The following is a 57,671-nucleotide window of genomic DNA, read 5'->3' on the forward strand; positions in this document are numbered from 1 at the left end:
GGCGCGGTGCCGCTCGGCTCCTGGGGCGGCATCAGCGGCCACCACTGGCTGGGCGTCGAACCCGGCACCGGCCGCGACCTGTTCGCCCGGCTCGCCTACGGCGCCCGCACCTCGCTCGGCGTCGCCTTCTGCGCCACCGTGCTGCAGACCGTGATCGGTACCGCCTTCGGCCTGGCCGCCGGCCTGGGCAGCCGGGCCGTCGACGGCCTGCTCAGCCGGATCGCCGACATCTTCGTCACGCTCCCCGCGCTGGTGCTCGCCGTCGCGCTGCTCGCCGTGGTGCCCGCCGGTGTCCCCGGCCGGTCCTCATCACCCTGGTGCTCGGCCTGCTCGCCTGGGGCGGCACCGCCAAGATCGTGCGCTCCCAGGTGCTCGCCCAGAAGTCGCTGGACTACGTGGCCGCCTCGAAGCTCGCCGGCTCCAGCACCTGGCGCACCGCCCGCCGCGAGCTGCTGCCCGCGCTGGTCGCGCCGGTCATCACCTTCTCGGCGGTGCTGCTGCCGTCCAACATCGTCTCCGAGGCCGGGCTGTCCTTCCTCGGCATCGGCGTCACCCCGCCCACCGCCTCCTGGGGGCAGATGCTCTCCAGCGCCGCCACCTGGTACCAGGCCGACTCGGCCTACGTGCTCTTCCCGGCGGTGCTGCTGATGGTCACCGTGATCGCCTTCACCGTCTTCGGCGAGGGGATACGGGTGGCGCTCGACCCGCGCGCGGAGAGCCGGGTGCGGATCGGCACCCGCAAGGCGCGCCGGAAGAGCGCGGCGGCCCGGGCGACGAGCACGGCGACGACCACCGCTACGGCCGCCGCCACGCCCCGGGACTCCGCGACCGACACCGCCGGAGGTGCCCGGTGATCCGCTTCACCGCCCGCCGCCTGTTCCAGGCGGTCGTGGTGCTGCTGGTGCTGGCCGCGGTGCTCTACGCCGCCTTCTACCTGGCGCCCGGCGACTCCGCCCGGCTGGCCTGCGGGCCGCGCTGCTCCGTCGAGCAGGTCGCCCAGGTCCGCGCGCAGATGGGCCTCGACGACCCCGTCTACGTGCAGTTCTGGCACTTCCTCCAGGGCTTCGTCGCCGGCCACGACTACAGCACCGGCACCGGCGTCCTGCACTGCCCGGCCCCCTGCCTCGGCCAGTCCGTCCGCTCCGGCGACCTGGTCAGCCACGTGGTGGCCGAGAAGCTGCCCGCCACCGCCTCGCTCGCGCTGGGCGCCATGGTGCTGTGGCTGATCCTCGGCGTCGGCACCGGGCTGGTCTCCGCGCTGCGCCGCGGCACCGTGCTGGACCGGCTGCTCACCGGGCTCACCCTGGCCGGCACCGCCACCCCGGTGTTCCTCATCGGCATCCTGCTGCTGCTCGTCTTCTGCTCCTGGCTGCGCTGGCTGCCGTACCCGACGTACGTCCCGCTCACCTCCGACCCGCAGCAGTGGGCGTGGAGCCTGCTGCTGCCGTGGGTGGCGCTGGCCCTCGTGGAGTCGGCCAAGTACGCCCGGCTGACCCGCAGCTCCATGCTGGAGACGCTGGCCGAGGACCACATCCGCACCTTCCGCGCCTACGGGGTGCGCGAGGGCGCGATCGTCCGACGGCACGCCCTGCGCGGCGCCCTCACCTCGGTGATCGCGCTGTCCGCGCTCGACCTGGGCACCATGTTCGGCGGCGCCCTCCTCACCGAGACGCTCTTCGGCGTCCCCGGTCTGGGCCAGCAGCTGGTGCAGTCCGTACAGCTCAAGGACCTGCCCGTCGTGGTGGGGATCGTCCTGGTCATGGGCCTCGCCGTGGTGATCGCCAACGCGGTCGCCGACGTCCTGTACGCCCTGGCCGACCGGAGGGTGGTGCTCGCATGACGCGGCAGACCGTGTCCGCTTCCGTGCCCGCCCCCGCGGGCCCGCCCGGGGCCGCCGGCGCCGCGCCGCTGGTCGAGGTCGCCGACCTGCGGATCGACTTCCCCACCGAGGGCGGCACCCTGCGGGCCGTCGACGGGGTCGGCTTCACCCTGCGCGCCGGCGAGGCCCTCGGCCTGGTCGGCGAGTCCGGCTCCGGCAAGTCGGCCACCGCGTACGCGCTGCTCGGCCTGCACCAGGGCACCGGCGCCCAGGTCGGCGGCACCGTCCGGGTGGCCGGCACCGACGTGCTCACCGCCTCCGACGAGGAGCTGCGGCGGCTGCGCGGCGGCGTCGCGGCGGTCGTCTTCCAGGACCCGCTGTCCGCGCTCGACCCGTACCTGGCCGTCGGCGACCAGATCGCCGAGGTGTACCGGGTGCACCACCGGGTCTCCCGTTCCGCCGCCCGCGCCCGCGCCGTCGAGGTGCTGGGGCAGGTCGGCATCCCGCAGGCCGCCCGCCGCGCCCGCTCCCGCCCGCACGAGTTCAGCGGCGGCATGCGGCAGCGGACGCTGATCGCGATGGCCCTGGCCTGCGAGCCGCAGCTGATCGTCGCCGACGAGCCGACCACCGCGCTCGACGTCACGGTGCAGGCGCAGATCCTCGACCTGCTGCACGAGCTGCGCACGTCGGCGGGGCTCGCGCTGCTGCTGGTCACCCACGACCTCGGCGTCGCCGCCGGGACCGTCGACCGGCTGCTGGTGCTCCAGAAGGGCAAGGCCGTCGAGTCCGGGACCACCGGGGACCTGCTGAGCGCCCCCACCCACCCCTACACGCGCGAACTGCTCGCGGCCGTGCCCCGGCTGGGGCCGTCGGAGTCGGCGTCGGCGTCGGAGTCCTCGCCCGAGGCGGACGCGGACACGGATGCCGAAGCGGACAGCTCGGCCGGGACCAGGGCCGCTGCCCGCCCGGTCGGAGCCGACGACGGTGTGCTGCTCCAGGCGGTCGGCCTGCGCAAGGAGTTCGCCCGCGGCAGGGACCGGTTTGCGGCCGTCGACGACGTCGACCTCGCCGTCCGCGAGGGCGAGACGGTGGGCATCGTCGGGGAGAGCGGCAGCGGCAAGACGACCCTGGGCCGCATGCTCGTGCGGCTGCTCGACCCGACCGGCGGCGCCGTCCACTACCGGGGCCGGGACATCTCCAGGCTCAACGACCGACAGCTGCGGCCGCTGCGCCGCGAGCTCCAGATGGTCTTCCAGGACCCCGTCTCCTCGCTCAACCCGCGCCGCAGCGTCGGGGAGTCCATCGCCGACCCGCTGCGGGCGGTCGGCGGGCTGACGGAGCGCCAGATCACCACGCGGGTCGGAGAGCTCCTGGAGCGGGTCGGTCTCGACCCGGCCTGGTACCACCGCTACCCGCACGAGTTCAGCGGCGGCCAGCGGCAGCGCGTCGGCATCGCCCGGGCACTGGCCCCCGAGCCGCGCCTCATCGTCTGCGACGAACCGGTCTCCGCGCTGGACGTCACCACCCAGGCGCAGGTCGTCTCGCTCCTCGGCGGACTCCAGCGCGACCTGGGCGTCTCCCTCGTCTTCGTCGCCCACGACCTGGCCGTCGTCCGCCAGGTCAGCGACCGCGTCGTCGTCATGCGGTCCGGGCGCGTGGTCGAGGAGGGCACCGCCGAGGAGGTCTACGACCACCCGCGCGACCCGTACACGCGCGGCCTGCTCGCCGCCGTGCCGGTGCTCGACCCGGAGGAGGCCCGGGCCCGCCGGGACCAGCGCGTGGCAGCGGCCGCGGTCGGGGCGGCGGAGAGCAGCTGAGCGACCGGGCGGGCGGCCGAGGGCGCGAGCGGTGCCGGGCGGGTGCGCCCGGCACCGCTCGCGCCCTCGCCCGGTGCGGGCTGTGCTCCCGCCGGAGCCCGGTCCTGGGGCCCGGGTCGTGACTTTCGGCCCGCCGTGGAAGCCGGCCGTGCGGGCCGGGAACGGTTCGCGTGAGGGCCTGAACGGTTCGGCGGCGCCGTGGGCGCGTCCGCCCGCCTCGGCGCGTGCGGCGCACGCCCGTGCGCCGGCGTACGTCCCGGCACGCCGTACGGGCGTCTCGTCGCGCGTCGTGCGGCCTCGTAACGCACGGGCGTGGTGGAAGGTTACGGCGCTTCACCCCTTCTGATGGCGCGGCGGACATCCGTCCGCCGCGCCACCCCCCTCCCGCATAGCGTGCTTCGCGCCGGTCGGCCCGGCCGTCGCGGCCCCGGCACGGTGCCCGCCCGCCCGGCGGTGACCGTCCGTCCGGCATGCCGAGAGGGGGCGAACCCGTGCGCATCGCACTGCTCACCGAAGGTGGCTATCCGTACGCGCGAGGTGAGGGAGGCGCGTGGTGCGACCGGCTGGTGCGCGGACTCCCGCAGCACACGTACGACGTGTACGCGCTCAGCCGTTCACCGCGGACCGAGGAGGGGGGCAGGGTCGAGCCGCCGCCCCAGGTCGCCCGGGTGTTCACCGAGCGCCTCTGGGGTGAGCCGTCGGCCCGCCCGCGCGGCGGAGGCGGCCGTCGGGGCGGCCGGGGCGTCCGCAGGGCCGCGCGGGCCGCCTTCCACTGGCACTTCGGCGACCTGGCCGCCGCGCTGGCCGGCGTGCCGGTCCGTAACGCGGGCAGCGGCGGCCGGAGCCGGCCCGGCCGCCCGGCTGCGGACGGCGGCGGGGAGCGGGCGGACCGTTTCGCCGCCGGCCTCTACGGCCTGGCCGAACTCGCCGCCGACGGCGTCCCGCTGTCCGGGCTGCTGCGCGGCGACGACGCGCTCGGCGCGCTGGAGGCGGCCTGCCGGGCGCCCGGCGTGCGCCCCCTCCTCCAGGACATCACCGTCACCGAGCTGCTGGCCGCCACCACGCTGCTCGAACACCAGCTGCGCCCGCTGTCCATGCCCTGGTACGGCCCCGGCGGGCTCGGCTCGGCCGACCTGTGCCACGCCGTCTCGGGCGGCCCGGCGGCGCTGCCCGGACTGCTGGCCAAACGGTTCTGCGGGGTACCGCTCATCGTCACCGAGTACACCGTCCGGGTCCGCGAGGCGCTGCTCGCCCACCGGGCGGCCGGACTCCCGCCGGCCGCCCGCGCGCTGCTCGGCGACTACCACCGGCTGCTGGCCGGCGAGTCCTACCGGCAGGCCGCGCTGACCACCCACGGCTCCGGGCACGTCCGCCGCTGGCAGGAGCGGTGCGGTGCCCCCCGCGAGCGGATGCGCACCGTCTACCCGGGGACGGACGCCGGCCGCTTCGCCCGCGCCGGCGAGGCGTCCGAGGCCGCGGCGGCCGGCCCCGTGGCGCCCGCCGACCCCACGCTGGCCTGGGTGGGCCGGGTGGAGCCGGCCAAGGACCTCGCCGCGCTGCTGCACGCCTTCCACGCCGTCCGGGCCGAGGTGCCGGCCGCCCGGCTGCGGATCTTCCACACCCCCCCGGCCGACGAGCGCGCGGCCGGGTACCTGGTCCACTGCCGGGGCCTGGCCGAGCGGCTCTTCCCCGACGAGGCCGCGCACCGGCACGCCGTCGGCGAGAGCCCGGTCAGCTTCGAGCGGATCGGCTCCCCGGCCGTGCCCCAGGCGGCGGACGCCTACGCCTCCGGGGACGTGGTGCTCTCCAGCAGCTTCGCCGAGGGCTTCCCGCTGCACCTGGTGGAGGCGATGTTCTGCGGCCGGCCGACGGTCTCCACCGACGTGGGCGCGGTCCGGGAGGTGATCGGCGGCACCGGCCTGATCGTCCCGCCGCGCAACCCCAGGGCGCTTGCCGACGCCGCCCTGGAACTGCTGCGCGGGCCGGAACGGGCCGCCCGGCTGGGCGCCGCCGCACGGGAGCGGGCGCTGGCGCTCTTCCCCGTCACCACCTGCGTGCACTCCTTCCGCGACGCCTACCTGTCCGTCGTCGCCCGGCACCCCGTGCCGCGCGAGCCGCTGCACGACGCCTCAGGCTCCCCTCGCCCCTTCGCCGAACCCGCGGAGTCGCTCGCCGCGGCGCCGCTGACGTCCAGCCTCTAGGAGCCCACCTGTGCCCACCCCCTCCTCCTCCCTCACCCCTGTGCCCCTTTCCGAGGCCCTGGGAGCCGCCGCCTCCCGGGACGCCGCCCCCCGGCCGAGCCCGCGTACGACGGCCGACGAGGGGCCGGCGACGGCCGACCGGCGTGCCGAATCGCTTCTGCGCCCGCGTCCGGCGGCGCCCTTAAGCGACCCGACGGGGCCTGCGGCAGCCCCCGCGATAGCCCCGCCGCCCGGAGTGGCCGACCGTCTCGGAGAGGCGGTCCCCACCGGGGGCTCGGGCGCGCGCCCGTACGGCGTGGACGCTGAGGACGGCGCGGACGCCGGGGACAGCGCGTACCGCGTGGACGGCGCGTACGCCGAGGACGGGGCGGACGCTGGGGACAGCGGGCGCGCCGGGGAAGCCGGGCCGTCCCCCGCCGGCCGCTCCGAGGCCGCAGGGAGCCGCGTGGCCGGGGCCCCGACCTGGCGGCCGGGGGCGGGGCCGTCCGCGCGGCGCGGCCCGGGAACGCCCCGGGAACGCCCCCGGGCCGGACGCCGGACCGGGAGCCCGGACGGCTGCTCCGGGTGCCGGTCGTCCGGCCGTGCGGGGGAGCGGGCCGGCGTCCGGACGCCGCGGGCCGGCCGATCCGGTCCGCGCCGTGATGCACCGCCACCACGCCCTGCTGGCCGGCGCCGCGGACGCCTGGGAGGTCGCCGCCGGACTGGAGGCGTGCGGGGTCACCGACGAGGACGCGCGGCGGCTGCGGCACCGCGACGTCTTCGGCCTGGCCGAGGAGCTCTCCGCCCGGGTGCCGCGCGCGGCCCGGTCCGCCGCTCCGGCCCGGCCGCGCGAACGGCTGGGCCTGGGGCCCCGGGACGCGGCGCTCCATCTGCTGCCCGGTGCGGTGCTCGCACCCGCCGCCGCGCTGCACGCCCCCGTGCCCGCGGCGGCCGGACTGCTCGCGCTGGCCGCCTGGCCCGCGCTGCGCTCCGGACCGCTGCGGGCGGCCAGGCCCGGCCGGGTGCGCGCCGGCCTGGCCGGCCTCGCCCTGCTGGCCGCCCTCGGCTGCGGCCCGCACGCGCTGGGCGCCGCCCCGCTGGCCGCCCTGGCACTCACCCTGCCGCTCGCCGCCTGGCTGGCGCGCTGGTTCACCCGCGCCGCCCGGGCCCAGCTCGGCCCGAGCCACAGCCTGGCCGACTTCGCGGACGCGGTCCGCCCCCGGCTGCTGGCGGCGCTGGCCGGCCACGCCGCCGTCCTGCTCGCCCTGCTGGCCGCCCTCGGCGCCTACCGGGCCGCCGCCGCGGGGGTGCTGCTCTTCGCCGCCCGGCTGCTCGCCGCGCACGGCGCCGGGCGGACCGCGGCCGCGGCCCTGGCCACGGCCGCCGTCGCCGCGGCCGGGTGCGCGGCGCTGCCGTACGGCGCCATGGCGCCGTCCCTGGCCTGCGGAGTCCCCGCGCTGGCGGCGTGCGCGGCGGTGCTGCGCGTCCTGCCGCGCGCGGCGGCCCACCGCACCTGAATTCCGTACCACCGATCTGGAGTGACCCCCTTGACCACGCACCGACCACTGACCGCCCCGCCCCCTCCGGCGCCACCCGCCGACCAGCGGCAGACGGACCACAAGGCCGTCCCGTCGCCGCAGCCCGCGCCGGGAACGGCCGTCCGGACCCCCGAGGTGACCGCCGTCCGGACCTCCGACGGCACCCTCGGCGCGGCTCCCGGCCAGGGTTCCGACCAGGCTCCCGGCCAGGCACCCGGCGGGACCCCCGCCGGGTTCGCCGAGCGGACCCCCGAGGAGATCGGCGAGGCATTCGCCGCCTGGGCCGCCGCGACCGCCCGGCCGCAGTGGACGCGGCTGCCCGTCGGGCCGTTCGCGATCCCGGCCGTCGAGGGCACCGCCTCCCGGGCGATCGCGGGCGCCAAGGCCGCCCGCCGGCTGATGGGAGACGTGTGATGAGGGTGCTGCTGCTGGGCGCCGACGGCTTCCTCGGCCGCCACGTCGCCGAACGCCTGCTGGCCGACCCCGCCTGCCAGCTCACCGCGCTGGGCCGCAGCGACGACGCCGACGTGCGGTTCGACCTGGCCACCGGGGCGCCCGGCGTGCTCGCCCGGTTCATGGACGCCGTCCACCCGGGCGTCGTGGTCAACTGCGCCGGCTCCACCCGGGGCACCGCCCGCGACCTGCTGCGGCAGAACACCGTGGCGGTGGCCACTGTGTGCGAGGCGCTGCGGCGCAGCTCGGTGGGCGCCCGGCTGGTGCAGGTCGGCTGCGGCTCGGAGTACGGCATGTCGCCGGCCGGCTCCTCCACCGGCGAGGACGCGATGCCCCGGCCCGGCGGGCCCTACGGGGTGAGCAAGCTCGCGGCCACCGAGCTGGTGCTGGGCTCGGGCCTGGACGCCGTGGTGCTGCGGGTGTTCAGCCCGGTCGGCCCGGGCACGCCCACCGGCGCGCCGCTGGGCCGGGTGGCGGAGGCGCTGCGGCGGGCCATGCAGATGGGCGACGGCGAGCTGAAGCTCGGCGGGCTGTCGGCGCAGCGGGACTTCGTCGACGTCCGGGACGTGGCGCGGGCGGTGCACGCCGCCTCGCTGTCGGCCGCCCAGGGCGTGGTGAACATCGGCAGCGGCCGGGCCGTGCGGATGCGGGACATGGCCGCCGCCCTCGCCCACGTCGCCGGGTACGACGGGGTGCTGCGCGAGCTGGACGACCCGCCGCACGCCGCCCCGTACCCGGACGGCTGCGGGCCCTGGCAGCAGGCGGACGTGCGCACCGCCCGGGACCGGCTCGGCTGGCGCCCCCGGATCGCGCTGGAGGAGTCGCTGGCCGACGTCTGGATGGAGGCGGCGTGCCGCGTCTGACCACGCGCGTCCGCCCGCGTCAGGCCGCCGGCCCCCGACTGGGCGTGCCGGCGGCCGCGCATCCCCTGATGGCGCCGGGCGAGTGGGCCGAACTGGCCCGGCCCGGCGCGCCGCTGGACTGGGTGGCCTTCGACGTCGCCGGCGGGCCGGGCTCCCGGCCCGACCCGCTCTGCGCCGAGGCGCTGGCCCACGTCCGCGAGACCGGCGTCCCGCTCCTCGGGAGGCTGGACGCCGGGTACGGGCAGCGCCCGCGCGGCGCCCTGCTCGCCGACGCGGCCCGCTACGCCGACTGGTACGGCGTCGACGGCTTCTACCTGGACCGGGCACCCACCCTGAGGTCGGCGCTGCCCGACTGCGGGCGCACCGCCGAGGCGCTGCGGCAGCTGGTGGACGGGCCCGGCCCGGTGGTGCTCGCGCCGGGCGCCCACCCGTTCCCCGGATACGCCGAGCTCGCCGACCAGCTCGTCACCTTCTGCGGCCCCTGGTCGCGGTACCGCTGGTCGCGGGTACCGGCGTGGACGGCGTGCCACCCGCCCGCCCGGTTCGCCCACCTGGTGCACGGGCTGCCGGCCGGCCACCTGGACGCGGCCCTGCGGATCGCCCGCCGGCAGGGCGCCGGGACGGTGTGCGTGACCGACCGCACCGACCGCGACGGCGCCGACCCGTGGTCGGGTCTGGCCGGGTACTGGCGGGAGGCGGTGCGCGCGCTGGGCGGCGGCGGGCAGCGGCCCGGCACGTGACGCGGGCGGCCGGCCGCGGCCCAGCATGTGACCCGGAATCGTCTCGGACCTCGGACCGGGTCTCTTGGAATAGGGGAGGGCGTGGCAGTGTTACAGGGACGCTGTGCGAAGGGCGGGAGCCCGTACGCAGCGTCTGATGACCGACCAACCGTATTGAGGTCCCTGTGTCGCTGCCACCCCTGGTCGAGCCGGCCGACGAGCTCACCGTTGACGAGGTCCGCAGGTACTCGCGCCACCTGATCATCCCCGACGTGGGGATGGACGGGCAGAAGCGGCTGAAGAACGCCAAGGTGCTGTGCGTCGGGGCCGGCGGCCTCGGCTCGCCGGCCCTGATGTACCTGGCCGCCGCGGGCGTGGGCACGCTCGGCATCGTCGAGTTCGACGAGGTCGACGAGTCGAACCTCCAGCGCCAGATCATCCACAGCCAGGCCGACATCGGCCGTTCCAAGGCCGAGTCCGCGCGCGATTCCGTCAAGGGCATCAACCCTTACGTGAACGTGGTCCTCCATGAGGAGCGGCTCGAGGCCGAGAACGTGATGGAGATCTTCGCGCAGTACGACCTGATCGTCGACGGCACGGACAACTTCGCCACTCGCTACCTGGTCAACGACGCCTGCGTGCTGCTGAACAAGCCGTACGTGTGGGGCTCGATCTACCGCTTCGACGGCCAGGCGTCCGTCTTCTGGTCCGAGCACGGCCCCTGCTACCGCTGCCTGTACCCGGAGCCCCCGCCGCCGGGCATGGTCCCGTCCTGCGCCGAGGGCGGCGTCCTCGGCGTGCTGTGCGCGTCGATCGGCTCCATCCAGGTCACCGAGGCGATCAAGGTCCTCGCGGGCGTCGGCGAGCCGCTCGTCGGGCGTCTGATGATCTACGACGCCCTGGAGATGACCTACCGCCAGGTCAAGGTCCGCAAGGACCCGGACTGCGCGGTGTGCGGCGAGAACCCCACGGTCACCGAGCTCATCGACTACGAGGCGTTCTGCGGCGTCGTCTCCGAGGAGGCCCAGGAGGCCGCGCTCGGCTCCACGATCACTCCCAAGCAGCTCAAGGAGTGGATCGACGAGGGCGAGAACATCGAGATCATCGATGTCCGGGAGCAGAACGAGTACGAGATCGTCAGCATCCCCGGCGCCAAGCTGATCCCGAAGAACGAGTTCCTGATGGGCCGGGCCCTGGAGACCCTGCCGCAGGACAAGCGGATCGTGCTGCACTGCAAGACGGGCGTGCGCTCCGCGGAGGTGCTGGCCGTGCTGAAGTCCGCCGGCTTCTCCGACGCCGTGCACGTGGGCGGCGGCGTGATCGGCTGGGTCAACACGATCGAGCCGCACAAGCCGGTCTACTGACAGGCGGCTGACCCCGGCGCCGCGCCGAGGGCGCGAGCGACCACCGGTAAGGGGCGACACCCAGTGGGTGCCGCCCCTTACTTGTGCCCCTGGACGTCCTGCTCCCGAACGCCCGTGCTTCTGAACACCGGTGCCGCTGAGCGCCGGGGTCCGCTACGGCTCCGCTACAGCTCCCCCTTGCGGGTCAGGTGCGTGAAGGCCAGCCACCCCGGCAGCACGGGCAGCCAGAACGTCAGCAGCCGGAAGAAGAGCACCGCCGGGGTGGCCACCTCCTTCGGCAGCCCGGCCGCGATCAGACCGCCGGTCAGCGCCAGCTCCACCGCGCCCACCCCGCCCGGCGTCGGCGCGGCCGAGCCCAGGGCGTTGCCGGCCAGGAAGACCACCGCGACCGTCGAGTAGCTCAGGCTGCCGCCGAACGCCCGCACGCAGCCGTCCAGGCAGATCACGAAGGTGACCGTGAGCATCAGCGTGCCGCCGATGCCGGTCGCCAGCTTCACCGGCCGCTGGAGCACGTCCAGCATGCGCGGCACCACTCCGGCGAACAGCGCCCGCACCCGCGTGGAGACGAACTTCCGCAGCGCCGGCACCGCCGTCACCACCAGCACCAGCACCCCGGCGGTCAGCAGCCCCGCCATGACGGTGTGGGACGGCGAGAGCGACGGCGTCTTCTGCGTGCCGGTGATGAAGCCGAACGCCATCAGCAGCAGGATGTGCGCGCCCAGTCCGACCAGCTGGGAGGCGCCCACGCTGGCCACCGCCAGGCCCGGCCGGACCCCCGCCTTCTGCAGGTAGCGGGTGTTGAGCGCCACCCCGCCCACCGCCGCGGGCGCCACCAGCTTCACGAACGACCCGGCCACCTGCGCCAGCACCGTCCGCAGCAGGGACAGCCGCTCCGGGACGAACCCCGACAGGGCGCACGCGGCCGCCACGTAGGTGGCCGCCGAGCCGAGCACCGCGACCACCGCCCACTGCCAGTCGGCGTGCAGCACCGCGTGCCCGATGGGCACCGACGTCAGCTGCGAGAGCAGGAAGTACGCCGCGAACGCGCCCGCGATCACCGTCACCAGGGTGCGCGGCTTGATCCGCTCCAGGCGTACCGGCTCCACCGGCGCCTGCGGGCGGATGCGCAGCACCTGGCGGCGGATGCGGGCGAGTAGGTCCTCCTCGCGGACGTCCTCCAGGGCGTCCTCCACCGCCCGCTTCTCCGCCTTGCTCTCGGCCTTGCGCTCCGCCTTCGAGGGCACTGGGGTCGAGGCACCCTCGGCGGCGTAGGCGGACCGGTGCCGCTCGCGGGCCTCCTTGTCCGCGGCGAGCGCCGCCAGCACCGCCTCCCGCTCGCGCTGCGCCCGGGCCCGGCTCAGTGCCTTCAGCTCCGCGCGGGTGTCCCGGCTCAGCGCGATCGGCTGGAGCAGCGGCAGCGAGTCCGCCACCGCGTCCGGGCCCACCACCGCCACGGCCGAGGCCACCGAGCGCTCCGGGCCGACCCGCAGCGCCAGCGTGGTCAGCATCTGCGCGACGTCCATCCGCAGCACGATGTCCCCGGCGGCGATCTCCCCGCCCCGCAGGTCGGTCAGGAAGACCTGGCCGGCGGCGTCCACGTGGACCGATCCGCCCTCCAGCCGCCGGTGGGCGATCCGCCGGGACTGAAGAGCCCGCACCTGCGTCCACGTCTCGTGCAGCAGGGCGTCGGTGATCTCGTCGTCGCCCAGGGCGTCCAGCCGCCGCCCGCCGGCGTGCTCGTAGACCAGCATCACCGCGTCCGGGCCCAGCTCGGAGGTGGCGATCAGCTTCGGCGTGTTCGCGCCGGCGGCCACGGCCGCGTAGGCCAGCAGCGCCTCCTGCTCCAGCGCCTGCCGGAGCGACAGCAGGCTGCCGCGCTGGGTGATGCCGCCGATCAGCGACAGCCGCCGCCAGGCCCGGTAGAAGAAGCCCTGCGCCTGCTGCTCGCGGTCCACCACCGTCACGTCCAGCGGCGGGCCGTCCTCCAGGGTGACGAGGTAGCCGCGGCCGCGGTCGGAGTCGGTGGGCACCCCCTCGGCCTGCACCCGGCGGGCGGTCAGCGGGGCGAAGCCCACCCGGCGCAGGCCCGCCAGCAGGTTCTGCCCGGTGGGGCGGACGTTCGGCGAGCCGATCCCGTAGACGGTGCCGTTCGCCACCGTCCAGCCGATCAGCACCGTCAGCGCGATCGAGAACGGCGTGGTGTAGCCGCCGACCAGCACCGCGAAGGCGTCCAGCACCAGCACGCACCACACCGCCACCCGCCACCGCGGACGGCGCGCCATGCCGCAGGCGGTGACGTAGGCGATCACCGGTGCCAGGTATCCGTGCACCGGGTCGGTCATGCCGGAGCCGGTGGGGGAGAGCTGGGACAGGGCGTCGCGGATCGCCGAGGGCGCCGCGTCCGTCACCCACAGGTCGGTGGCCAGCGCCGCGCCGTGGGCCAGCACGGCGGCGAGCACGCCGTCGGCGACCCGCAGCCCGTCCCGCCGGACCAGCCGTTCCACCGCGAAGGCCACCGGGACGATCAGCACCAGCAGGCTGGCCGTGGTCCCGGTGAGCGAGGAGAAGAAGTCGGGGGCCTGCTCGGTGCCCTTGGTGATGTCGGTCTGCAGGCCGCTGGTCGTCGCGTGCGCGAAGGCCGCGACCGCCAGCACCACCGCGATGCCGAGCAGGCCGACGAAGAACTGCACCAGGTCCGCCGGGCGGTGCACCCGCGCCGCCAGCAGCGGCTCGTCCACCGACACCGCGTACCGGGTGGCGCCCGGCGGCTCGTCCCGCGCGGCGGAGGGGGGCACCGGGTCCTCGAAGGACGGCGGCCCGGGCTCGGCCCGCCGCGCGCCCGATCCGGCCCCCGACCCCCCTGGGCGGCCGGCCTCCGGCCCGGAGCCAGAACCTGAACCGGAGCCTGGACCCGAACCGGACCCGGAACCGGACCCGGAACCGGACCCTGCTCCGAACCCGGACACGGCGGAGTGGGCGCCGGCGGCCCCTTCGGCCTCCGCGGCGCCCTGCTCGTCTCCGCTCGTGTCTTCTCGGTCTCGTATCACCTGTCACCGCCCGGACGAATGGTGGCATGAGGGGTACCCCGACCGGGGCGGAACCCCCCGTGTCGGATCTGTGCGGCAGGATGGACGGGGTGAGCGGGGCGAACGGCAGGGTGAGCGGGATGAGCGACGGCAGCGGCAGGGACACCGGCCGGGGCGGGTCCGGCGGCGCTGCCCGGGGCACGGACGCCGAGGAGCCGGCCGCGGACGCCGAGGAGCTGGAGCCGTACGTGGAGCGGGTGCTCGACGCGGTGGACGCCATCCCGGCGGGCCGGGTGATGACCTACGGGGACGTGGCCGAGTGGATCGGTGAGGGCGGCCCGCGCCAGGTCGGCCGGGTGCTGTCCCACTACGGCGGCTCCGTGCCGTGGTGGCGCGTGGTCCGGGCGGACGGCACGCTGCTGCCCGGCCACGAGCTGCGCGCCCTGGACGCCTACCGGGCCGAGGGCACCCCGCTGCGGCCGGCCGGCCGGGCCGCCGAGGGGCACGTCCCGCGCCTCGACATGCGCCGCGCCCGCTGGGACGGCACGCCGCAGCAGCCCGGGGCCGCGCCGTCGCGGACCACCAGGGGCGACGAGGGCGACGGCGAGGGGGCCGCGAGCGCCGGGTGACGGCCGGAGGGTCATGTCACCCAGCTTCCGCCATCCGGGGGCCTGCTGTGACCGCGCCCGCCCGGACGGAGTACATTGCCCCACCACCACGAAACCGGCGAACCACGTGAACCCCTCTCCTTCTCCCCGCGGCACCGCCGCGACCGCGGCCTCGGGCGGTCCGCCGGCTGCGGGCCGCCCGGGCGTCGGAGGCTATCGGCTGGTGCGCACCCCGGCGGGGAACGGCGCGCCCCCGGTGCTGGACGCGCGGCAGCGGGCGGTGGTTGAGCACGCTTCCGGGCCTCTTCTGGTGCTGGGCGGGCCGGGCACGGGGAAGACAACCACCCTCGTCGAGGCCGTGGCGGCCCGGGTGCGGGCCGGCACCTCCGTCGACCGGCTGCTCGTCCTCACCCACGGGCGCACCGCCGCGGAGGAGCTGCGGGACCGGATCGCGGCCCGCCTGGACGACGCGGGGCCGGGGGCGGCCGGACTGTACGCGGGGCCCGGGACGGCCGGACCGGGGACGGCCGAGCGGGGCGTGACCGAGTCCGGGACCGCTCCGCAGCCGGGCGAGCGCCGGGCCGGGAGGGCGCCCCTCAGCAGTCCGCAGGCGAACACCTTCCACTCCTTCTGCTACGCCCTCCTGCGCGCCCACCAGGAGGCCGACCTGTTCGCCGAGCCCGTGCGGCTGCTGTCCGGGCCGGAGCAGGACCTGATGGTGCGCGAGCTGCTGGCCGGCCAGAGCCTGCTGGCCCGCGAGGGGCGCGGCCGGGTGCGCTGGCCCGACGACCTGCGGGCCGCGCTGACCACCCGGGGCTTCGCCGACGAGGTCCGGGCGGTGATCGCCCGCACCCGGGAACTGGGCCTGGCCCCGGCGGCGCTCGCCGCCTTCGCCCGCCGCAACGGGCGGCGCGACTGGGAGGCGGCCGCGGACTTCCTCCAGGAGTACCTGGACGTCGCCGACCTCCAAGGCGTCATCGACTACACCGAACTCGTCCACCGGGCCGTCCGCCTGGCCGAGCGCCCCGAGGTGCACGCCGACCTCACCGCCCGCTACGACGCCGTGTTCGTCGACGAGTTCCAGGACACCGACCCGGCCCAGGTGCGGCTTCTGCGGGCGCTCGCCGGGCAGGGCCGCACCCTGGTGGTCTTCGGCGACCCCGACCAGTCCGTCTACGCCTTCCGCGGCGCCGACGTGAACGGCATCCTCGACTTCCCGGCGCGCTTCCCCGCCGCGGACGGCAGCCCCGCCCCCGTGCACGTGCTGACCGGCGGCCGCCGGTCGGCCGCCGCCCTGCTCACCGCCGGCAGGCAGCTCGCGAGCCGCCTGCCGCTGCCTCGGGTGCCGGCCGCGGCCGCACGCCTGCACCGCCAGAGCACCCCCGCCCGTCCCGGCGGCACCGTCGACGTGCGCACCTACCCGTCGCCCGGCGCCGAGGTCGAGGCCGTGGCCGACGCGCTGCGCCGCGCCCACCTGGAGGACCACCTGCCCTGGTCCGCCATGGCCGTACTCACCCGGACCACCTCCGCGCTGCCCGGGCTGCGCCGGGCGCTCACCGCGGCGGGGGTCCCCGTCGAGCTGCCGGCCGGCGACACGCCCCTGCACGCCGAGCCCGCGGTGGCCCCGCTGCTGCTGGCCCTGCGGCTGGCCGCGCAGTCGGCGGTCGCGGCGGCCGAAACGAGCGCCCTGGGCGGCCTCGGTCTCCAGCTCCAGAGCGACGCGGGCGCGCCCGGCGTCCTGGGTGTCCTGGGGGGCGAGGCCGCAACCGGGGCCCTGGGGAGCGAGGTGGCGCCCAGGGACCTAGGGAGGGGCATTGAACCAGGCGTCCTAGGTGGCCAGGCGGGAACGCTCCTAGGTCGCGGCCCGGCGTCCGGCGTCCCAGGCGACGGGAGCGTGCCCGGCCTCCCGGGCGGCGAGGCCGCAACCGGCGTCTCAGGCGGCGACGCCGACCTCGGCCTCCTTGGCGACCCGTCCGAGGCCGAGCCTCCGGACGGCGCGGCAAACGGGGCCGAGCCTCTGGACGGCGCGGCGGACGGGTCCGAGCCTCTGGACGGCGCGGTGGACGGGGCCGCTGGCGGCCGAACCGGCGCCGGCGCCCCTGGGAGCCAGGCCGGGGCCGAGGAAGGCCCCGCGCCGCGCCGCACCCCTGGTGAGCGGCCGGTCGCCCTCACCGTCGACGACGCCCTCACCCTGCTCACCTCGCCGCTGGGCGGCATGGACTCCGGCGACCTGCGGCGGCTCGGGCGGGCGCTGCGCGAGGAGGAGCGGGCCGCCGGGCGGACCGTGCCGCGCCCGTCCGACGAGCTGATCGCCGAGGCCGTCGCGGACCCGGCCCGGCTCACCGCACACGATCCGGCGTACGCCCGCGGTGCCCGCCGGGTGGGCACCCTGCTGCGGGCCGCCCGCGCCGTCCTGGCGGGGGGCGGCACCGCCGAGGACGCGCTGTGGAAGCTGTGGGACGGCACGACGTGGCCCGGAAGGCTGGAACGCGCCGCGCTGCGCGGCGGCCCGGCCGGCCGCAACGCCGACCGCGACCTGGACGCCGTGTGCGCGCTGTTCGAGACCGCCGCCCGCGCGGAGGAGCGGACCGGGGGCCGCGGCGCCCTCAACCTGATCGAGGAGCTGTCCGGCTTCGACGTCGTGGCCGACACCCTCGGGGGCGCCGTCGTACGCCCCGAGGCGGTGCGGCTCACCACCGCGCACCGGGCCAAGGGCCAGGAGTGGCGGCTGGTGGCGGTCACCGGCGTCCAGGACGGCGTCTGGCCCGACCTGCGGCGGCGCGGCTCCCTCCTGGAGGCCGACCGGATCGGCCGGGACGGCCTGGCCCCGCCGCTGAGCCAGGGCGCCCTGCTCACCGAGGAGCGCCGGCTGTTCTACGTGGCCGCCACCCGGGCCCGCGACCGGCTGCTGGTCACCGCCGTGAAGTCGGCCGCCGACGACGGCGAGCAGCCGTCCCGCTTCCTGGCCGAACTCGGCGTGCAGCCGCAGCACGTGCCGCACCGGCCGCGCCGCCCGCTGGCCGTGCCCGCGCTGGTCGCCGAGCTGCGCGCCACCACCGTCGACCCGGAGGCGTCCCCGGCGCTGCGGGAGGCCGCGGCCGCCCGGCTCGCCGCCCTGGCGGCGCTGCACGACGAGGGCCACCCGCTGGTGCCCACCGCGCACCCCGGCCGCTGGTGGGGCCTGTACGAGCCGACGCGCTCCGAGGTGCCGGTACGCGACCGGGACCGGCCCGTGGTGCTCTCGGGCAGCGCCCTGGACCAGCTCGCCAACACCTGCGCCCTCCAGTGGTTCCTCGGCCGCGAGGTCCGGGCCGAACCGCCCGCCACCGCCGCCCAGGGCTTCGGGAACGTCGTCCACGTCCTCGCCGACGAGGTGGCCTCCGGCCGCGCCCCGGCCGACCTGGACGTCCTCATGGCCCGCTTGGACACCGTCTGGGACGGCCTCGCCTTCGACGCGCCCTGGAAGTCCCGGCAGGAGAAGGAGAACGCCCGCGCCGCCCTGGAGCGCTTCCTGCGCTGGCACGTCCTGGAACGGGGGCGCGAGCCCGTGGCCGGCGAGCACGCCTTCGACGTCACCCTGGAGGCCGGCGGCGCCACGGTGCGCGTCCGGGGCAGCCTGGACCGGGTCGAGACGGACGCCGAGGGGCACGCCTACGTCGTCGACTTCAAGACCGGCCGGAGCAAGCCCACCGCCCAGGAGGTGGCCCACCACCCCCAGCTGGCCGTCTACCAGCTCGCCGTCCGGGAGGGCGCCGTGGACGAGCTCTTCGGCGGGACCCGCCCGCACCCGGGAGGCGCCGAGCTGGTCCAGCTGCGGGTCGGCGCGAGCCGCCGCGAGGGCGGCGAGGCGCTGCCCGCCGTCCAGCGGCAGGAGCCGCTGGCCGGGGAGGCGGGGGAGTGGGCCGGGGAACTGCTCGCCGAGGCCGCCGGCCGGGTGCTGGACGAGCGCTTCACCCCGTCCGCCGGCCACCACTGCGCCCACTGCGCCTTCCGCTCCGCGTGCAGCGCCCGCGCGGAGGGCCGCCAGGTCGTGGAGTGACCCCGACCGGTGGCAGGGCCGGTACCGGACGGCGCTGTGACCAGGCGTTTCGGCCCGCCTGTGGACAAGTGGCGGAGGGTGTCGGCCGGGCCGGATAGCCTCACAGAGTGGCAAACCGTCTCAACAGCCCCGAGCAGCTGAAGGAGCTGCTGGGCATCCCGTTCACCCCGGAGCAGCTGGCGTGTGTGACCGCGCCGCCCGCGCCCGGGGTGATCGTCGCGGGCGCCGGCTCGGGGAAGACGACGGTGATGGCCGCCCGGGTGGTGTGGCTGGTGGGCACCGGGCAGGTCGCCCCGGAGCAGGTGCTGGGCCTGACGTTCACCAACAAGGCCGCGGCCGAGCTGTCCGAGCGGGTCCGGCGGGCCCTGGTCCAGGCGGGCGTCGTGGCCTCCGCCCCGGATGCGGCCGACCCCTGGCCGCCGGGCGGCGCCGAGGAGGACGCCCAGGGCGAGCCCCGGATCTCCACCTACCACGCCTTCGCGGGGCAGCTGCTGAAGGACCACGGCATGCGTATCGGCCTGGAGCCCAGCGCCCGGCTGCTCGCCGACGCCACCCGCTTCCAGCTTGCCGCCAAGGTGCTGCGCTCGGCCCCCGGCCCCTACCCGTCCCTCACCAAGGGCCTGCCCACCCTGGTGGGCGACCTGCTGGCGCTCTCCGGTGAGCTGGCCGAGCACCTGGCCACCCCTGAGCGGCTGCGCGCCGTCGACGCCGTCCTGGCCGAGGAGCTGGCCGGCGTGGACCCGGCCCGCCGGGGCAACGCCTGGGTGAAGGAGGTCGCCCCGGCCGTCGCCGCCCGGCGGGAGCTGGCCGAGCTGGCCGCCGCCTACCGCGAGGAGAAGGCCGCCCGCGACCTGCTCGACTTCGGCGACCAGATAGCCCTGTCGGCCCGGCTGGCCCAGGAACGGCCCGAGGTCGGCGCCCTGCTGCGCGACCAGTACCGGGTGGTGCTGCTCGACGAGTACCAGGACACCTCGGTGGCCCAGCGGGTGCTGCTGGCCGGGCTCTTCGGCGGTGGCACCGGCCACCCGGTGACCGCCGTCGGCGACCCCTGCCAGGCCATCTACGGCTGGCGCGGCGCCTCCGTGGCGAACCTGGACGACTTCCCCCGCCACTTCCCGTACGCCGACGGCCGCCCCGCCGACCGGTACGCGCTCAGCGAGAACCGCCGCTCCGGCGGCCGCCTGCTGGCCCTGGCCAACACCCTCGCCGCTGAGCTGCGCGCCCGCCACGAGGGTGTCGAGGCGCTGCGGCCCGCCCCCGGCGCCGAACACGACGGCATGGTGCGCTGCGCCCTGCTGCCCACCCAGGAGGAGGAGACCGCCTGGCTCGCCGACTCCGTCGCCCACCTGGTGCGCACCGGCACCAGTCCCGGCGGGATCGCCGTGCTGTGCCGCACCGCCGGGCACTTCTCCGCCCTGCACGCCGCCCTGGTGGCCAGGGACGTGCCTGTGGAGGTGGTGGGCCTGTCCGGGCTGCTGCACCTGCCCGAGGTGGCCGATCTGGTCGCCGTCTGCGAGGTGCTCCACGACCCGACGGCCAACGCGTCCCTGGTGCGGCTGCTGACCGGCCCGCGCTGGCGGATCGGCCCGCGCGACCTGGCGCTGCTCGGCCGCCGCGCCCGGCTGCTGGTGGGGCGCGGCGGCCGGCCGGAGGACGGCGCCGACCGGCTGGCGGCCGCCGTCGAGGGCGTCGACCCCGCCGAGACGGTCTCCCTCACCGACGCCCTGGAGACCTTCCTCGCCGCCGAGGACGCCGCCCCGGACGACGGCCTGCCCTTCTCGGCCGAGGCCCGGGTGCGCTTCGCCCGGCTGGCCGCCGAGGTACGGGAGCTGCGCCGCTCGCTGGCCGACCCGCTCATGGACGTGCTGCACCGGGTCCTCGCCGTCACCGGCCTGGAGGTCGAGCTGTCGGCGTCCCCGCACGCCCTGGCGGCCCGCCGCCGCGAGACGCTGCACGCCTTCCTGGACGTCGCCGCCTCCTTCGCCGCCCTGGACGGCGAGGTGACGCTGCTGGCCTTCCTCGGCTTCCTGCGCACCGCCGCACAGTACGAGAAGGGCCTGGACTCCTCGCTGCCCGGCGGCGAGGACACCGTCAAGGTGCTCACCGCGCACAAGGCCAAGGGCCTGGAGTGGGACGTGGTGGCCGTTCCCGGCCTGGTCGCCAAGGGGTTCCCCAGTGAGCGCGGCAGGGAGCTGTGGCCGTTCAACGCCAAGGTGCTGCCGCACGGGCTGCGCGGCGACGCGGCGACCCTGCCCGACGTGGCCGAGTGGACGAAGGCCGGCCTCGACGCCTTCCGGGAGGCCATGAAGGAGCACCAGCGGATCGAGGAGCTGCGGCTGGGCTACGTGACCTTCACCCGGCCGCGCTCCCTGCTGCTGGGCTCCGGCCACTGGTGGGGCGGCACGCAGTCCCGGCCGCTGGGGCCGTCCGCCTTCCTGGAGGCCCTGCGCGAGCACTGCGAGGCCGGTTACGGCGAGGTGGAGGCGTGGGCCGAGCAGCCCGCACCGGACGAGAGGAACCCCGCGCTGGAGGCCGCGGTCGAGCCGCCGTGGCCGCTGCCGCTGGATCCCGCTGCCCTGGAACGGCGCCGGACCGCCGCGCGGGCGGTGCTCACCGGGGTCGAGGCGGAGCGGGAGCGGGCGGCGGCCGCCCGCCAGGCACCCGCCCGCCCGGCACCCGGCATACCGGGGGAGGGCGGCTCGCCGGTCCTGCCGCACCAGGGGCGCCCGGAGCGGGACGAGGGGGCCGCGGCGGAGGTCGGGCACGGGCTGCCGCCGGAGGAGCTCCGTACCGTGGCCGCCTGGGACCGCGACCTGACCGCCCTGACCGGGGAGCTGCGCCGGGCCCGGCTGGGCGGAAGGGACGTACCGCTACCGCGCACCCTGACGGCCACCCAGCTGCTGCGGCTGGCCGCCGACCCCGACGGGCTGGCCGCCGAGCTGGCCCGCCCCATGCCGCGGCCCCGGCACCGGCGGCCCGCCGCGGCACGCGCTTCCACGCCTGGCTGGAGTCGCGGTTCGAGGTGCGGCCGCTGTTCGGGCCCGAGGAGCTGCCCGGCGTCGAACCCGGCGACGACATCGCCGACGAGCAGGACCTCGCCGCCCTCAAGGCCGCGTTCCTGCGTACCCCCTACGCCGAACGCACCCCCTACCGGGTCGAGGTGCCGTTCACCCTGGCGCTGGCCGGACGGCTCATCCGAGGGCGCATCGACGCCGTCTACCGCCTCCCGGAGGCGGCGGAGGAGACGTACGAGATCGTCGACTGGAAGACCGGCCGCAGCCCCGACACCGCGGACCCGCTGCAACTGGCCGTCTACCGGGTGGCCTGGGCCGAGCAGCAGGGAGTGCCGCTGGACCGGGTCCGGGTGGCGTTCCTGCACGTGCGCACCGGGCGGCTGGTCCGCCCGGCCGGCCTGCCCGACCGGGCGGCCCTGGAGCGCCTGCTCGCGCCCGAGGGCGGCGGCGACGCGGACAGCGCCCGGTAGCGGTAGCGGGCGGCCTGAAAGGATGTTGGGGGAGGCCGGGGGCGACGGCTCGGTGGCCTCGGGACGGCGGTTCGGAGGGCGGTCGAGCGGGCCGTGCCACCGCGCGGAGGCGCCGCGGCGTGACGCAGTCGACACCCGGCGCCCGGCGCGCGCACCCCGGGGCGACTCCAGGCGGCCCGCCCGGCATGCCCCGAAACGCACATGAAACGCCGCAGGAGGCCCTCGCGCGGGGCGCCCGGGTCCCTGACCCCGGCCGGGCGTCCGCAGGCCCGGACACCCCGCCGGCGCCCCCGGCAGCCCCCACCGGTCCGGAGGGCCCCCTTACCCGGCCGGTAGGCTGAAAACCATGCGCACCACCCCGGACAACGCCGTCCAGCCCGCCATCGACGAGTACGCTGCCGCCTTCCTCTCCGACCTCAAGGAATGGCTCCGCATCCCCTCCGTCTCCGCCGACCCGGAACACGCCCCGGACGTACGGCGGAGCGCCGAGTGGCTGGCCGAGGCGCTGCGGCGGACCGGTTTCCCGGTCGCCGAGGTGTGGCCCACCGAGGGCGGCCCCGCCGTCTTCGCCGAGTGGCCCAGCGGTGAGCCGGACGCGCCCACGGTGCTCGTCTACGGCCACCACGACGTGCAGCCCGCCGCCCGCGAGGACGGCTGGTCCACCGACCCGTTCGAGCCCGTGGAGCAGGACGGGCGGCTGCGGGCCCGGGGCGCCGCCGACGACAAGGGCCAGGTCTTCCTGCACACCCTCGGGCTGCGCGCCCACCTCGCGGCGACCGGCCGCACCGCGCCCGCCGTCAACCTCAAGCTGCTGGTGGAGGGCGAGGAGGAGTCCGGGTCGCCGCACTTCGGCGCGCTGATCCGGCAGCACGCGGACCGGCTGGCCTGCGACACCGTGATCGTCTCCGACACCGGCATGTGGGCCGAGGACACCCCCACGGTCTGCACCGGGATGCGCGGCCTGGTCGACGGCCAGGTCGACCTCTTCGGCCCCGACCAGGACATCCACTCCGGCTCCTTCGGGGGCGCGGTGCCCAACCCGGCCACCGAGGCCGCCCGGCTGGTCGCCGCCCTGCACGACGAGGACCGCAGAGTCGCCATCACGGGCTTCTACGACGGCGTGGCCGAGCTCACCGCGCGGGAGCGGGAGCTCTTCGCCGAACTGCCCTTCGACGAGGCCGCCTGGCTGCGCACCGCCAGGTCGCACGCCGCCCTCGGCGAGCACGGCCACAGCACCCTGGAGCGGATCTGGGCCCGCCCCACCGCCGAGATCAACGGCATCCACAGCGGGTACGGCGGCCCCGGCGGCAAGACGATCGTGCCCGCCGCCGCGCAGATCAAGTTCTCCTTCCGGCTCGTCGCCGGCCAGGACACCGCCCGGGTGCGGCAGCTGTTCACCGACTGGGTCGCCGAGCGGCTGCCCGAAGGCGTCCGGCACGAGGTCCGCTTCTGGGGCGAGGGCACCCGCCCCTGCCTCACCCCGCTGGACCACCCGGCGCTGCGCTCGCTGGTCCGTGCCATGGGCCGCGCCTTCGGGCAGGAGGTCCGCTACACCCGCGAGGGCGGCTCCGGACCCGCCGCCGACCTCCAGGACGTCCTGGGCGTCCCGGTGCTGTTCCTGGGGATCTCCGTGCCGTCCGACGGCTGGCACTCGGTGGACGAGAAGGTCGAGCTCGACCTGCTCTTCAAGGGGGTGCGGACGGCCGCCCACCTCTGGCAGGAGCTGGCCGACGAGTGGGCGGCCACGCCCTGGCCCGCCGCCTGATGCGCGGCGGAACCGCCGCCGGGCAGCAGCGGACACAGGACAGCAGCAGCGCGGAGTACGCGCATGACGGGAGTTGGGAAGCAGCAGTGACCGGTCTCGACGTGACAGCCCATCCGATCGCCCTCACCACCACGGGGGTGGACCGGGCCGCCCACCACCGCCTCGACGAGGCGTGGCTGGCGGCGGCCTGGAGCCACCCCACCACCCGTGTCTTCGTCGTCTCCGGCGGCCAGGTGCTGGTCGAGGACACCCCGGACGGCGGCACCGGACTCGTCATGACCCCCGCCTTCGACGCCCCCGAGACCGAGCAGCACCGCTACTTCCTGGGCATCGACCCGGCGGGCGTGCGCTACTTCGCCCTCCAGAAGGACACCCTGCCCGGCAGGCTCGACGACGTGGCGCGCCCGGCCGGGCTGCGCGAGGTCGGCGGCCTGCTGTCGCCGCTGGAGGCCGGCCTGATGGTGCACGCCGTCGCGCTGGAGAACTGGCAGCGGATGCACCGCTTCTGCTCCCGTTGCGGGGAGCGCACCGTCATCGCCGCCGCCGGCCACATCCGGCGCTGCCCCGCCTGCGGCGCCGAGCACTACCCGCGGACCGACCCGGCCGTCATCATGCTGGTCACCGACGACCAGGACCGGGCCCTGCTCGGCCGTCAGGTGCACTGGCCGGAAGGCCGCTTCTCCACGCTGGCGGGCTTCGTCGAACCGGGCGAGTCCATCGAGCGGGCGGTGCGCCGCGAGGTCTTCGAGGAGGCCGGGGTGGTGGTCGGCGAGGTCGCGTACGTGGCCAGCCAGCCGTGGCCCTTCCCGTCCAGCCTGATGCTCGGCTTCATGGCCCGGGCCACCAAGTCCGACATCCACGTCGACGGCGAGGAGATCCACGAGGCGCGCTGGTTCTCCCGCGAGGACCTGCGGGCGGCCTTCGCCGCCGGCGAGGTGCTGCCCCCGTTCGGGATCTCGATCGCCGCCCGGCTCATCGAGCTCTGGTACGGCGAACCGCTCCCCGGGAAGGGCGGCACCCCCCGCCCCTGAGGGGCCGCGGGGCTCCGGGGGCCTGGGGCTCCGCTGCTTCGGGCCCTTGAGGGCGCCGAAACCCGGGCCTCCCGCCTCCTGGCTCCCGGACGCCCCGGCGTCCGGGAGGACGGGAGCGGCCCGTCCGTGTGCACGCCCCGCGGGCGCTGCCGGTGTGCCCGGCGCGTGTCCAGCGCCGTCCTGTGCCGTCCGGCGCCTGTCCTGTGCCGTCCAGACGCCGGCCTATGGCGTTCCGTGCCCCTGGGTGCCCGTCAGCGGCCGAACGGGTTGCACCGGCGGGTGATTGTGGCGGAAACCTCCAGCGCGGGCCTGTCCGCCCGTCGCTGACTGGTACCAAGTCTCACGCCGCACCACCGTGCACCACCGGGACCGGCACTCCCACCCCCCCACCGGGAGGACACATGGCACCGTCCGAGCCCCCGCACGACCACTCCGGACCGACCCGCCGCGCCTTCCTGGGGTCGTCGGCCACCGTGCTCGGCCTGAGCGCCGGGGCCGCCCTCCTGGGCGCCACCGCCGCACACGCCGACACCGCGGATGCCGGCACGGCCCGTGCCGGCGCCGCACGCGCCGGCACGAGGGAGGCCGGTCGCAAGGACGTGGCGCGGCTCTCCGCCGCCGTCCAGGAACCCGAGGTCTTCGGCACGGCCGCCTGGGACGCCAGGCCGCCGGCGTACCCGGTGAGCCTCGCGGGGAACAACCCGGACAAGATCATCGTGCACCACACGGCGTTCGCGAACACCGCGGACGCCGGCACCTCGGGCTCGTTCGCCGTCGCGCACGAGATCCAGGACCTGCACATGGACACCAACGGCTGGATCGACTCGGGCCAGCACTTCACCATCAGCCGCAGCGGCATCGTCATGGAGGGCCGCCACCGCAGCCTGGAGCGGCTCCGGCACGGCAGCGACATGGTGGTCGGCGCGCACACCGTCGGGCAGAACAGCCAGGGCATCGGCATCGAGGGCAACGGCACCTACAGCGCGGCCGCTCCGCCGGACCCGCTCTACGACAGCCTCGTCGGGCTGTGCGCGTACATCTGCGGGCAGTACGCACTGGACCCGGCGGAGATCTACGGCCACCGTGACTTCAACGACACCGAGTGCCCCGGCGACGTGCTGTACGGCATGCTGCCGCGCCTGCGCGCGGACGTGGCCGGCCGGCTGTAGCCCCGGCCCCGCCGTCAAGGGGCTCACCGGGCGTGCCCGGCTCGGCCGGGGACGGCACGGGCCGACCGACGACCCGGCCGTCGACAAGGCCCCGCGCGCTGCCGTACGAGGCGCCCCACAGCGGTGGCCGCGGGGCACCTCGTACGGCGGCGGGGCCGGACCCCGTCTCCCGGGTGCCCGTTCGCCGGACACCCGGGCGGGGCTCAGGCGCTGAGCGCCTTGGAGACCTGGGCGAGGCTGGGGTTGGTCATCGTGGTGCTGGTGCCGGAGGGGGCGACGACGACCACGGTGGGCACGGTCTGGTTGCCGCCGTTGGCCTCCTCCACGAGCTTCGCGGAGGCCGGGTCGTGCTCGATGTTGATCTCGGTGTACGCGATGCCCTCGCGGTCGAGCTGACTCTTGAGCCGCCGGCAGTAGCCGCACCACGTGGTGCTGTACATCGTCACAGTGCCCGACATCGCTGGCCTCGTTCCTCGTCAGTCCCGGTGGGTCCGTCGCCGCTGAAAGCGGCGTCCGGGCCGGTCAACGCAGGAGCGCGCCGGAACATTCCCGCACCGGGTCCGCCGAACGGGGGGCTGCGGGGACCTGTGGACAACGCGCACGGTCCGCCGGACGAACCTGGCACAGTGGCGGGGTGACTGCGACATCCCACCACTCGCTCTTCCCCGCGACGCCCGACTCCGCGGACGCGGTGCTCGACGGCCTGGACCCCGAGCAGCGTGCCGTCGCCACGGCGCTGAACGGGCCGGTGTGCGTGCTGGCCGGCGCCGGCACCGGCAAGACCCGGGCGATCACCCACCGCATCGCCTACGGCGTGCGGGCAGGCATCCTCCAGCCGAGCACCGTGCTCGCGGTCACGTTCACCGCCCGCGCCGCCGGGGAGATGCGCGGGCGGCTGCGCCAGCTCGGCGCGTCCGGCGTCCAGGCGCGCACCTTCCACGCCGCCGCGCTCCGCCAGCTCCAGTACTTCTGGCCGCGCGCCATCGGCGGTGAGATGCCCCGGCTGCTGGAGCGCAAGGTGCAGCTGGTCGCCGAGGCGGGCGCGCGCTCGCGCATCCGGCTGGACCGCAGCGAGCTGCGGGACGTCACCGGTGAGATCGAGTGGTGCAAGGTCACCCAGACCGTCCCCGAGGAGTACCAGGCCGCCGCCGCGAAGGCCGGCCGCGACGTCCCCCGCGACCCGGCCGAGGTGAGCCGGATCTACGCCGCCTACGAGCAGCTCAAGCGCGACCGGTCGCTCATCGACTTCGAGGACGTGCTGCTGCTGACCGTCGGCGTGCTCCAGGACCGGCCCGACGTCGCGGAGACCGTCCGCTCCCAGTACCAGCACTTCGTCGTCGACGAGTACCAGGACGTCAGCCCCCTCCAGCAGCGGCTGCTCGACCTGTGGCTCGGCGGCCGGGGCAACCTGTGCGTGGTCGGCGACGCGTCCCAGACGATCTACTCCTTCACCGGCGCCACCCCCGAGTTCCTGCTCGGCTTCCGCAACCGCTACCCGGACTCCACCGTCGTCAAGCTGGTGCGGGACTACCGCTCCACCCCGCAGGTGGTCGGCCTCGCCAACGGCCTGCTCAGCCAGGCCCGCGGCCAGGCCGCCGCCCACCGCCTGGAGCTGGTCGCCCAGCGCGAGGCCGGGCCCGAGCCGGTCTACACGGAGTACGCCGACGAGCCCGCCGAGGCGGAGGGCGCCGCCCGCCGGATCCGGGAGCTGATCGACTCCGGGGTGCGGCCCAGCGAGATCGCCGTCCTCTACCGGATCAACGCCCAGTCCGAGGTCTACGAGCAGGCCCTGGCCGACGCCGGGGTGCCCTACCAGCTGCGCGGCGCCGAGCGGTTCTTCGAGCGGCCCGAGGTGCGCGAGGCGGGGATGCTGCTGCGCGGCGCCGCCCGCGGCGCGGCCGATCCGGGCGCCGAGGCGGAGACCGTGCCCGACCAGGTGCGCGCGGTGCTGAGCTCCCGGGGCTGGGCCTCGGAGCCGCCGACCGGCTCCGGCGCGGTCCGCGACCGCTGGGAGTCGCTGGCCGCGCTGGTCCGGCTGGCCGAGGACTTCGCCGCGGCCATGCCGGAGGCCCGGCTCGCCGACTTCGTCGCCGAGCTGGACGCGCGGGCCAACGCCCAGCACGCCCCCACCGTCGAGGGCGTCACCCTCGCCTCGCTGCACGCGGCGAAGGGGCTGGAGTGGGACGCCGTCTTCCTGGTCGGGCTCACCGAGGGCACCCTGCCCATCACCCACGCCAAGACCGACGAGCAGGTCGAGGAGGAGCGCCGGCTGCTCTACGTCGGGGTGACCCGGGCGCGTGAGTACCTGTCCCTGTCGTGGGCGCTGTCCCGCTCGCCCGGCGGCCGGGGCGGCCGCCGGCCCTCCCGGTTCCTGGACGGTCTGCGGCCGGGTTCGGCGCCGCGTGGCGCCCGGGGCGGCCGCGGCGGCGGCCAGGGCGGCGTGGAGCGCCCGGGCGGTCGGACCCGGCGGCGCGGCCCGGTCCAGTGCCGGGTGTGCGGGCGGACGCTTTCCGACGCCGGCGAGATCAAGCTGATGCGGTGCGAGGACTGCCCCTCCGACCTCGACGAGGGCCTGTACGAACGGCTGCGCGCCTGGCGCGGTGAGCAGGCCCGGGAACTCGGGCAGCCCGCGTACTGCGTCTTCACCGACCGGACTCTGCTGGCGATCGCCGAGGTCAGGCCGTCGGACGAGCAGGGGCTCGCGGCCATTCCCGGAGTGGGCGCCCGGAAGCTCGACAAGTTTGGGCCTGATGTTCTCGCTCTGTGTTCCGATTCGGAATTCGGCATTCCGCGGGAGTTGTCCGGAGGGAGCGGGGACGCGTCGGAGGAGGACCGGGAAGCGGCGGCGTACGGCGCGGGCCGGGCGGCCGGCGAAGGCCCCGCAGGGAACGGCCGCGAGGGCTCAGGGGCGGAGACGTACGGAGAAGGGGACGGAGAAGCGGACGAGGACGCGTACGGAGAAGCGGACGCGGACGTGGAGGGGGAGGCCGGCGAGGAGGTGGGCGGCGCCCCTGAAGAGGGGTGATCGCGGTGCTCCGGAGAACTGCCCCGGGAAGTCGGAGAAAGTTCTTCTGCGGGAGCTGAAAAATAGTTTGCGCTCCCCGCGGATGTCCTCATAGCCTGCGGGAGCGCGGTCGGGAACGGGTCTTCCAAGACCAGGTCCCGCTGTGATGTACTAGGCACAGACAGTCCACTGCCCTTACGAGACGCCGAGAGGAGGCGAGTCCACGTGACCACCACGACGATTATCGCGAAATTGACCGATCGCCCGGTCATGTCCGCCTGCTCGCTTCTGACGCCGGCCGTCTCCTTCCGGGGTATCGGTCTGTCCTCCTCGGCGTCCGCTCTCCTGCCGGTCATCCCCGCGCTGGAGCGCATCGAGCGACCGACCGAGGCGTCCGAGGCGGCGGTAGTGGCGGCGGCTCCGGCCTATGCCTTCACCACGGCGGCCGAAGGCGCCGGCGCCGGTGGCGCGAGTGGAGCCAAGGGCGCCAATGGACACGCACATGGACAGAAGACGCAGCACGGTATGAGGGCCTTCCGCGGGCTCGAACCCTGGAGTGATCCAGCCTGACAACGCATCAGGTCGGCACCTCAGGGCCGCGGATTCCCACACCGGGAACCGCGGCCCTTCTGTTTCTCCAGCAGACACCAGTCGAATCCCCCGGCCCACCGGCCGGACCGGCAGACGAGGAAACAACACGTGCACACCGCACCGCACGAGACGTCTGGACAGATGCCCGACCTGAAGCAGTCGCACGGCCCCAGCGCCGCGACCCCTGTGGACCACCCTCCCGCACAGCCTCCGGAGAACACCTTGCTGCCCCTCACCGAGCTCGACGACGAGATCGAGCGCCTCGGCGTCCCCGTCCCCTGTCGCACCTACGACCCCGAGGTCTTCTTCGCGGAGTCCCCGGCGGACGTCGAGTACGCCAAGTCCCTGTGCCAGACCTGTCCGGTGCGTGAGGCCTGCCTCGCCGGCGCCAAGGACCGCCGCGAGCCCTGGGGCGTCTGGGGCGGGGAGCTCTTCATCCAGGGTGTCGTCGTGGCCCGCAAGCGGCCCCGCGGCCGCCCGCGCAAGAACGCCGTCGCCGTATGAACACCGCCAAGCGCCGCGCCGTCCCCGGCACCATCGACCGTCCGCTCACCCGCGACCCGAAGCATCACGACTCCGAGAATCAGGCTCCGATGACGACCTCACTCACCGATCTCCCCGCCCGTACGCCCGGCGCGATGGCGTCGACGCAGAACAGGAACCTCGAAATGCAACTCATGCCAGAAGCCCTGGCACGTGCCCATATGCAACAGCGGCTGCACGAGGCCGACGAGGCGCGCAGGTCGCAACGCCTGCTGGCCGCCCGTCGGCTCCAGCGCAAGGCCGAGCGCGCCTCCCTGCGCGCCCGCCGTGCGCTGGCCATGGCCGTGATGCAGTAAGGGCCCCGAACGGAACGGCACGAGGTACGAACAGAGCGCCCGCCCGGCTCGCGCCGGCCGGGCGCCGCACCCCGCTGTGCCGCCGATCCACCCGAGTGCGTCCGGTGCGAGGCGCGACCGGTGCCTCGCGACGGACGACGACGGTCGCCGCTCGTGCCTCTCCCGGCAGGGGGCGCCCCGCTCGCCGCCCTGGCACGGGCCCTCGCGGTGTCGGCCGAAAGAGCCGCGCAGGCCCACTGCGAGGCTTTCCGGCCGCCTTGCGACGACCCGCGCCGGCGCACCTCGCTACCGGGCAGACCTCGCCGGTCGCGGCACCAGCCGGTCGGACGCCCGTTCTGCTCTGAACTCCGAGCCGCATGGCCGGCGCGGCGCCGGTCACCGGCCGCAGGGCGCCCCACCAGCACTCCTGCCGGCTGACGCACCGCGGGACCACCCCCTGTCCGGGGTGGTCCCGCGGTGCGTCAGCGCGACAAAACCGGCAGCTGCGGAGGTATCGTCGGCCCGTGGACCAGCACCCCTCACAACCAGCCGGCAAGCCCGCCGCCGGCACCACCTGCGCCCGCTGCGGCACCACCGCCGAGGGCCTGCCGTTGACGTGGACCTGTTCCGTCGAGAACGGCCGCCGCGTCTACTTCTGCGACACCTGCGCGCGCCAGCACCTGCGCAGCATCGAAGGCCGCCTCGACTCCGCCTGGTGGTAGCGCGGCCCGGTGGTGGCGGGCCCGAGACGCCCACCGGGAGACGGCGGGGCCGCCGTGCCCCGCCTCCTTCCGCCCGGCTTCCCTCCGCCCGGCGCCCGGGAGCCCGTCACTCCGAGGCGGCTCCGCCGTCCGGGTCGAAGCCCGGCAGCCACTGGAGCAGCTCGTCACGCAGCCGCACCGTGGCCCCGAGCTGGCACAGCACCCCGACCGTGCTCAGCGTCACCCGGTGGATCAGCAGGTACGACGGCGGCAGGTTGAGCTGCTTGCCCAACTGGTGCGCGGGTGACCTCGGGTCGGCGATACGCGCCGCCTGCGTCCGCATCCACGCCCGGTCGAAGGCGAACTCCTCCCGGCCCGCCGGCTCGATGATCGGCCGCAGGTAGTCCAGCACCGCGTCCGCGTCCAGCCGGATCGTCGGCTTGACGAAGCCCTCCTCCCGCAGCAGCCGGTAGACCTCCTCGGCGTCCCCGGCCAGAGCGAGCCGCAGCGCGACCCCGATCGGCAGGGGCAGCCCTTCCGGCAGCCGGTCCACCGTCCCGAAGTCCAGCACCCCCAGCCGCCACCCCGACGGCGGCCCGTCGTCGGTGAGCAGCCGGAAGTTGCCCGGGTGCGGGTCGGCGTGGAGCAGGCCGGTACGGGCCGGCCCCGCGAAGAGGAAGTGCGCCAGCAACTGCCCGGCGCGGTCCCGCATCTCGCGGCTCCCGGCGGAGATCACCTCCGACAGCGGCACCCCGTCCAGCCACTCCGTGACCAGCACCTGGTCGGCCTGGTGGACCACGTCGGGCACCTCGACCTCCGGGTCCCCGGCGAACTCCTCGGCGTGGGAGTGCTGCGCCTGCGCCTCCAGCTCGTAGTCCAGCTCCTCCTCCACCCGCGCCCGCAGCTCCGCGAGCAGCGGCTTGACGTCCATGCCCGGCACCAGAGGGCCGAACAGCCTGGCCACCCGGCCCAGTTGGGACAGATCCGAGAGCAGGGCGTCCCCGGCCCCCGGGTACTGGACCTTCACCGCGACCCGCCGGCCGTCGTGCCAGACCCCGCGGTGCACCTGGCCGATGGACGCGGCGGCAGCCGGGGTGTCCTCGAACTCCGCGAACAGCGACCGCCAGTCCTTGCCCAGCCGCTCGGACAGCACCCGGTGCACCGTGCGGGCCGGCATCGGCGGCGCCGCCTCTTGGAGCTTGGTGAGCGCGGCGCGGTAGGGACTCGCCACGTCCTCCGGGAGAGCCGACTCGAACACCGACAGGGCCTGCCCGAACTTCATCGCGCCGCCCTTGAGCTCCCCGAGCACCTTGAAGAGCTGCTCGGCGGTCCGTTCCTGAAGCTCGACGGCCACCTCGTCGGCGGGTCGGCCGCCCAGCCGCTTGCCCAGGCCCAGGGTGGCCCGCCCGGCGAAGCCGAGGGGGAGTGCCGCCAGCTTTGCGGTGCGGGTCACCGCCTTGCGTGGAAGATCGGACATGCGCCCCCTCATTTCCCGTCGGTCACATGGCCATTGTGCCTCCCCGGGACTGCGCGTCACCGGTCACGCCGCCCGTCTCGACCGGTCCATTGCCCCAGGAGGCGGTGTCCGGCAGAGGGAACCCCGTCCAGGGAACCCGCGCGGTGCGGCTCACCGCCCCCGCGCCTTGCGCGGCCGAACCGCCGGCCGGAGGCGCCGACGCCGCCCCGCAGCCGCACCGCGGATCGGCCGGTACGGCCCGCACCCGGGTGGACAGCCGGGCCAGCGACAGCTCCACCCGGGCGCCCGCGCTGGGCGGCACCCGGCCGTCGAGCCGGGCCAGCACATGGGCCGCCGCCAAGCCCGCGGCGGCCGTGGCCAGCGCGACGTCGCAGGCCGCGACCTCAGGCCGCCGACCGGAGCGCAGCTGCGCCAGCAGCCTCGGCCAGGCCGGGTCGCGCGCTGCCAGCGACAGGGCCAGGCACTCACCGCACGCCGTCCGTCCCGGCACCACCAGCGGACCCACCACCGCGACGCCCTCCAGCACCCCGGCGTACAGATGGGGCACCCCGGAGCCCACCAGCCGCCGCGACTCCATCACATCGGGTGACCACGCGAGCAGCCCGTCCCGGGGAGCGACCACCGTGAGCACCTCACCCTCCCCGGGCCCATCGCCGGGCCGGGCCCACCCGGGACCGCAGGCCGCCCCGCTCCCGCGGCCCGCGCGGCCCCGTGCCCGGCACGCGCGCCACCGCCCGCGCGGCCCGGTGCCCGCCACCGCCCGCGCGCCGGACCAGGCCGCGGCCGGCCGCGTCCCGGCGCTCGCCGACCTGCTCGGCCGGGAAGCCCGCCGGCGCCGTGTCCCACGGCGCCACCCGCCCCGCGTCGACCACGTCGACCGCTCCCACCCCCGCGGCGGCCAGCACCGACGCCACCCCGGCGCCCACCCGGCCGGCGCCCAGCACCCGCACCCGCGCGGCGCCGCGGTGCCGCATCCTGGCCGCCGCGGCACCCGGAGCCGGGTGCACCACCGACAGCGCGGCGAGGTCCGGCCGCAACCGCTCCAGCTCCGGAGGGCACTGCCCCGGTGCCGCGGCCAGGGGGCCGTACGCCGCCGCGTCGTCCAGCACCCCGCCCTCGGCGAGTCCGGCCAGCAGCCGTCTGACCCGGTCCGCGTCCAGCCCCAGCGCGGCCGCCTCCCGCACCAGTTCCTCCTGCGGGCGTGAGCCGTCCAGCAGGTCCAGGAACGCCGCCTCCGCGCCGTCCACCGGCTCCAGCACCACGGCCCGCTCCGGGTCCACCCCGAACTGGACGCACTCCCGGCCGCGCCAACTCCGCCGCAGGCCCGTCTTCAGCATCGGCCGCATGGCCCCGCCCTCCTTTCCGCCGTGGTCCAGTCCAGCCCACAGGCGCTCGCCTCGGCCTCCACCTCGCCGCCGCGCTCTCCCGCGCGGGCATACCGAAGGTGACGGCCAACTGCTCTCCGTGACCGGCCTCGCCAGTCTGACGGGTTTCGCGCGCGGACCGTCCGGAGTTATCCACAGCCCGTGAGGAATAGTCGTTCCATATGAGTGCGAAGGGCGCGGATTCCCGGACCAGCTGTTCCGGAGTCGGGACTTCTCCGGTCCGCAGGAGGTAACGTCGAGCCCGTGCCCGCCGAACCCGCCCATGGCCTTGTCGACCAGACAGCGCAGTCGTCGCAGGCCGCCGCCGGTCCCGGGAAAGCCGCCGCGGACGCAGTCGGTGCCGGGTCCGGCTCCGGGGTGAAGAGCGGAGCCGTCGAGGTGCGCCGCAGCGCGCGCCGCCGCCGTACGGTGTCCGCCTACCGCGAGGGCGACCGCACGATCGTGCTGCTGCCGGCCCGTATGTCGGCGGCCGAGGAGCAGCGGTGGATCGCGGTGATGCTGGAGAAGCTGGCCGCGCAGGAGAGCCGCCGGATGCCCGGCGACGACGAGCTCGCCGCACGGGCCGCCCGGCTGTCAGAGCAGTACCTCCAGGGCCGCGCGGCGCCGGACACCGTGCGCTGGGTCACCAACCAGAACTCCCGCTGGGGCTCGTGCACCCCCGCCGAGGGCAGCATCCGGCTCTCGCACCGCCTCCAGGGCATGCCCGAGTACGTCATCGACTACGTCCTCCTGCACGAACTCGCCCACCTGCTCGTACCCGGCCACGGCCCCCGCTTCTGGCACCTGCTGGACAGCTACCCGCGCACCGAGCGCGCCCGGGGCTTCCTTGAGGGCGTCGCCACCGCCGAACGACTGCCCCACCTCCCGGCACAGCCCGGCGAGTGACCTCCGCGGGGACGCCGTCCGCCGCGCGGGGCCCGAAGGGCGGTCCGGCGCCTGAGCCGTCCGGGCGCCTTCCGTGCGAGTGACGGCGGCCCCGGCGCCCGGCCCGCCCGCGGCAGCCCGGCCGCGGCACGGGTGCACCGGCTGACGTGCCGCCACGCCTGGCACAGCACCGGCCGCGGCCGGGGCGCATTGCTACACAGCCGGGACGAACCGGAGATAGCCGCAGGCCCGGCGAGCGGTTAGCCTGACGCAACGCAAGCAGACGAAGCAGCAGGATGAAGCCAGGGCGGCGCGGCAGTCCGTGCGGCCAGGAGACAGCTCGGCATGCCGGCGCGGCGGCGGGCGGGACGGGGGACGGTCGCACCATGGCCAGGCAGTTCCAAAGGGGCCACAAGGCCAAGATCAGCGATCTGACCGCTGGTACCGACCTCTACGTCGGTGTTCAGATCTCCGCGCCCGGGCTCACCTTCGACATCAGCTGCTTCGGCCTCGACGCGGACGAACAGCTCTCCGACGACCGCTACTTCGTCTTCTTCAACCAGCCGAAGTCGCCTGAGGAGTCGATCCAGCTGCTCGGCCCCCAGGCCGGCGACACCGAGTCCTTCCGGGTCACCCTGGAGCGCGTCCCGCCGGCGGTGCGGAAGCTGTCGTTCACGGCGACCATCGACGGTGACGGCCAGATGTCGCGGATCGGCCCCGGGTACATCCGCCTGGTGGCCGGTGGTGAGGAGGTCGCCCGCTACGCCTTCGACGGCTCGGAGTTCAGCACCGAGCGCGCGGTGATGCTCGCCGACGTCTACTTCAAGGACGTGTGGCGCTTCGCCGCCGTGGGCCAGGGGTTCGACGGCGGACTGGCCGCCCTGTTGCGCAACTTCGGCGGGGAGGTGGCCGAGGACGAGCCGGCCGCCGAGCCCGCTCCGCAGGACGCCCCCGGCTTCGCCCCGCCGCCGGGTGGCCCGGCACCCGCGTTCGCCCCGCCGCCGGGCGGTGCCACCGCGCCGCCCCTCCACCGCCGCCGCCCTTCGGCGCCCCGCGGCGGGCGCCCGGTCCCGCCGCCCCTCCCGGCCCCGCCGCGCCGACCCCACCGCCCCTGCCGCCGCTGCCCGCCCCCACGGCCGAGCAGCCTGGTCCCACCCCGCCGCTCGCGCCGGCCGAACCGTCGCTCCATCAGGCGCCCACGGTCATCGCCCCGCTGGGCGCCCCCGTCCCCCAGGCGCCGCCGTTCGGCCAACTGCCGCCTCCGGTGCCGCCGCCCGGGGGCGGGTTCGGCCAACCCCCGAGCGTGGCGCCGCCGTTCCCGCAGCAGCCCGCCTTCGGGTCCCAGCCGCCGGCGGCCCCGGGCGGCCGGCCCGCCTACACCGTCCCCACGCCCACCGTGGCCACCGGGCTGGCCGTGTCCCTGCGGAAGTACGGGGAACAGCCCGACGGCCAGCGCTGGACGCAGCAGAACCCGAAGATGATGCGCGCCGACCTCGGCGTGGGCGGCGGCCAGCCGGTCCTCGCCCGCCAGGGCGCCATGGTGCTCTACCAGGGCAAGGTCGACTTCGCCTACAAGGGGGCCGGCTTCCGGGGCCGTGTCGTGGGCAGCATGACCGGCCAGGAGATGCAGCTGATGCGCTGCACCGGCGGCGGGCAGGTCTTCTTCGCCGACAACGCCTCCTACCTCTTCCCGATCGAGCTCCAGGGGGACGCGATCTGCGTCTCGGCGGAGAACGTGCTGGCCTTCGACGAGGGCCTCGAACACGAGGTGCGGCGGATCGACGGCCACGGCATCCCGGGCGGCGCCCTGTTCACGATGCAGTTCCAGGGCACCGGCACCGTGGTGGTCAAGACGCACGGCGTGCCGGTGGTGCTGCCGGTCACGCCCACCACGTACGCCGACAGCAACGCCGTCGTCGCCTGGTCGGCTGCCTCCCAGGTGATCGTCTCCAGCCAGGTGCGGCTGCGCCGCAGCGCCTATCCCGGCCACAGCGGGGAGACGGTGAACCTCCAGTTCCGCGGCGCCCCCGGCAACTTCATCGTCGTCCAGCCCTACGAGGTGTGACCGCAGTGGACCAGCAGATGATCGCGGGCTACGCCCCCACGCCGCCGGCCGCGCGGATGGAGAACCACGGGTCCTCGATGCTCAGGGTGGCCATGGCCACCGGCCAGGACCTCTACGCCCGCACCGGGTCGATGGTCGCCTACGAGGGCTTCATCCAGTACGAGCCGAACCCGCCGGCCATACGGCAGATGGCGGCGTCCTGGCTGACCGGGGAGGGCGCCCCGGTCATGAAGTGCAGCGGCGACGGCCTGCTCTACCTCGCCGACTACGGTGCCGACGTGGTCTGCCTCAGCCTGGACAACGAGTCGGTGTCGGTCAACGGCACCAACCTGCTGGCCTTCGACGCGCACCTCCAGTGGGGCGTGGAGCGGGTCAAGGGGCTGGCCCAGCTGGCCGGGCAGGGCCTGTTCAACGTCGGGGTGTCCGGCACCGGCTGGGTGGCCATCACCTCCCGCGGCACCCCCGTCGTGGTCGACTGCGGGCGGGGGGCGGACGAGACGTGCGTCGACCCCGACGCCCTGGTGGCCTGGTCGTCCGGCCTGAAGATGAAGGCCAAGCGTAGCTTCAAGGCGTCGTCACTCATCGGACGCGGCAGCGGGGAGGCGTTCCAGATCGCCTTCTCCGGACAGGGCTTCGTGGTCGTACAGCCCAGCGAGGACAGCACCGACCGGCTCCGGGCCCGGGGCTGAAGGGAGCGGGGAACACCGTGCAGAGCCCGATTTTCGCCTACACCGAGGTCCAGAACCAGGACCACTACAGCCTGCAGAACTCCTACATGCTGCGGGTCCGCCTCGACGGCAACACCGGCCCCGACTGCCTGGCCCGCAAGGGGTCCATGGTCGCCTACGAGGGCATGGTCGAGTTCGACGCCGAGTACCAGACCCGCAACCAGCGGAGGGCGCGCCGGGCCACCGGGGAGGGCCTGGACCTGATGCGCTGCTCCGGCCAGGGGACGGTCTACCTCGCCAACCTCGCCCAGCAGATCCACATCGTCGACGTCGACCACGACGGGCTGACCGTCGACAGCGCCTACGTGCTCGCCCTGGACTCGGGGCTGCACTGGGACGTCGTCGCCGTCGACACGCAGTTCGGCCTGTCCGGCACGGGCAAGTACAACCTGGTGATCTCGGGCCAGGGCAAGGTGGCCCTGATGACCTCGGGCAAGCCGCTGATGATGCCCGTCACCCCGCAGACGTACGTCTCCTGTGACTCGGACGCCGTGGTGGCGTGGTCGACCCCGCTGCGGGTCCAGATGCAGGCGCAGACCAGCAGCTCGTCGGTCTTCCGCCGCCGCGGCAACACCGGCGAGGGCTGGGAGCTCAACTTCGTCGGCGAGGGGTACGCCCTGGTGCAGCCCAGCGAGCAGATGCCGCCGCAGAACGCGGACCTGCACGGACTGCGCGGCCAGTTCGGCGGCCGCCCGTCCGGCGGCGGCAGCGCCTGGGGCGGCTGAGTCCGCGCGGCGCCCGGGACGAACGCCGGGTCCGCGCGGGCGGTGAGCCCGCGCGGACCCTGGGCGCCTGCTCGGGCTACAGCAGCGCCCGGGTCTGCTCCAGCAGGCTGGTGACCGATCCGTCGGCCACCTCGGCGACCTCGTCGAAGCGGAACCAGCGCAGCTCCAGCGACTCGTCGCTCAGCGTCTCGACCGCGCCCCGCGGTGCCACCGCGGCGTACCGGACGTCCAGGTGCCAGGCGCACGGGGTGAGGTGGCGGTCCAGCTGGACCGGTTCGGGAACCAGCAGGCGCAGGTCCGCTATGCCGGACTCCTCGACGCCCTCGCGCAGGGCCGCCGCCGCGAGGGAGGTGTCCTCGGGCTCGCAGTGGCCGCCGGTCTGCAGCCACATGCGCAGCTTCGCGTGGAGGGTCAGCAGCACCCGCTCGCGGTCCGCGTCCAGGATCAGCACCCCGGCTGTCAGGTGGCCGTCCCCGCACGCCCTGGCCATGGCGTCGGGGTAGGCCTCCAGGTGGGTCAGGAAGTCGCCGCGCAGGGCGGCCTGACCGGAGTCGGGCGCACCCCAGCCCGACAGGACGCGTACGGCGTCCTCCCTCAGGGCGGTCATCGGCCGCTACCGCCTTCCTGGGAGCCGCGGCCGGTGCCGTCCTCCCCGTCCTCGTGGGAGCCCTCGTCGCCGCCGGCGTCCTTGGCCGTCCCGGTGTCCTTGGTCTCCCCGGTGTCCTCGGCGTCGTCCCCGGTGTCCTTGGGGGCGGTGTCCTTGGAGAGCGCGTCCTTGGACACGCCGCCGCCGGCCGCCTCGCCGAGCAGCTTGTCGAGCTCCGAGAAGTCCAGCGTGTCGCGGTGGACGAAGCCGTCGGGGTCGTCCAGGTCCGAGGCGGTCGGCAGCATGTCCGGGTGCGCCCACAGGCCGTCGCGGCCCTCCACGCCGCGCGCGTCGGCGAGCGAGGCCCACAGCCGGGAGGCGTCCCGCAGCCGTCGCGGGCGCAGTTCGAGGCCGATCAGGGTGGCGAAGGTCTGCTCCGCGGGGCCGCCGGTCGCCCGGCGCCGCCGCAGCGTCTCCCGCAGTGCCCCCGCCGACGGCAGGTGCGGTGCGGCGGCGGCGTGCACGACCGCGTCGACCCAGCCCTCGACCAGCGCCAGGGCCGTCTCCAGTCGGGCCAGCGCCGCCTTCTGGGCCGGGGTGTCCTCGGGCTGGAACATGCCCTGCTGGAGTGCCTCCTGGAGCTGCTCGGGCTGCGTCGGGTCCAGCTGGCCGACGGCCTCCTCCAGGCGGGCGGTGTCGACCTTGATGCCCCGGGCGTAGCCCTCCACGGCGCCGAAGAGGTGGGCCCGAAGCCACGGTACGTGGGCGAAGAGCCGCTGGTGCGCGGCCTCCCGCAGCGCCAGGTACAGCCGGACCTCCTCGGTGGGGATGCCCAGGCCCTCGCCGAAGGCGGCCACGTTGGCCGGCAGCAGGGCGGCGCGCCCGGCGGGGCCCAGCGGCAGCCCGACGTCGGTGGAGCCGACGACCTCGCCGGCCAGGGTGCCGAGCGCCTGCCCGATCTGGGCGCCGAACATCGCGCCGCCCATGGAGCGCATCATGCCCAGCAGCGGCCCGGAGACCGCCTGCATCTCCTCCGGCAGCACGTCGCCCATGGCGCCCGCCACCCGCTCGGCGACCGGGTCGACCAGGTCCTTCCACACCGGCAGCGTGGCCTCGACCCACTCGGCGCGGCTCCAGGCCACGGCGGAGTTGGCCCCGGAGGGCAGCGAGGTCACGCCGTCCAGCCAGAGGTCGGCCAGGCGGACGGCCTCCTCGACCCAGGAGCGGTCGGCGCGTCCCACACTGCTGTCCTTCACGCCGTCCGGGGTGCCCTGGGCGACGGTCTGGCGGGCGATGTCCTTGGCCATGTCCCAGTTCACCGGGCCGCCCTCATAGGAGAGCATCTGGCCCAGCTGCTGGAAGGCGGCCCCCAGGTCACCGGGGTTGAGGTTGCCGAACATGGCCGCGAAGGGGTTGTCCCCGCCGGAGCCGAGCGGACCGGCGCCGCCGAAGCCGAAGGGGTTCGAGCCCCCGCCACGCCCGGGCTGCTTGCCCTCGTCCCCGTCCTCGGGCTCCTCGGGAGGGACGCCGAATCCGAATGGGATGTCACTCACGGGATTCCTCGGATCTGTCTCGGGTTGTGTCGGGCACTACCTCCAGCCTAAGGGCTGTCCGGTGATCCCCAGCGGGCTCCCGACGCCGGCTGCGGCCGCCGGCGGCGTCGTCCGCTCGTCCGGGTACGACCCGGTACGAGGACGACCCTCCGCCGTGCGATCGACCGCATCCGACGCCGCTGGCCGATCCGCTGGGGATTACGGGACAACCCTTGGACACCTGTCCGGCAGGATGGCTGCGTACGTTATCTGAGACAACCGTGGGAGACACCCGGTGAGTTCCCCAGAAGGACACGTTCGCCCAGAGCGGAGACCGGGTCGGGCCCGTTCGGGACCGGTGGTGGCGATCACCGGGGCCGCCTCCGGGGTGGGACGCGCGCTGGCGCTGCGGCTCACCGAGTCCGAGCAGGTCAGGAAGGTCGTCGCGATCGACGAGCGGCGCGGCGACGTGCCCGGGGCCTCCTGGCGGGTGCTCGACGTGCGCGACCCGGCGATCGCCGAGCGGCTGCGCGGGGCGTCCGTGGTGGTGCACCTGGCGCTCGACCTCGACCTGGACTCCGACCCCAAGGCGCGTTCCGCCTTCAACGTCCGCGGCACCCAGACCGTGCTCACCGCGGCCGCCGCGGCCGGGGTGCACCGGGTGGTGCTGTGCACCTCCGCGATGGTCTACGGCGCCCAGGCCGACAACGACGTGCCGCTCGCGGAGGACGCGCCGCTGCGCGCCACCTCCGAGGCGAGTTTCGTCGACGACCTGCTGGAGATCGAGCGCCTGGGGCGGCGGGCGCCGCGTGCCCACCCCGGGCTGAACGTCACGGTGGTGCGGCCCGCGGTCCTGGTCGGCGGCACCGACACGGCGCTGACCCGGTACTTCGAGTCGCCCCGGTTGCTGGTGGTGGCGGGCAGCCGCCCGTGCTGGCAGTTCTGCCACGTCGACGACCTGGTGACGGCGCTGGAGTACGCGGTGCTGGAGCGGGTCGACGGGGAGATCGCCGTCGGCTGCGACGGCTGGCTGGAGCAGGAGGAGGTCGAGCAGCTGTCGGGCATCCGCCGTATGGAGCTGCCGCCGGCCGTCGCCTTCGGCGCCGCCTCCCGCCTGCACCGTCTCGGGCTGACCCCCTCGCCCGCCGGCGACCTGGCCTACACCATGCACCCCTGGGTGGTCAGCGGCAGCAGGCTCTACGAGGCGGGCTGGCGGCCGGCGTGGACCAACGAGGAGGTGCTGGCGGCGCTCCTTGAGGAGGTGGAGGGCCGCAACTCCGTGGCCGGACGCCGCCTGGGCCGCAAGGACGCCACGACCCTGGGCGCGGCCGGGGCCACTGTGGCCCTGGTCGGCGCCGCCGCGGTGGTGCGCCGGGCGCGCAAGCGGCGCGGCCTCTGACCGAGGCAGCACCCCGCCGCCCCGCCCCCACCGTCCTGCCCGGCGGCTCCGGGGCGCGGGTGGGCTGGAGGCCGCCCGCGCCCCGGGGGTGTTCCCCGGCGCCGGAGGGCTCCGGTGTATGAGGGAGCATGGGAGGCATGGCACCCCTACCCGCTTCCGCAGGCGGCCCCCGTGCGGCCGGCGCGTACGACACCGCGGGCGCCGCCGCCGTCCGGCTGCTGGCCGTCCGCGACACCCCGCTGTCCGTGGACGAGGTCCTCGCGGCGGTCGGCGACCCGGCGGCCGGAGGCACCGCGCTGTTCGTCGGGACGGTACGCGACCACGACGGCCGTCCCGGTGCGTCGGTGACCCGCCTGACCTATACCGCCCACCCCAGCGCCGAGGCCCAGCTCCTCCGGGTGGCCGAGAAGGTGGCAGCCGACTTCCCGGTGTGCGCGCTGGCCGCGGTGCACCGGGTCGGCGACCTGGCCGTGGGCGACCTGGCCGTGGTCGTGGCGGTGGCCTGCCCGCACCGGGCGGAGGCGTTCGAGGCCAGCCGGCGGCTCATCGACGACCTCAAGCGCGAGGTTCCGATCTGGAAGCACCAGGTCTTCGACGACGGCACCGAGGAGTGGGTCGGGGCCGGCGGTCCCTGCTGACGTCCGGGCCCGCCGACGGTCCCTCCCCGCAGCCCCCGACACCCCCCGTACCTCCCGATTCGCGCAGGCCACGCCCGCGGGACGCGCCCTCGGGCCGCGGACCGGCCGTTCGTGGGAATCCGGTTGCGTAACCCGAAGGGGCGGGCGAGCGTTGTCCCACTGAGTGGTTAATCTGCTCATAGGCCCGATTTGGGGCATACGGGTTCGGTTCGGGGAGTTCGTGTGGGAGCACTCGTCTGGCTGCTCATTCCGCTGGCCGCCGCCGTGTCGGCGGCCCTCTGGGGCCGGTGGGCCGCCCGTCGGCGCACCACCGGTGACGGTGCCTCGCTCGCCGGCTACGAGCGCTTCCGCCAGGCCATGCAGGCCACGACCCCGCCCCCGGCCGGGGGCGCCGGACCCGCCCCCTCTGACGGGCCGGCCCCGGCCCCGGCGAGCGCCAGGCCCGTACGGAACGCGGACACCGCGCCCCTGCGCCGCACCCTGCCGCAGGAGGGCGAGGAGGACTCACCCCGCGGGCCGGTCGTCGGGCCGGTCCCGTAGGGTTCGGGCATGCATGGCCGCACCGCGACGCTGTTCGCATCGACGCTGACGCTCATAGCACTGCTGATCGTGGCCCTGTTGGTGCCCACCCCGTACGCCGAGATGTCCCCGGGGCCGACGGTGAACACCCTCGGCACCTATGGCGGCCAGAAGGTGATCGAGATCTCGGGCCGCCAGACGTATCCGACCACCGGCAACCTGAACATGACCACGGTCCGGGTGACCGGCGCGGACTACCGGATGAACCTGGTGGAGGCCGTGCTCGGCTGGCTGCGGCACGACGACAAGGTCGTCGAGCACGACACCATCTACCCGCAGGGGCAGACCGCCCAGGAAGCCGACCAGGAGAACGCCGAGGAGTTCAGCCAGTCCCAGGACAGCGCGAAGGTGGCCGCCCTGGAGGAGCTGAAGATCCCCGTGCAGTCACGGGTGATCGTGGCGGCGGTGGTCAAGGGCGGTGCCGCCGAGGGCCTGCTGCACGCCGGCGACGTGGTGAAGGCCGTCGACGGCCACGCTGTCACGGCGGCCGACCAGGTGGCCACGTTCGTCACCAAGCACCAGCCCGGCGAGAAGACCACCTTCACCGTCGTCCGGGCCGCCGACGTGAAGAAGAAGAACCCGCCCACCCAGCAGGTCGCCATCACCACCCGCACCTCGGACGACGACGGTGCCAAGCGGGCCGTGGTGGGCATCCAGGCGGGCGTGGAGCACCTGTTCCCGTTCACCATCAACATCCGGCTCGCCGACGTCGGCGGCCCGAGCGCCGGAATGATGTTCGCACTGGGGATCATCGACAAGCTCACCCCCGGCAGCCTGACCGGCGGCGCCTTCGTGGCCGGCACCGGCACCATCGACGACAACGGCACGGTGGGCCCGATCGGCGGCATCAGCCTCAAGACCATCGGCGCGCGTGACAAGGGAGCCAAGTACTTCCTCACCCCGGCCGACAACTGCGAGGAGGCCGCCAAGGACATCCCCTCCGGCCTCACCCTGGTCAAGGTGAAGACGCTGAACGACGCCATGGACGCCCTCAAGGACATCCGCGGCGGCAACACCTCCGCGCTGCCCAGCTGCACCAAGAGCTGAGCTGGGTCCTGGCCCCTCCTGCGTCCCCCGGAGCCGGCCGTGAGGCTTCCCGCGTCCTAAGAGACCGGGTCCCGCTGAGAGACCGGGTCCCGCCTCCTGTGAGGCTGGGCCGCGTCCCAGGTGGCCGGGCCCGTCCGGCCTCATAGGACGCCAGCCCGATCCGGCCGCCAGGGAGGCCGGCCCGTCCGGCCGCCTATGCCGCGGGGGCTCCGGCCTCGTAGCCGGCCTCCTACGGCCGGACGGCCGCCCCAGGGGGCCGGGCCGGAGCGGCACCCGCGCCATGGTGGCCTGGTCAGTCCTCGAACGTCGCCGCCAGCGCCTCGGCCAGGCTCGGCACCAGGTCGGCGCCGGTCAGCACCTCGGAGGCCGAGTCCTTCTCCCGCAGCCGCACCGCCGACTCGCGGCGGCCGTCGCGCAGCACGCCGACGGTCATCCGCACCTCCTGGCGGTCGGGGTGGGCGGCCACCCAGGAGGCCAGGGAGGCATCGTCCAGGCCCTTCGGAATCGAGGCCTCGGCGGCCGGGGGCAGCATCAGCCGCTCGACCGTCAGCGCGCACCCGGCGATCACCTCCGGCCAGGCGATGGTGCCGAGGAACTCGTCGACGGCACTGCCGGCCGGCAGCTCCTCCTGCTCCACCGGCGTCAGGCCGCCCTCCTCGGTGCCCTCGGCGAGCCCGAGCTGCTCGGCGAGGCCGGGCTCCTGGGTCCGCAGCAGGGCCGTGTCGACCAGGGCGAACAGCCGAGCGGGCTGGTCCCAGCCCAGGCCGGACGTGTAGTTGTCGATCTCCAGGACGGCGCGGGTCAGCGGGTTCGCCGCCAGGGGGGCACCTTCGTGTGCGGTGTTCGCGATATTGGACATGCCAGTATCGTGCACCTTCCGGCGACCGAACCGGGAACCGGCCAATGCGCGGATAAGTTGCACCCAGTGGGAGTCCGCCCCGCGGCGCCCGTGAGACCGCCGATCCACACGAAGGTGCGCACTTTGGTATTCGACACGCCGGGTCGGGACGGAACACCGCCCGGGCCGATCAGCGCGCCGGGCCGACGCACCTCCCGGGCCGTCCGGCCGCTGCTGGCCACCGCCGCCGTGCTGGCGGTCCTGATGGTCGGGTTCGCGCTCTTCTCCGGCTTCTGGACCGACCTGCTGTGGTACCGGGCGGTCCGCTACCCGTCCGTGTTCGGCACCCTCGCGTGGACCCGGATCGGCCTCTTCGCCGTCTTCGGGGCGACCATGGCGGCGGCTGTAGGCGCCAACCTGTACCTGGCCTACCGGCTGCGGCCGCCGCTGAGCGCCATGTCGGCCGAGCAGCACAGCCTCGACCGGTACCGGACGGCCATCGCACCCCACCGTGCCGGGGTGCTGGCCGGGGTGTGCGCGCTGAGCGGGGTCGCCGCCGGGGCGGCGGCGGCCGGGCGGTGGCGCCAGTGGCTCCAGTTCGCCCACGCCACGTCCTTCCACACCAGGGACCCGCAGTTCCACAAGGACGTGTCCTTCTACACCTTCGACCTGCCCTGGTACCGCTTCCTGCTCGGCTTCGGGTTCGCCGTGGCCCTGGTGTCGCTCGCCGCCGCGCTCTTCGGGCACTACCTGTACGGCGGCCTGCGGGCCACCTCCCCGGGCGGCAGCAAGGCCACCGGCGCGGCCACCGGGCACCTGGCGGTGCTGCTGGGCCTGTTCACGGGGCTCAAGGCGGTCGCCTACTGGCTGGACCGGTACGGTCTGGTCGTCCGCTCCGGCGGGGCGCGAGCGGCCGGGGCGGCCGGAGCGGCCGGCAACTGGACCGGGCTGCGCTACGTCGACGCCAACGCCTACCTGCCCGCCAAGACCATCCTGTTCTTCGTCGCGCTGATCTGCTCCGCGCTGTTCTTCGCCACCGCGTGGCGGCGCACCTGGACGCTGCCCGCCGTCGGCTTCGGCCTGCTGGTGTTCTCCGCCATCCTCATCGGCGGCCTCTACCCGGCGATCGTGCAGAAGTTCCAGGTGCAGCCGAACGAGGCCGCGAAGGAGGCGCCGTACCTCCAGCACAACATCGACGCCACCCGCGCCGCCTTCGGCCTCGACGGCACCGTCGAGACGCCCTACAAGGGCAGCAGCGGCGAACCCGCCGCCACCGTGCGCGCCGACGCCTCCTCCGCCGCGTCGATCCGGGTGCTCGACCCCTCGGTCGTGGCGCCCACCTTCCAGCAGACGCAGGCGTCCCGCGGCTACTACGCGTTCCCCTCCGCCCTGGACGTGGACCGCTACACCGTCGACGGCGTGGAGCAGGACGTGGTGGTCGGGGCGCGCGAGCTGGACACCAAGGGCATCCCCGACCGCGACTGGATCAACGAGCACTTCCGGTACACCCACGGGTACGGCCTCGTCGCGGCGGAGGACACCGAGGTCACCGGGGAGCGGGCGGCCGGGCCGGGCACCCAGGGCACCGCCGCCGCGGAGGACGGCGAGGACTCCGCCGGCCGCCCCGTCTACACCGAGCGGGACCTGCCCGCCAAGGGCGACCTGGGCGACTACCGGCAGCAGATCTACTACGGCGAGCAGACGACCCAGTGGTCCGTCGTCGACGGCCCCACCAAGGAGCTCGACTACGCCGACGGCACCGGCGAGACCACGACCTCCTACAGCGGCCCCGGGGTGTCCCTGGACAACCCGGTCACCAGGGCGGCGTACGCGATCACCCTGGGCGAGCCCAGGATCCTCTACTCCGGGGCGATAGGCCACGGCTCGAAGATCCTCTACGACCGCACCCCCACCCAGCGGGTGGAGGCCGTCGCCCCGTGGCTCACCACCGACGGCGACCCGTACCCGGCGGTGGTCGGCGACCGGTTGGTGTGGATCGTCGACGCCTACACCACCACCGACGACTACCCCTACTCCTCCCGCGCCACCCTGGGCGGCGGGGGGAGCCAGGTCAACTACGTCCGCAACTCCGTCAAGGCCACCGTCGACGCCTACGACGGCACCGTGAAGCTCTACCAGTGGGACACCCACGACCCGGTGCTCACGACGTGGATGCGCGCCTTCCCGCACACCGTGCTGCCCAGGAGCGCCATCCCGGCCGCCCTGACCGCGCACCTGCGCTATCCGCAGGACCTGTTCACCACCCAGCGCAAGGTGCTCACCCGCTACCACGTCACGACGGCCCAGCAGCTCTCCAGCGGCAGCGAGGCGTGGCAGGCCGCGCGCGGCACGGCGGCCGGGTCCGGCAAAGCCGCCGCACTCGCCTACATGAGCCTGCGGCTGCCGGGCCAGACGGCGCGGACCTTCTCGCTCACCTCGGAGTTCACCCCCGCCCGGAGCGGCAGCCTGGCCGCGTTCCTGTCCGTCGACTCCGACGCCGCGAGCCCCGGCTACGGCAGGCTGCGACTGCTCGAACTGCCCGCCGGCGCCTCCGTGGACGGCCCGCAACAGGTGCAGAGCAGCCTCGAATCGACCTACGCCCAGGTGCTCTCGCGGATGCGGGGCAAGGAGTCCACCGTCGAGTACGGCAATCTGCTCACTCTTCCGGTGGACGGTGGAGTGCTTTACGTCGAGCCCGTCTACGTCAAGGCGGCAGGCGGCGACTACCCACTGCTGGGCAAGGTGTTCGCCGCCTACGGCAAGAGCACCGCCTTCGAGGACACCCTGGAACAGGCACTCGACGCGGTCTTCACCGAGGAGCCCGCGGCCACCGCCGACCAGGCGGCCTCCGCCTCCCCGACCGGCGGCACGACCGCCGGCGACCCCGCCGTCAGGGCCGCCCTCCAGCGTGCCCAACAGGCGTACGACCAGGTCCAGGAGGCCATGGCCAAGGGCGACTGGGCCGCGTACGGGGCCGCTCAGCGGCGCCTCGGGGCGGCGCTCAAGCAGGCCGAGGAGGCCGAGAAGGCCGATGGTGCGGGCGGCACCGTCAAGGCCGACAAGCCCGACACGGCCGACACGGCTGGCAGGGCAGGCAGGGCCGGTACGGCGAGCGGGGCGGGGACCAGCGGGGCGTCCGGGACGTCTGGGACGTCCGGCGCGCCAGGGAGCCGGCCCGCGGCCTCCGCCGGACGCTCCGCCGGGAAACCGGCCCGCCAGGTCGCTGCGTCATAAGCGGCGACGAATCGGATATGGGGCCCCTACGCTAGAGCCCGAGGCTCGGTCAAGCGATTCCGATTCCCCTCACCTGATCGAAGGGCAGACCGTGTAAACGTTTGGTGTGACGCCTTGTCGGGAAGTCGACAAACCGCTGTAGCGACCGACAGGCTTGGGGTATACCAGGGGTACGGCGTTCACAGGTGGTGCGACCATGAGGCTCACGGGGGATGGGGAAGGTCTGAACACTCGTCAGGAACATGAGGAGTTCGGGTCGGCCGACGGCCAGGCCCTGACCGCGGCCGGGCTGCTGCCCGGCCCGCGCACCGCGGAACCGGTCCCGACCGGCGCCGCGGCGCCCGCCCCTGCGCTCTTCAGTGAACTCCCCGACGAGGACACCCTGGCCATGCGGGAGGAGGCCGAAATAGCGGCCCGCCACCGCCGGGCCGCCGAGGCCGGGGACCCGGGGGCCATGAGCGCCCTGGGCACGCTGCTGCTGCGCCGAGGCGACCTCGACGGGGCCGAGCCCCTCCTGCGCGGCGCCGTCCAGAACGGCGACCGGGCCGCCGCCAACAACCTCGGCCTGCTGCTCCACCAGCGCGGCCGGACGGAGGAGGCCGCGGCCTGGTGGCGGGTCGCCGCCGTGGCCGGCTCCGCCGCGGCCGCGCACGCCCTGGGCCGCCACTTCCGCGAGCGGGGCGACGAGCCCGCGGCCGAGTACTGGCTGTGCCAGGCCGCCGAGGCCGGCCACCCGCTCGGCGCCTACGCGCTGGCCGACCTGCTCGACCACCGCCACGACCCGGACGCCGAGCGGTGGTTCAGGGCTGCGGCCGAGCACGGCCACCGCGAGGCGTGCTACCGGCTCGCCCGCGCCTGCGCCGAACGCGGCCACGACCGCGAGGCCGAGCAGTGGTTCCGGCAGGCCGCCGCCCGCAGGCACCGCCGGGCCGCCCTGCGCCTGGGCGCCCTGCTGGAGGAGCGGGGGGAGACGAAGGAGGCCGCCCACTGGTACCTCACCGCCGCCCGCGACGGTGAGGCGCGGGCCGCCTGCGCCCTGGGCTTCCTGCTGCGCGACACCGGCGACGTCGACCAGGCCGCCACCTGGTGGCGGCGCGCCGCCCAGGCCGGGGACGGCAACGCGGCCAACGCCCTGGGCGCCCTGCACGCGCAGGAGGGCGAGACGGAGACCGCCGAGCGCTGGTACCGCACCGCCATGGAGGCCGGCGACGTCAACGGCGCCTACAACCTCGGCCTGCTCTGCGCCGGCCAGGACCGCGCCGCCCAGGCCGAGCAGTGGTACCGCAAGGCCGCGTACGCCGGGCACCGCGAGGCCGCGAACGCGCTGGCCGTACTCCTGCTCCAGCGGGGGGACGCGGCCGGCGCCGAACCGTGGTTCTCCAAGGCGGCCGAGGGCGGCAGCGTCGACGCCGCCTTCAACCTCGGCATCCTGCACGCCGGCCGGGGCGAGGAGGACGTCGCCCGCCGCTGGTACGAGCGGGCGGCCGCCGCCGGGCACCCGGAGGCGGCGCTCCAGGTCGCCATCGGGCTCCAGCGCGACGGCGACGAGCACGCCGCGGAGCGCCATCTGCGCTGTGCGGCGGGCGGCGGCAGCCCCGAGGCCGCCTTCCGCCTCGGCCGCCTCCTCGACGGCACCGAGGAGGCCCAGGAGTGGTACGAGCGGGCCGCCCACCAGGGCCACAGCCATGCCCAGGTGCGGCTGGGCATGGCGGCGTCCCAGGCAGGGGACGTGACCGACGCCGCGCACTGGTACCGGCTGGCCGCCGAGGGCGGCTCCCGCAACGGGGCGTTCAACCTGGGGCTGCTGCTGGCCCGTCAGGGCAGCGAGCCCGAGGCCGCGCTGTGGTGGACCCGGGCGGCGGACGCCGGCCACGGACGGGCCGCGCTGCGCATGGCGCTGCTCTCCGCCCGCCGGGGCGACCTGCCCGCGGCGCAGCAGTGGTGCGAGCGCGCCATCGCCTGCGGTCCGCCACAGGTCGCCGAGCGCGCGCAGCGGCTGACGGCCGCGGTCACGCACGAACTGACAGCCTGACGGTCCGACACCGGGCGGGTGGCGGCGGGGGTGCCGAGCCCCGGCCTGCCGCCATCGGCGCCCCAGGGCCGGACGGGGCCGCTCGGCGGCGGCCGGCCCGTGCCCGGCCCCCGCTCCGCCTGCCGCCTTCCCCCTGCCCGGAGGGCCGCCGGGCCCGAGGGAACCGCCCTGGGGGGACCACCTTGGGGGGCCGCGCCGTAACGGATTTGGCCCCGCCCGGCGGCGTAGGTTAAAGTAAAGGCACAACGACGCGGGGTGGAGCAGCTCGGTAGCTCGCTGGGCTCATAACCCAGAGGTCGCAGGTTCAAATCCTGTCCCCGCTACCAAAGGAAGGGCCCGGAGGCATCAGCCTCCGGGCCCTTTCGCTGTCCCCGCCGCCGGCCGGGCCCTGTGCCCCCGCACCCTCCCCGTAGCCTCGCTCGCGCGGCCGGTGCCGTCGCCGTCTCCCCGCTTGCTCGGTTCCACGGGCCCGCACCGGCCCCGCCAGGGGGTTCCGGCAAAGTCCTGGCGAAGTCACGGCGAAGCGGCTTGGACCGGACGGTGCGGGGCGGGATGCTGGTGCGGGAGAGTTCGTGCGCTGAGCCGGGAGGCGGAGTGCTGCGCAGACGGCGCCGGGAGAGTCCCCAGGGCCCGGCGGGGTCCGTGGACACCGCGCGATGGGGCGGTTGGTGTCGGCGCTGCGTGGCCGGCCGGCGTCCCGAGGAGGTCGCGGGGCTGCTCGCCGCCCTGCGGGAGGTCGTGGCGCAGGGCCCGCCGCAGGACCGCGCCGCCGCCCTCGCCGCGTTGGAGGCCGATCCGGCGCCGCTCGTCATCCTCCTGGACCGGTACGCCCGTCCGGTGTCCGCCGCCCACCACGAGCGCGGACGGGACCGCGACCACGACCGGGCTCCCCGGGACCGGGAGCGCCCCGACCGGGCCGCGGCCCCGCTGGCGGCCCTGCTGGCCGCGCTCGACGCCGACGGCCGGGTCCGGCAGGAGGGCGTCACCGCGCTCGCCGCCCTCGGCGGCCCGGTGGCGGCGGCGGCGCTGGCGCTGCGGGCCGCGGACTGGGTGCTCGAGGTGCGGGAGGCGGCGGCGGCCGCGCTGCCCTCGCGTACCGATCCGGGGGAGGCGGCGGCCGTGGTGGGTGTGCTGCTGCGGACGGCGCGGCGGCAGCGGGCGGCCGGGCCGTCCGCCGCCTACCGGGCGGCACTCTCCGAGCCCGGCCATCGGCGGGCGGTGCGGGCGCTGGCCGTCGCGGCGGACCCCCTGGTGCGCCGCGACGGCGTCGAACTGGCCCTGGACCTGGGCGAGTACGTGCGCGGCGACCTGCTGCGCGCGGCGCTCCACGACCGGGACCAGGTGTGCGGCCGGCTCTGTGCCCAGCGGCTGCTGGAACTCGACCCGGAGGTGGCCGGGCGGCTGCTGTGGGCGCGGGCGGCCGGGGTGCGCGAGCTCGCGGTGGGCGCCCTGCCGGCGGACGTCCCGGCCACCCGGCTGCTCGGGCCGCTGGCCGATCCGGCCCGGATGGTGCGGGCGCAGGCACGCTGGAAGCTCTACCAGCGCGACGAGCCGCCGGCCGAGGTCTACCGTCGGCAGGTGCGCAAGGCCGTCAAGAACGGCACCCAGCCGCGCCTGCTGGCGGGGCTGGCCGCGGGACTGGGGGAGTGCGGGGACGCCGCGGACGCGGCCCTGCTGGCCAGGCTGCTGTCCGACGCCGACCCGGCGGTCCGGCGCGCCGCGGTCCGGGCGGTCGGGCGGCTGGCCAAGCCGTACGAACTGGTACCGCTGCTGGCTCCGTTGGCCAACGACCCCGATCCGGGGACGGCCCGTCAGGTGTTCGAGGCGCTGGCCAGGGTGCCCGGCGAGGTGCCGCCGGAGACGGTGTGGGTCGGCCGCACCCGCCCGGAGCCCGCCGTCCGCCGGCTCGCCGACCGGATCGGCGTCCGCAACACCGCCGTGAAGGCGGCGCGGCAGGCCGTCCAGACGGCCCAGTTCGCGGCGCGGGCGGACGCGCGTTCGGCGGAGGCGGCCGGGGAGCCCCGGCGGGGGCGGACGGGGCCGGGGACGGCGCGGTCACGCCCGGGGCGCGCAGTCCGGGCACAGTCCGCGGTAGGTGACCTCGGCCGAGGAGACGGTGAAACCGAACCGCTGCCCGTCCGGCAGCGCCGCCAGCGGGTCGCCCTGCGGGTGGACGTCGCGGATCGTGCCGCAGCCGGAGCAGACCAGGTGCTGGTGCGGGCGGTCGGCGTTCGGGTCGTACCGCTTGGCGCGGCCGTCCGTGGCCACCTCGACGACCTCGCCGAGGGTGACCAGCTCGCCCAGCGTGTTGTAGACGGTGGCCCGGGAGATCTCCGGCAGCCGCCCGGCCGCGCGGGTGTGGACCTCGTCCGCGGTGAGGTGGACGTGGTCGCCGTCGAGGACCTCGGCCACGACCCGCCGTTGCGCGGTCAGCCGCCAGCCGCGGGCGCGCAGGCGTTCCAGCAGGTCACTCATGTGCCCAGGGTAACAGCGCGGGCCCAGGAAGCGAACGAGTCTGCTCCTGGTCGAACTCTTGACTTGGATATTGTCCAATGTAGGCTGGGCCCCGGAGCCTCCCAGGGCTGGGCCCGCCCGCGCCGAGCGCGATCGGGGCCCGCGAGGCCGTCAGGGGTGCTCCGGGTGCGCGGCCGGCGGTCACGCCGGACCGGCGCCGACGTCGGCAAGCGGGCGGAGGCCGCGGTTCCAGGCCCTCCGCGGTCCGCCCGCTTGACCGAGGTGCCGCGCCTGTCGGCTTGCCGCCGACCGGCCCGAACCTGTCGCGGTGGCTTGCGGTTTCACGTTTCACGTTTCGCGGTGCCGCGATGCGCGATGTCCGGCGCCGTGAGGCTCGCGGAGGCGCGGCCGGCCGGAGGGGTGTCAGACGGGGACGGCCGCGCGGGCCGGGGTCCACAGCCGCACGATGTCGCGGACCGACACCACGCCGACCGGCTCGCGGCTGCCCAGCACGATCAGGTGGCGGAAGTGCCCGTGCACCATAGCCTGTGCGGCCTCCTCCAGCGTCCACTCGGGCGCCGCGAAGACGACGGACGTGGTGGTGTGGGCGTGTGCCGGCTCCTCGTCCGGGTCGAGGCCCGCGCCCACCGCGTCGAGGATGTCGCGCTCGGTCAGGATGCCGAGGCCGCAGGTGTCGGGGTCGAGGACGATCGCAGCGCCCACCTTGCGCGCGGACATCAGCCCGGCGGCCTGGCGGAGGGTGTGCGTGGGGCCGATGGTCAGTACCACCGTGCTCATCGCGTCGCGGACCAGCATGTGTGGGCACCTCCTGAGGGTGAGGTTCCTTAGGTCGCCGTACTTCTCGTACTTCTCGTACTTCTCGTACTTCTTGTGCGTTCCGGGCGCCCCGGGGTGGCGGGTTCTTGGGGCCGTGAACTCCTGGGGCGCCGCAGGCCTCCCGGGTCGGGCACCGGGTCGTCGCAGGGTTGCCACAGGGCGGCCACGGGTCGGCCGTGGGCGGGCGGGGTCGGCGCGTGAAAGGGTTCACAAATTCACAAGCGCCCGTGTCCCCATGCTCACATGCCCTGTGTCCACAGGCAAGGGGCTTGCGGGAGTGCCGGGGGGCGCGGGCGCGCCTGCGCCCGCGCCCCGGTGGGTACGGTCAGGCGCCGCCCAGGTACCCCAGCACCTCGTCGTGGAGCAGCCCGTTCGACGCCGCCGCGTTGCCGCCGAACGGCCCCGGCGCCCCGGCGAGGGAGGTGAACCGTCCGCCGGCCTCCCGGACGACGACATCGAGCGCGGCCATGTCCCACAGGCTCAGCTCCGGCTCCGCGCAGGCGTCCACCGAGCCCTCGGCGACCATCATGTACGACCAGAAGTCGCCGTAGCCGCGGGTGCGCCAGCAGGCCCGGGTCAGTTCGAGGAAGCCGTCGAGCCGGCCGCGCTCCTCCCAGCCGGTCAGTGAGGAGTAGCCGAACGAGGCGTCACCCATCCGCTCCACCCCCGACACCCGCAGCCGCGTCGCCGAGGACAGGCTCCGACCGGTGTACGCGCCGCCGCCCTTGACGGCCCACCAGCGGCGGCCCAGCGCCGGGGCGGACACCACGCCGACCACCACCTCGTCGCCGTCCTGTCCCGGCGCCGCCTGCGAGCCGCCCTCGCCGCCCTCCCGGACCGCCAGGGCGATCAGGGTGGCCCACACCGGGACGCCGCGCACGTAGCTCTTGGTGCCGTCGATCGGGTCGACGATCCACCGGCGCGGACCGCCGCCGTCGGCGCCGAACTCCTCGCCGAGCACCGCGTCCCGGGGCCGGGCCCGCCCCAGCTGACCGCGGATCAGCTCCTCGGCCGCCTTGTCGGCCTCGCTGACGGGGGTCAGGTCCGGCTTCGTCTCCACCTTCAGGTCCAGCGCGCGGAAACGCTCCATCGTGACGGCGTCCGCGGCGTCCGCGAGCGCGAGCGCCAGCCGGAGGTCGTCGCCGTAGGCGGAGTCGGGGGCGGAGCGGGGGGTGTTCCGGGGGTTCTGCGGTGCGTTGTCGGACATGACTCGAACAGTATCGGCCACCGAGCCCGCCGGGCCGCCCCCGCGATACCCGCGCGGGTCGCCGCGGAAACCACGGTCAGCCGGAGAGCCCGGGATCGGCGCGGAAACCACGGTCGGCCGGAGCGCCCGGGATCGGCGGAGGAACCCCGGTCAGCCCGATGAAACCGGGATCGGCGGGAACGGGAGGGAGCGCCGGCTCAGTGCGAGGAGCCCGAGATCTGCAGCCCGATGACGCCGACGATCACCAGCGAGATCGACACCAGCTTCAGCACCGAGACGAGGTCGCCCAGGAAGGCCATGCCGTAGATCGCCGTACCGGCCGCCCCGATGCCCGTCCACACCGCGTACGCCGGGCCGACGTCGAGCTTCTTCAGCGACAGCGTCAGCAACCCGAACGACCCCAGGGCGAACAGGCAGAACGCGATGGTCGGCCACAACCGGCTGAAGCCGTGCGAGAGCTTGAGGCAGATCGCGAAACCCGTCTCGAAGAGCCCCGCGACCACCACAAGAAGCCAGGCCATCGGGCGTTCCTCCGTTTTTCCTGTCCGTATCCGCTCAAGAGACGTCCAGGCCGCGGACCACGTGGTCCCGGACGCCGCCCGGGCACCCTACGCCGCCGCGCGCCGCCGGGTACGGGCACCCCTGCCGGTACCCGTCAGGGATCATCACACAGCCTGCCGGAGAACTGCCCGAGAACTGCCCGGGAACGGTCCGCCGACGCCCGTCAGTCGCCCTCCCGGCGTTCCCGCGTGGAGAGCAGTCGGCGCAGCGAGTCCAGCCGGGCCGGCTCGGCGTGCCCGGCGGCCACCCAGGCGTCCAGCGCGCAGTCCGGCTCGTCGTGCGAGCACGCCCGCGGGCACTGCTCGGTGCCCGGCTCCAGGTCGGGGAAGGCGTGGATGACCTGCGACGGGTCGATGTGGGCCAGGCCGAAGGACCGCACGCCCGGCGTGTCGATCACCCATCCGGCGCCGCCCGGCAGCGGCAGCGCAAGCGCCGAGGTGGTGGTGTGCCGGCCCCGTCCGGTGACCGCGTTCACCCGGCCGGTCAGCCGCTGCCGCTCCACCAGCGAGTTGACCAGCGTGGTCTTGCCGACGCCGCTGTGCCCGACGAACGCCGTCGTCCGTCCGTCCAGCCGCTCCCGCACGGCGTCGACCCGCCCCGCCACCAGGTCGTCCTTCTTCGTCACCACGTACGCCAGGTCCAGCGCCCCGTAGGTCTCCAGGAGCGGCTCGGCCGCGGCCAGATCGGACTTGGTCAGCACCAGCAGCGGGGTGAGGCCGGCGGCGTAGGCGGCCACCAGGCAGCGGTCGATCATCCGGGGGCGCGGCTCGGGGTCGGCCAGCGCGGTCACGATCGCCAGCTGGTCGGCGTTGGCCACCACCACCCGCTCGTACGGGTCGGTGTCGTCGGCGGTGCGGCGCAGCACCGAGGAGCGCTCCTCGACCCGCACCACCCGCGCCAGGGTGTCCTTGGCCCCGGACAGGTCGCCGACCACCGCCACCCGATCGCCCACCACCGCCGACTTGCGGCCCAGCTCGCGGGCCTTCACGGCGATGATCTCGCGGTCGTCCACCAGGACCGTCAGCCGGCCGCGGTCGATGGTGAGCACCATGCCGCCGGCGGCGTCCTCGTGCTTGGGGCGGATCGAGCTGCGGGGCCGGGTGCCCCTGCTGTTGGGACGGACCCGCACGTCGTCCTCGTCGGGGTTCTTTCCGTAGCGGCGCATGGCGGACTAGCCCCGCTTCCCGGCCGGCCCGGCCAGCATGCCCGTCCACAGGTCGGGGAAGTCCGGGAGCGTCTTGCCGGTGGTGGCCACGTTCTCCACCAGGACCCCGGGCACCACCAGGCCCAGGACGGCGGCCGCCGTGGCCAGCCGGTGGTCCTCGTAGGTGTGGAAGACGCCGCCCCGCAGCGGGCGCGGCCGGACGCGCAGGCCGTCGCCGGTCTCGGTGACGTCGCCGCCCAGGGAGTTCAGCTCGGCCGCCAGCGCCGCCAGCCGGTCCGTCTCGTGCAGCCGCAGGTGGGCGATGCCGGACAGCACGGACTCGCCGTCGGCCAGCGCCGCCACGGCCGCGATCACCGGGGCCAGCTCGCCCACCTCCGACAGGTCCGCGGTCAGCGGCAGCACCCGCCCGCTGCCCGTGAGGGTGAGCCCCCGGTCCGTCAGCTCGCACGTACCGCCCATCCGGGTGAACACCTCGCGCAGCGCGTCCCCGGGCTGCGTGGTGCGGCGCGGCCAGTCCGGGACGGTCACCCGGCCGCCGGTGACCAGTGCCGCGGCCAGGAACGGCGCCGCGTTCGACAGGTCCGGCTCCACCGTCAGGTCCCGGCCCAGCAGCGCCCCCGTGGCCACCCGCCAGACGTTCGCGGTGCCGCCGTCCTGCGGGGAGTCCACCCGGGCACCCGCCTTGCGCAGCATGTCCACCGTCATCCGGATGTGCGGCAGCGACGGCAGCGTCCGGCCGGTGTGGCGCAGCTCAAGGCCCTTGTTGAACCTCGGCCCCGACAGCAGCAGCGCGCTCACGAACTGCGAGGACGACGACGCGTCCACGTCCACCGCGCCGCCCGCCAGTGACCCCGCGCCGTGCACGGTCAGCGGCAGCGCGCCGCGCCCCTCGTCGTCGATCCGGGCGCCCAGGGTGCGCAGCGCGTCGATCACGCCGTGCAGCGGACGCTCGGCGGCCCGCGCGTCGCCCTCGAAGCGGACCGGGCCGTCGGCGAGGGCGGCCACCGGCGGCAGGAAGCGCATGACGGTGCCGGCGTTGCCGACGTCCACCCGGGCCGCGCCGCGCAGGCCGGCCGGGATCACCCGCCACGCCTCGCCGCCGCCGGGGTTGACCGTTTCGTCGATCTGCACACCCATGGCCCGCAGCGCCTCCGCCATCAGGAGGGTGTCGCGGCTGCGCAGCGGGCGCCGTACCCAGCCCGGCTCGGCGGCCAGCGCCGCGAGCACCAGGGCCCGGTTGGTCACCGACTTCGAGCCGGGCACGTGGACGACGGCGTCCACGGCGCCAGGCGCGGTCGGAGCCGGCCACGGGTCGGTCTGCGCGGTGCA

The 57,671-nt window shown here is 75.5% G+C and carries 42 protein-coding genes, 1 tRNA gene and 4 pseudogenes (2 of these 47 running past the window's edge); 32 read left to right on the forward strand and 15 right to left on the reverse strand.

Annotated elements, in window-relative coordinates; all coding sequences use genetic code 11:
• The 9 genes and pseudogenes from BS72_RS34535 to moeZ form a co-directional block, all read left to right on the forward strand.
• Positions 1-854 (forward strand): annotated as a pseudogene (locus BS72_RS34535) (ABC transporter permease); it begins 224 nt to the left of the window's first position.
• A complete protein-coding gene (locus BS72_RS22245; protein ID WP_037912954.1) occupies positions 851-1,840 on the forward strand; it encodes an ABC transporter permease in 990 nt (329 codons plus the stop codon). The pseudogene BS72_RS34535 and the gene BS72_RS22245 overlap by 4 nt, the downstream one beginning before the upstream one ends.
• Entirely contained in the window at positions 1,837-3,636 is a 1,800-nt protein-coding gene (locus BS72_RS22250) for an ABC transporter ATP-binding protein (protein ID WP_078901549.1), read from the forward strand. Before BS72_RS22245 ends, BS72_RS22250 begins: the two co-directional genes overlap by 4 nt.
• 491 nt (positions 3,637-4,127) lie before the next feature.
• The gene (locus BS72_RS22255) at positions 4,128-5,837 is read left to right on the forward strand and encodes a DUF3492 domain-containing protein (RefSeq protein WP_051951453.1); all 1,710 of its coding nucleotides are present in this window, start codon (positions 4,128-4,130) and stop codon (positions 5,835-5,837) included.
• A gap of 641 nt (positions 5,838-6,478) precedes the next feature.
• On the forward strand, positions 6,479-7,333 hold the full coding sequence (locus BS72_RS22260) for a hypothetical protein (protein WP_037912957.1): 855 nt from the start codon (positions 6,479-6,481) through the stop codon (positions 7,331-7,333).
• Positions 7,334-7,363: 30 nt separating this feature from the next.
• On the forward strand, positions 7,364-7,768 hold the full coding sequence (locus tag BS72_RS22265) for a hypothetical protein (RefSeq protein ID WP_037912960.1): 405 nt from the start codon (positions 7,364-7,366) through the stop codon (positions 7,766-7,768).
• Entirely contained in the window at positions 7,768-8,670 is a 903-nt protein-coding gene (locus BS72_RS22270) for an NAD-dependent epimerase/dehydratase family protein (RefSeq protein WP_037912962.1), read from the forward strand. The genes BS72_RS22265 and BS72_RS22270 overlap by 1 nt, the downstream gene beginning before the upstream one ends.
• A complete protein-coding gene (locus tag BS72_RS22275; RefSeq protein WP_037912965.1) occupies positions 8,658-9,410 on the forward strand; it encodes a spherulation-specific family 4 protein in 753 nt (250 codons plus the stop codon). Before BS72_RS22270 ends, BS72_RS22275 begins: the two co-directional genes overlap by 13 nt.
• Positions 9,411-9,574: 164 nt before the next feature.
• Positions 9,575-10,753 (forward strand): adenylyltransferase/sulfurtransferase MoeZ, encoded by a 1,179-nt coding sequence (moeZ, locus tag BS72_RS22280; RefSeq protein WP_037912969.1) that lies wholly within the window; start codon positions 9,575-9,577, stop codon positions 10,751-10,753.
• A 164-nt stretch (positions 10,754-10,917) separates the two neighbouring features.
• On the opposite strand, the gene BS72_RS22285 is transcribed toward moeZ, so the two are convergent.
• Positions 10,918-13,800 carry a lysylphosphatidylglycerol synthase domain-containing protein gene (locus BS72_RS22285; RefSeq protein WP_037912972.1) on the reverse strand — a complete coding sequence of 961 codons (2,883 nt, stop codon included), beginning with the start codon at positions 13,798-13,800 and terminating at the stop codon, positions 10,918-10,920.
• A gap of 119 nt (positions 13,801-13,919) precedes the next feature.
• On the opposite strand from BS72_RS22285, the gene BS72_RS22290 reads away from it, so the two are divergent.
• From BS72_RS22290 to BS72_RS22315, 6 genes and pseudogenes are all read left to right on the forward strand, one after another.
• Positions 13,920-14,408, forward strand: coding sequence for an MGMT family protein (locus BS72_RS22290; RefSeq protein ID WP_078901551.1), 489 nt, complete (start codon positions 13,920-13,922; stop codon positions 14,406-14,408).
• A 202-nt stretch (positions 14,409-14,610) separates the two neighbouring features.
• A complete protein-coding gene (locus tag BS72_RS22295; protein WP_037912974.1) occupies positions 14,611-18,426 on the forward strand; it encodes an ATP-dependent helicase in 3,816 nt (1,271 codons plus the stop codon).
• A 107-nt stretch (positions 18,427-18,533) separates the two neighbouring features.
• A pseudogene (locus BS72_RS22300) lies at positions 18,534-21,910 on the forward strand (UvrD-helicase domain-containing protein).
• A gap of 346 nt (positions 21,911-22,256) precedes the next feature.
• Positions 22,257-23,675: a M20/M25/M40 family metallo-hydrolase gene (locus BS72_RS22305; protein WP_037912976.1), complete on the forward strand. Its 1,419-nt coding sequence runs from the start codon at positions 22,257-22,259 to the stop codon at positions 23,673-23,675.
• Positions 23,645-24,706: an NAD(+) diphosphatase gene (gene nudC, locus BS72_RS22310; RefSeq protein ID WP_232792500.1), complete on the forward strand. Its 1,062-nt coding sequence runs from the start codon at positions 23,645-23,647 to the stop codon at positions 24,704-24,706. The genes BS72_RS22305 and nudC overlap by 31 nt, the downstream gene beginning before the upstream one ends.
• Positions 24,707-25,107: 401 nt before the next feature.
• The gene (locus tag BS72_RS22315) at positions 25,108-25,875 is read left to right on the forward strand and encodes a peptidoglycan recognition protein family protein (protein WP_051951460.1); all 768 of its coding nucleotides are present in this window, start codon (positions 25,108-25,110) and stop codon (positions 25,873-25,875) included.
• A gap of 203 nt (positions 25,876-26,078) precedes the next feature.
• On the opposite strand, the gene BS72_RS22320 is transcribed toward BS72_RS22315, so the two are convergent.
• Entirely contained in the window at positions 26,079-26,333 is a 255-nt protein-coding gene (locus tag BS72_RS22320; protein WP_037912978.1) for a glutaredoxin domain-containing protein, read from the reverse strand.
• 176 nt (positions 26,334-26,509) lie between these two features.
• On the opposite strand from BS72_RS22320, the gene BS72_RS22325 reads away from it, so the two are divergent.
• The 5 genes from BS72_RS22325 to BS72_RS22345 all read left to right on the forward strand — a co-directional run bounded on the left by BS72_RS22325 (position 26,510) and on the right by BS72_RS22345 (position 31,010).
• Positions 26,510-28,900 (forward strand): ATP-dependent DNA helicase UvrD2, encoded by a 2,391-nt coding sequence (locus BS72_RS22325; RefSeq protein WP_078901553.1) that lies wholly within the window; start codon positions 26,510-26,512, stop codon positions 28,898-28,900.
• A gap of 204 nt (positions 28,901-29,104) precedes the next feature.
• Positions 29,105-29,449: a hypothetical protein gene (locus tag BS72_RS22330; RefSeq protein ID WP_037912980.1), complete on the forward strand. Its 345-nt coding sequence runs from the start codon at positions 29,105-29,107 to the stop codon at positions 29,447-29,449.
• A 162-nt stretch (positions 29,450-29,611) separates the two neighbouring features.
• Entirely contained in the window at positions 29,612-29,974 is a 363-nt protein-coding gene (locus tag BS72_RS22335; RefSeq protein ID WP_037912983.1) for a WhiB family transcriptional regulator, read from the forward strand.
• Positions 29,971-30,309, forward strand: coding sequence for a hypothetical protein (locus BS72_RS22340; RefSeq protein ID WP_037912984.1), 339 nt, complete (start codon positions 29,971-29,973; stop codon positions 30,307-30,309). The genes BS72_RS22335 and BS72_RS22340 overlap by 4 nt, the downstream gene beginning before the upstream one ends.
• A gap of 503 nt (positions 30,310-30,812) precedes the next feature.
• On the forward strand, positions 30,813-31,010 hold the full coding sequence (locus BS72_RS22345; protein WP_037912990.1) for a hypothetical protein: 198 nt from the start codon (positions 30,813-30,815) through the stop codon (positions 31,008-31,010).
• A 106-nt stretch (positions 31,011-31,116) separates the two neighbouring features.
• On the opposite strand, the gene BS72_RS22350 is transcribed toward BS72_RS22345, so the two are convergent.
• The 3 genes from BS72_RS22350 to BS72_RS39265 are packed head-to-tail and all read right to left on the reverse strand — an operon-like array spanning position 31,117 to position 33,812.
• A complete protein-coding gene (locus BS72_RS22350; protein WP_037912992.1) occupies positions 31,117-32,466 on the reverse strand; it encodes an ABC1 kinase family protein in 1,350 nt (449 codons plus the stop codon).
• Between the two features lie 22 nt (positions 32,467-32,488).
• The gene (locus BS72_RS38575; protein ID WP_063836122.1) at positions 32,489-33,097 is read right to left on the reverse strand and encodes a TOMM precursor leader peptide-binding protein; all 609 of its coding nucleotides are present in this window, start codon (positions 33,095-33,097) and stop codon (positions 32,489-32,491) included.
• A 1-nt stretch (position 33,098) separates the two neighbouring features.
• Positions 33,099-33,812 (reverse strand): ThiF family adenylyltransferase, encoded by a 714-nt coding sequence (locus BS72_RS39265; protein WP_063836123.1) that lies wholly within the window; start codon positions 33,810-33,812, stop codon positions 33,099-33,101.
• Between the two features lie 282 nt (positions 33,813-34,094).
• Here BS72_RS39265 and BS72_RS22365 point away from each other — a divergent pair, with 282 nt between their 5' ends.
• The 4 genes and pseudogenes from BS72_RS22365 to BS72_RS22380 all read left to right on the forward strand — a co-directional run bounded on the left by BS72_RS22365 (position 34,095) and on the right by BS72_RS22380 (position 38,233).
• Positions 34,095-34,736 carry a M48 metallopeptidase family protein gene (locus tag BS72_RS22365; RefSeq protein WP_407638999.1) on the forward strand — a complete coding sequence of 214 codons (642 nt, stop codon included), beginning with the start codon at positions 34,095-34,097 and terminating at the stop codon, positions 34,734-34,736.
• Positions 34,737-35,101: 365 nt separating this feature from the next.
• A pseudogene (locus BS72_RS22370) lies at positions 35,102-36,780 on the forward strand (TerD family protein).
• Positions 36,781-36,797: 17 nt separating this feature from the next.
• Complete coding sequence (locus BS72_RS22375; RefSeq protein WP_037917175.1) at positions 36,798-37,469, forward strand: AIM24 family protein; 672 nt, start codon at positions 36,798-36,800, stop codon at positions 37,467-37,469.
• A 17-nt stretch (positions 37,470-37,486) separates the two neighbouring features.
• The gene (locus BS72_RS22380; protein WP_037912995.1) at positions 37,487-38,233 is read left to right on the forward strand and encodes an AIM24 family protein; all 747 of its coding nucleotides are present in this window, start codon (positions 37,487-37,489) and stop codon (positions 38,231-38,233) included.
• 76 nt (positions 38,234-38,309) lie between these two features.
• On the opposite strand, the gene BS72_RS22385 is transcribed toward BS72_RS22380, so the two are convergent.
• Complete coding sequence (locus BS72_RS22385; RefSeq protein WP_051951462.1) at positions 38,310-38,840, reverse strand: NUDIX hydrolase; 531 nt, start codon at positions 38,838-38,840, stop codon at positions 38,310-38,312.
• On the reverse strand, positions 38,837-40,372 hold the full coding sequence (locus BS72_RS22390) for a zinc-dependent metalloprotease (protein WP_051951464.1): 1,536 nt from the start codon (positions 40,370-40,372) through the stop codon (positions 38,837-38,839). Before BS72_RS22390 ends, BS72_RS22385 begins: the two co-directional genes overlap by 4 nt.
• 274 nt (positions 40,373-40,646) lie before the next feature.
• Between BS72_RS22390 and BS72_RS22395 the strand changes: the two genes are divergently transcribed.
• The 4 genes from BS72_RS22395 to BS72_RS22410 all read left to right on the forward strand — a co-directional run bounded on the left by BS72_RS22395 (position 40,647) and on the right by BS72_RS22410 (position 44,014).
• On the forward strand, positions 40,647-41,750 hold the full coding sequence (locus BS72_RS22395; RefSeq protein WP_037912998.1) for an SDR family oxidoreductase: 1,104 nt from the start codon (positions 40,647-40,649) through the stop codon (positions 41,748-41,750).
• Between the two features lie 137 nt (positions 41,751-41,887).
• Positions 41,888-42,388 (forward strand): molybdenum cofactor biosynthesis protein MoaE, encoded by a 501-nt coding sequence (locus BS72_RS22400; protein WP_078901554.1) that lies wholly within the window; start codon positions 41,888-41,890, stop codon positions 42,386-42,388.
• 222 nt (positions 42,389-42,610) lie between these two features.
• The gene (locus BS72_RS22405) at positions 42,611-42,928 is read left to right on the forward strand and encodes a hypothetical protein (protein WP_037913001.1); all 318 of its coding nucleotides are present in this window, start codon (positions 42,611-42,613) and stop codon (positions 42,926-42,928) included.
• Positions 42,929-42,937: 9 nt separating this feature from the next.
• A complete protein-coding gene (locus BS72_RS22410; protein ID WP_037913003.1) occupies positions 42,938-44,014 on the forward strand; it encodes a YlbL family protein in 1,077 nt (358 codons plus the stop codon).
• Positions 44,015-44,306: 292 nt separating this feature from the next.
• Here the strand turns inward: BS72_RS22410 and BS72_RS22415 are convergent, their stop codons facing one another.
• Positions 44,307-44,873, reverse strand: coding sequence for a PPA1309 family protein (locus BS72_RS22415; protein WP_051951466.1), 567 nt, complete (start codon positions 44,871-44,873; stop codon positions 44,307-44,309).
• A gap of 114 nt (positions 44,874-44,987) precedes the next feature.
• Here BS72_RS22415 and BS72_RS22420 point away from each other — a divergent pair, with 114 nt between their 5' ends.
• From BS72_RS22420 to BS72_RS22430, 3 genes are all read left to right on the forward strand, one after another.
• A complete protein-coding gene (locus tag BS72_RS22420) occupies positions 44,988-48,086 on the forward strand; it encodes a UPF0182 family membrane protein (RefSeq protein WP_078901880.1) in 3,099 nt (1,032 codons plus the stop codon).
• Between the two features lie 388 nt (positions 48,087-48,474).
• The gene (locus BS72_RS22425) at positions 48,475-50,118 is read left to right on the forward strand and encodes a tetratricopeptide repeat protein (RefSeq protein WP_037917189.1); all 1,644 of its coding nucleotides are present in this window, start codon (positions 48,475-48,477) and stop codon (positions 50,116-50,118) included.
• Between the two features lie 249 nt (positions 50,119-50,367).
• Positions 50,368-50,444, forward strand: a tRNA-Met gene (locus BS72_RS22430).
• Positions 50,445-50,631: 187 nt separating this feature from the next.
• Here BS72_RS22430 and BS72_RS38585 read toward each other — a convergent pair.
• The gene (locus BS72_RS38585) at positions 50,632-51,447 is read right to left on the reverse strand and encodes a hypothetical protein (RefSeq protein WP_037913006.1); all 816 of its coding nucleotides are present in this window, start codon (positions 51,445-51,447) and stop codon (positions 50,632-50,634) included.
• 177 nt (positions 51,448-51,624) lie between these two features.
• Here BS72_RS38585 and BS72_RS38590 point away from each other — a divergent pair.
• Positions 51,625-51,954: pseudogene (locus tag BS72_RS38590) on the forward strand (HEAT repeat domain-containing protein); the annotation flags it as partial.
• A gap of 219 nt (positions 51,955-52,173) precedes the next feature.
• Here BS72_RS38590 and BS72_RS22440 read toward each other — a convergent pair.
• The 6 genes from BS72_RS22440 to aroA all read right to left on the reverse strand — a co-directional run.
• Positions 52,174-52,593 carry a Fur family transcriptional regulator gene (locus BS72_RS22440; RefSeq protein ID WP_037913008.1) on the reverse strand — a complete coding sequence of 140 codons (420 nt, stop codon included), beginning with the start codon at positions 52,591-52,593 and terminating at the stop codon, positions 52,174-52,176.
• A 402-nt stretch (positions 52,594-52,995) separates the two neighbouring features.
• The gene (locus BS72_RS22445) at positions 52,996-53,388 is read right to left on the reverse strand and encodes a CBS domain-containing protein (RefSeq protein ID WP_037913011.1); all 393 of its coding nucleotides are present in this window, start codon (positions 53,386-53,388) and stop codon (positions 52,996-52,998) included.
• Positions 53,389-53,734: 346 nt separating this feature from the next.
• Positions 53,735-54,616: an inositol monophosphatase family protein gene (locus BS72_RS22450; RefSeq protein ID WP_051951468.1), complete on the reverse strand. Its 882-nt coding sequence runs from the start codon at positions 54,614-54,616 to the stop codon at positions 53,735-53,737.
• A 197-nt stretch (positions 54,617-54,813) separates the two neighbouring features.
• Positions 54,814-55,137 carry a DMT family transporter gene (locus BS72_RS22455; RefSeq protein ID WP_037913014.1) on the reverse strand — a complete coding sequence of 108 codons (324 nt, stop codon included), beginning with the start codon at positions 55,135-55,137 and terminating at the stop codon, positions 54,814-54,816.
• Positions 55,138-55,340: 203 nt separating this feature from the next.
• The gene (rsgA, locus tag BS72_RS22460; RefSeq protein ID WP_037913016.1) at positions 55,341-56,342 is read right to left on the reverse strand and encodes a ribosome small subunit-dependent GTPase A; all 1,002 of its coding nucleotides are present in this window, start codon (positions 56,340-56,342) and stop codon (positions 55,341-55,343) included.
• Positions 56,343-56,348: 6 nt separating this feature from the next.
• A protein-coding gene (gene aroA, locus BS72_RS22465) for a 3-phosphoshikimate 1-carboxyvinyltransferase (RefSeq protein WP_037917193.1) crosses the window boundary here: on the reverse strand, positions 56,349-57,671 show its 3' portion. The gene runs 9 nt beyond the window's last position; the window shows 1,323 of its 1,332 coding nt (coding positions 10-1,332); its start codon lies beyond the right edge, outside the window; it ends in the stop codon at positions 56,349-56,351.

It is taken from the genome of Actinacidiphila yeochonensis CN732, from assembly GCF_000745345.1.
GTDB classification, from domain to species: domain Bacteria; phylum Actinomycetota; class Actinomycetes; order Streptomycetales; family Streptomycetaceae; genus Actinacidiphila; species Actinacidiphila yeochonensis.

Coding starts and splice junctions, on each gene's coding strand:
- BS72_RS22250 (WP_078901549.1), top strand. CDS start 1,837: ATGACGCGGCAGACCGTGTCCGCTTCCGTGCCCGCCCCCGCGGGCCCG.
- BS72_RS22260 (WP_037912957.1), top strand. CDS start 6,479: ATGCACCGCCACCACGCCCTGCTGGCCGGCGCCGCGGACGCCTGGGAG.
- BS72_RS22270 (WP_037912962.1), top strand. CDS start 7,768: ATGAGGGTGCTGCTGCTGGGCGCCGACGGCTTCCTCGGCCGCCACGTC.
- BS72_RS22290 (WP_078901551.1), top strand. CDS start 13,920: ATGAGCGACGGCAGCGGCAGGGACACCGGCCGGGGCGGGTCCGGCGGC.
- BS72_RS22305 (WP_037912976.1), top strand. CDS start 22,257: ATGCGCACCACCCCGGACAACGCCGTCCAGCCCGCCATCGACGAGTAC.
- BS72_RS22315 (WP_051951460.1), top strand. CDS start 25,108: ATGGCACCGTCCGAGCCCCCGCACGACCACTCCGGACCGACCCGCCGC.
- BS72_RS22320 (WP_037912978.1), bottom strand. CDS start 26,333: ATGTCGGGCACTGTGACGATGTACAGCACCACGTGGTGCGGCTACTGC.
- BS72_RS22335 (WP_037912983.1), top strand. CDS start 29,612: ATGCCCGACCTGAAGCAGTCGCACGGCCCCAGCGCCGCGACCCCTGTG.
- BS72_RS22340 (WP_037912984.1), top strand. CDS start 29,971: ATGAACACCGCCAAGCGCCGCGCCGTCCCCGGCACCATCGACCGTCCG.
- BS72_RS22350 (WP_037912992.1), bottom strand. CDS start 32,466: ATGTCCGATCTTCCACGCAAGGCGGTGACCCGCACCGCAAAGCTGGCG.
- BS72_RS39265 (WP_063836123.1), bottom strand. CDS start 33,812: ATGCGGCCGATGCTGAAGACGGGCCTGCGGCGGAGTTGGCGCGGCCGG.
- BS72_RS22375 (WP_037917175.1), top strand. CDS start 36,798: ATGATCGCGGGCTACGCCCCCACGCCGCCGGCCGCGCGGATGGAGAAC.
- BS72_RS22385 (WP_051951462.1), bottom strand. CDS start 38,840: ATGACCGCCCTGAGGGAGGACGCCGTACGCGTCCTGTCGGGCTGGGGT.
- BS72_RS22400 (WP_078901554.1), top strand. CDS start 41,888: ATGGCACCCCTACCCGCTTCCGCAGGCGGCCCCCGTGCGGCCGGCGCG.
- BS72_RS22410 (WP_037913003.1), top strand. CDS start 42,938: ATGCATGGCCGCACCGCGACGCTGTTCGCATCGACGCTGACGCTCATA.
- BS72_RS22415 (WP_051951466.1), bottom strand. CDS start 44,873: ATGTCCAATATCGCGAACACCGCACACGAAGGTGCCCCCCTGGCGGCG.
- BS72_RS22425 (WP_037917189.1), top strand. CDS start 48,475: ATGCGGGAGGAGGCCGAAATAGCGGCCCGCCACCGCCGGGCCGCCGAG.
- BS72_RS22440 (WP_037913008.1), bottom strand. CDS start 52,593: ATGAGTGACCTGCTGGAACGCCTGCGCGCCCGCGGCTGGCGGCTGACC.
- BS72_RS22445 (WP_037913011.1), bottom strand. CDS start 53,388: ATGCTGGTCCGCGACGCGATGAGCACGGTGGTACTGACCATCGGCCCC.
- BS72_RS22450 (WP_051951468.1), bottom strand. CDS start 54,616: ATGTCCGACAACGCACCGCAGAACCCCCGGAACACCCCCCGCTCCGCC.
- BS72_RS22455 (WP_037913014.1), bottom strand. CDS start 55,137: ATGGCCTGGCTTCTTGTGGTGGTCGCGGGGCTCTTCGAGACGGGTTTC.
- rsgA (WP_037913016.1), bottom strand. CDS start 56,342: ATGCGCCGCTACGGAAAGAACCCCGACGAGGACGACGTGCGGGTCCGT.